Origin of the sequence: Streptomyces capillispiralis (assembly GCF_007829875.1) — a bacterium.
Taxonomy (GTDB): domain Bacteria; phylum Actinomycetota; class Actinomycetes; order Streptomycetales; family Streptomycetaceae; genus Streptomyces; species Streptomyces capillispiralis.
The window spans coordinates 5,734,139-5,790,220 of record NZ_VIWV01000001.1; the positions used below are offsets into that span (position 1 = coordinate 5,734,139).

At 73.5% G+C, this 56,082-nt stretch carries 54 protein-coding genes and 1 pseudogene (2 of these 55 only partly in view); 38 read left to right on the plus strand and 17 right to left on the minus strand.

Translation table 11 applies throughout. The features are described from left to right. The 22 genes from FHX78_RS24925 to FHX78_RS25030 all read left to right on the plus strand — a co-directional run. A protein-coding gene (locus FHX78_RS24925) for a thioesterase II family protein (protein ID WP_145869631.1) crosses the window boundary here: on the plus strand, positions 1–635 show its 3' portion. Its footprint begins 67 nt before the window's first position; only the last 635 of its 702 coding nucleotides appear in the window; its start codon lies beyond the left edge, outside the window; its stop codon occupies positions 633–635. 53 nt (positions 636–688) lie between these two features. Continuing rightward, positions 689–1,513: a mycofactocin-coupled SDR family oxidoreductase gene (locus FHX78_RS24930; protein WP_145869632.1), complete on the plus strand. Its 825-nt coding sequence runs from the start codon at positions 689–691 to the stop codon at positions 1,511–1,513. 42 nt (positions 1,514–1,555) lie between these two features. Further along, entirely contained in the window at positions 1,556–4,465 is a 2,910-nt protein-coding gene (locus tag FHX78_RS24935) for an amino acid adenylation domain-containing protein (protein ID WP_229924107.1), read from the plus strand. Positions 4,466–4,523: 58 nt separating this feature from the next. Then, entirely contained in the window at positions 4,524–6,314 is a 1,791-nt protein-coding gene (locus FHX78_RS24940; RefSeq protein WP_145869633.1) for a non-ribosomal peptide synthetase, read from the plus strand. Continuing rightward, on the plus strand, positions 6,311–7,531 hold the full coding sequence (locus tag FHX78_RS24945; protein ID WP_229924106.1) for an NAD(P)/FAD-dependent oxidoreductase: 1,221 nt from the start codon (positions 6,311–6,313) through the stop codon (positions 7,529–7,531). The genes FHX78_RS24940 and FHX78_RS24945 overlap by 4 nt, the downstream gene beginning before the upstream one ends. Before the next feature lie 236 nt (positions 7,532–7,767). Then, the gene (locus FHX78_RS24950; RefSeq protein ID WP_167531849.1) at positions 7,768–8,592 is read left to right on the plus strand and encodes an alpha/beta fold hydrolase; all 825 of its coding nucleotides are present in this window, start codon (positions 7,768–7,770) and stop codon (positions 8,590–8,592) included. Between the two features lie 16 nt (positions 8,593–8,608). Next, positions 8,609–9,610 carry a thioesterase family protein gene (locus FHX78_RS24955; protein ID WP_145869635.1) on the plus strand — a complete coding sequence of 334 codons (1,002 nt, stop codon included), beginning with the start codon at positions 8,609–8,611 and terminating at the stop codon, positions 9,608–9,610. 29 nt (positions 9,611–9,639) lie between these two features. Continuing rightward, positions 9,640–10,365 (plus strand): 2-hydroxychromene-2-carboxylate isomerase, encoded by a 726-nt coding sequence (locus FHX78_RS24960; RefSeq protein ID WP_145869636.1) that lies wholly within the window; start codon positions 9,640–9,642, stop codon positions 10,363–10,365. 84 nt (positions 10,366–10,449) lie between these two features. Next, positions 10,450–12,180 (plus strand): phytoene desaturase family protein, encoded by a 1,731-nt coding sequence (locus FHX78_RS24965; protein ID WP_145869637.1) that lies wholly within the window; start codon positions 10,450–10,452, stop codon positions 12,178–12,180. A 104-nt stretch (positions 12,181–12,284) separates the two neighbouring features. Then, on the plus strand, positions 12,285–12,545 hold the full coding sequence (locus FHX78_RS24970; RefSeq protein ID WP_145869638.1) for an acyl carrier protein: 261 nt from the start codon (positions 12,285–12,287) through the stop codon (positions 12,543–12,545). A 116-nt stretch (positions 12,546–12,661) separates the two neighbouring features. After that, a complete protein-coding gene (locus tag FHX78_RS24975; protein WP_145869639.1) occupies positions 12,662–13,918 on the plus strand; it encodes a beta-ketoacyl-[acyl-carrier-protein] synthase family protein in 1,257 nt (418 codons plus the stop codon). Next, positions 13,915–15,054, plus strand: coding sequence for a beta-ketoacyl-[acyl-carrier-protein] synthase family protein (locus FHX78_RS24980; RefSeq protein ID WP_145869640.1), 1,140 nt, complete (start codon positions 13,915–13,917; stop codon positions 15,052–15,054). The genes FHX78_RS24975 and FHX78_RS24980 overlap by 4 nt, the downstream gene beginning before the upstream one ends. Next, positions 15,051–16,004, plus strand: coding sequence for a beta-ketoacyl synthase N-terminal-like domain-containing protein (locus FHX78_RS24985; protein ID WP_145869641.1), 954 nt, complete (start codon positions 15,051–15,053; stop codon positions 16,002–16,004). The genes FHX78_RS24980 and FHX78_RS24985 overlap by 4 nt, the downstream gene beginning before the upstream one ends. Positions 16,005–16,095: 91 nt before the next feature. After that, a complete protein-coding gene (locus FHX78_RS24990) occupies positions 16,096–17,211 on the plus strand; it encodes a beta-ketoacyl synthase N-terminal-like domain-containing protein (RefSeq protein ID WP_145869642.1) in 1,116 nt (371 codons plus the stop codon). 40 nt (positions 17,212–17,251) lie between these two features. Then, positions 17,252–17,515 (plus strand): acyl carrier protein, encoded by a 264-nt coding sequence (locus tag FHX78_RS24995; RefSeq protein ID WP_145869643.1) that lies wholly within the window; start codon positions 17,252–17,254, stop codon positions 17,513–17,515. Then, the gene (locus FHX78_RS25000) at positions 17,512–17,916 is read left to right on the plus strand and encodes a 3-hydroxyacyl-ACP dehydratase FabZ family protein (protein ID WP_145869644.1); all 405 of its coding nucleotides are present in this window, start codon (positions 17,512–17,514) and stop codon (positions 17,914–17,916) included. Before FHX78_RS24995 ends, FHX78_RS25000 begins: the two co-directional genes overlap by 4 nt. Next, entirely contained in the window at positions 17,910–18,380 is a 471-nt protein-coding gene (locus FHX78_RS25005) for a 3-hydroxyacyl-ACP dehydratase FabZ family protein (protein WP_145869645.1), read from the plus strand. The genes FHX78_RS25000 and FHX78_RS25005 overlap by 7 nt, the downstream gene beginning before the upstream one ends. A gap of 75 nt (positions 18,381–18,455) precedes the next feature. Next, positions 18,456–19,202 (plus strand): 3-oxoacyl-[acyl-carrier-protein] reductase, encoded by a 747-nt coding sequence (gene fabG, locus FHX78_RS25010; protein WP_145869646.1) that lies wholly within the window; start codon positions 18,456–18,458, stop codon positions 19,200–19,202. Then, entirely contained in the window at positions 19,202–19,738 is a 537-nt protein-coding gene (locus tag FHX78_RS25015; protein ID WP_145869647.1) for a YbaK/EbsC family protein, read from the plus strand. The genes fabG and FHX78_RS25015 overlap by 1 nt, the downstream gene beginning before the upstream one ends. A 115-nt stretch (positions 19,739–19,853) precedes the next feature. Then, on the plus strand, positions 19,854–20,798 hold the full coding sequence (locus FHX78_RS25020) for an ATP-binding cassette domain-containing protein (protein ID WP_145869648.1): 945 nt from the start codon (positions 19,854–19,856) through the stop codon (positions 20,796–20,798). 37 nt (positions 20,799–20,835) lie between these two features. Continuing rightward, positions 20,836–21,681, plus strand: coding sequence for an ABC transporter permease (locus FHX78_RS25025; protein ID WP_145869649.1), 846 nt, complete (start codon positions 20,836–20,838; stop codon positions 21,679–21,681). A 215-nt stretch (positions 21,682–21,896) separates the two neighbouring features. Further along, the gene (locus FHX78_RS25030; protein WP_145869650.1) at positions 21,897–22,856 is read left to right on the plus strand and encodes a helix-turn-helix transcriptional regulator; all 960 of its coding nucleotides are present in this window, start codon (positions 21,897–21,899) and stop codon (positions 22,854–22,856) included. A gap of 822 nt (positions 22,857–23,678) precedes the next feature. On the opposite strand, the gene FHX78_RS25035 is transcribed toward FHX78_RS25030, so the two are convergent. Then, positions 23,679–24,758: a polyprenyl synthetase family protein gene (locus FHX78_RS25035; RefSeq protein WP_229924105.1), complete on the minus strand. Its 1,080-nt coding sequence runs from the start codon at positions 24,756–24,758 to the stop codon at positions 23,679–23,681. Between the two features lie 327 nt (positions 24,759–25,085). On the opposite strand from FHX78_RS25035, the gene FHX78_RS25040 reads away from it, so the two are divergent. Further along, positions 25,086–27,242, plus strand: a complete 2,157-nt coding sequence (locus FHX78_RS25040; protein WP_145869652.1) for an MMPL family transporter — start codon at positions 25,086–25,088, stop codon at positions 27,240–27,242. After that, positions 27,239–29,224: an ABC1 kinase family protein gene (locus tag FHX78_RS25045; protein WP_229924104.1), complete on the plus strand. Its 1,986-nt coding sequence runs from the start codon at positions 27,239–27,241 to the stop codon at positions 29,222–29,224. Before FHX78_RS25040 ends, FHX78_RS25045 begins: the two co-directional genes overlap by 4 nt. A gap of 675 nt (positions 29,225–29,899) precedes the next feature. On the opposite strand, the gene FHX78_RS25050 is transcribed toward FHX78_RS25045, so the two are convergent. From FHX78_RS25050 to FHX78_RS25065, 4 genes are all read right to left on the minus strand, one after another. Then, on the minus strand, positions 29,900–30,751 hold the full coding sequence (locus tag FHX78_RS25050; protein WP_145869653.1) for an IclR family transcriptional regulator: 852 nt from the start codon (positions 30,749–30,751) through the stop codon (positions 29,900–29,902). 38 nt (positions 30,752–30,789) lie between these two features. Continuing rightward, complete coding sequence (locus tag FHX78_RS25055; RefSeq protein WP_145869654.1) at positions 30,790–31,716, minus strand: ACP S-malonyltransferase; 927 nt, start codon at positions 31,714–31,716, stop codon at positions 30,790–30,792. 205 nt (positions 31,717–31,921) lie between these two features. Continuing rightward, on the minus strand, positions 31,922–32,632 hold the full coding sequence (locus FHX78_RS25060; protein WP_229924102.1) for a helix-turn-helix domain-containing protein: 711 nt from the start codon (positions 32,630–32,632) through the stop codon (positions 31,922–31,924). A 150-nt stretch (positions 32,633–32,782) separates the two neighbouring features. Then, the gene (locus tag FHX78_RS25065) at positions 32,783–33,568 is read right to left on the minus strand and encodes a helix-turn-helix transcriptional regulator (RefSeq protein ID WP_244403711.1); all 786 of its coding nucleotides are present in this window, start codon (positions 33,566–33,568) and stop codon (positions 32,783–32,785) included. A 952-nt stretch (positions 33,569–34,520) separates the two neighbouring features. Between FHX78_RS25065 and FHX78_RS25070 the strand changes: the two genes are divergently transcribed. Then, positions 34,521–34,883 carry a hypothetical protein gene (locus FHX78_RS25070; protein WP_145869656.1) on the plus strand — a complete coding sequence of 121 codons (363 nt, stop codon included), beginning with the start codon at positions 34,521–34,523 and terminating at the stop codon, positions 34,881–34,883. A gap of 267 nt (positions 34,884–35,150) precedes the next feature. Here the strand turns inward: FHX78_RS25070 and FHX78_RS25075 are convergent. Next, positions 35,151–35,952: pseudogene (locus FHX78_RS25075) on the minus strand (SDR family oxidoreductase). Positions 35,953–36,086: 134 nt separating this feature from the next. Between FHX78_RS25075 and FHX78_RS25080 the strand changes: the two are divergent. After that, positions 36,087–37,727: an alkaline phosphatase D family protein gene (locus FHX78_RS25080; RefSeq protein WP_145869657.1), complete on the plus strand. Its 1,641-nt coding sequence runs from the start codon at positions 36,087–36,089 to the stop codon at positions 37,725–37,727. 21 nt (positions 37,728–37,748) lie between these two features. Here FHX78_RS25080 and FHX78_RS25085 read toward each other — a convergent pair whose 3' ends face one another. Beyond that, complete coding sequence (locus FHX78_RS25085; protein ID WP_145869658.1) at positions 37,749–38,750, minus strand: Gfo/Idh/MocA family protein; 1,002 nt, start codon at positions 38,748–38,750, stop codon at positions 37,749–37,751. Positions 38,751–38,890: 140 nt separating this feature from the next. Here FHX78_RS25085 and FHX78_RS25090 point away from each other — a divergent pair, with 140 nt between their 5' ends. Genes FHX78_RS25090 through FHX78_RS25100 form a run of 3 tightly spaced genes read left to right on the plus strand, consistent with a single transcriptional unit; the run spans position 38,891 to position 42,415 of the window. Next, positions 38,891–40,231 (plus strand): multidrug effflux MFS transporter, encoded by a 1,341-nt coding sequence (locus FHX78_RS25090; protein ID WP_145869659.1) that lies wholly within the window; start codon positions 38,891–38,893, stop codon positions 40,229–40,231. After that, positions 40,192–41,403, plus strand: coding sequence for a serine hydrolase domain-containing protein (locus FHX78_RS25095; protein ID WP_145869660.1), 1,212 nt, complete (start codon positions 40,192–40,194; stop codon positions 41,401–41,403). Before FHX78_RS25090 ends, FHX78_RS25095 begins: the two co-directional genes overlap by 40 nt. A gap of 1 nt (position 41,404) precedes the next feature. Further along, entirely contained in the window at positions 41,405–42,415 is a 1,011-nt protein-coding gene (locus FHX78_RS25100) for a small ribosomal subunit Rsm22 family protein (protein WP_189908698.1), read from the plus strand. Between the two features lie 26 nt (positions 42,416–42,441). On the opposite strand, the gene FHX78_RS25105 is transcribed toward FHX78_RS25100, so the two are convergent. Further along, entirely contained in the window at positions 42,442–42,642 is a 201-nt protein-coding gene (locus FHX78_RS25105; protein ID WP_145869661.1) for a DUF6243 family protein, read from the minus strand. Positions 42,643–42,742: 100 nt separating this feature from the next. Here FHX78_RS25105 and FHX78_RS25110 point away from each other — a divergent pair, with 100 nt between their 5' ends. Then, positions 42,743–43,372, plus strand: coding sequence for a TetR/AcrR family transcriptional regulator (locus FHX78_RS25110; protein ID WP_145869662.1), 630 nt, complete (start codon positions 42,743–42,745; stop codon positions 43,370–43,372). 117 nt (positions 43,373–43,489) lie between these two features. On the opposite strand, the gene FHX78_RS25115 is transcribed toward FHX78_RS25110, so the two are convergent. Continuing rightward, a complete protein-coding gene (locus FHX78_RS25115; protein ID WP_145869663.1) occupies positions 43,490–44,368 on the minus strand; it encodes a glycerophosphodiester phosphodiesterase in 879 nt (292 codons plus the stop codon). A gap of 220 nt (positions 44,369–44,588) precedes the next feature. Between FHX78_RS25115 and FHX78_RS25120 the strand changes: the two genes are divergently transcribed. Continuing rightward, on the plus strand, positions 44,589–45,326 hold the full coding sequence (locus tag FHX78_RS25120; RefSeq protein WP_145869664.1) for a bifunctional DNA primase/polymerase: 738 nt from the start codon (positions 44,589–44,591) through the stop codon (positions 45,324–45,326). 13 nt (positions 45,327–45,339) lie between these two features. On the opposite strand, the gene FHX78_RS25125 is transcribed toward FHX78_RS25120, so the two are convergent. Both FHX78_RS25125 and FHX78_RS25135 read right to left on the minus strand, forming a co-directional pair. Further along, on the minus strand, positions 45,340–46,338 hold the full coding sequence (locus tag FHX78_RS25125) for an SCO2278 family lipoprotein (RefSeq protein ID WP_229924100.1): 999 nt from the start codon (positions 46,336–46,338) through the stop codon (positions 45,340–45,342). A gap of 135 nt (positions 46,339–46,473) precedes the next feature. After that, on the minus strand, positions 46,474–47,628 hold the full coding sequence (locus FHX78_RS25135; protein WP_145869666.1) for a serine hydrolase domain-containing protein: 1,155 nt from the start codon (positions 47,626–47,628) through the stop codon (positions 46,474–46,476). Between the two features lie 257 nt (positions 47,629–47,885). Here FHX78_RS25135 and FHX78_RS25140 point away from each other — a divergent pair, with 257 nt between their 5' ends. Next, complete coding sequence (locus FHX78_RS25140; RefSeq protein ID WP_145869667.1) at positions 47,886–48,530, plus strand: PhzF family phenazine biosynthesis protein; 645 nt, start codon at positions 47,886–47,888, stop codon at positions 48,528–48,530. Here the strand turns inward: FHX78_RS25140 and FHX78_RS25145 are convergent. After that, a complete protein-coding gene (locus tag FHX78_RS25145) occupies positions 48,515–48,727 on the minus strand; it encodes a DUF397 domain-containing protein (RefSeq protein WP_145869668.1) in 213 nt (70 codons plus the stop codon). The genes FHX78_RS25140 and FHX78_RS25145 overlap by 16 nt on opposite strands. Further along, positions 48,724–49,608 (minus strand): helix-turn-helix domain-containing protein, encoded by an 885-nt coding sequence (locus tag FHX78_RS25150; protein ID WP_145869669.1) that lies wholly within the window; start codon positions 49,606–49,608, stop codon positions 48,724–48,726. Before FHX78_RS25150 ends, FHX78_RS25145 begins: the two co-directional genes overlap by 4 nt. 191 nt (positions 49,609–49,799) lie before the next feature. On the opposite strand from FHX78_RS25150, the gene FHX78_RS25155 reads away from it, so the two are divergent. From FHX78_RS25155 to FHX78_RS25165, 3 genes are read left to right on the plus strand one after another with little or no spacing between them, the layout of a single operon-like run. Beyond that, complete coding sequence (locus tag FHX78_RS25155; RefSeq protein ID WP_145869670.1) at positions 49,800–50,423, plus strand: ATP-binding protein; 624 nt, start codon at positions 49,800–49,802, stop codon at positions 50,421–50,423. A gap of 44 nt (positions 50,424–50,467) precedes the next feature. Next, positions 50,468–51,661, plus strand: coding sequence for an AAA family ATPase (locus FHX78_RS25160; protein ID WP_145869671.1), 1,194 nt, complete (start codon positions 50,468–50,470; stop codon positions 51,659–51,661). Then, positions 51,651–52,238, plus strand: coding sequence for a DUF4276 family protein (locus tag FHX78_RS25165; RefSeq protein WP_229924099.1), 588 nt, complete (start codon positions 51,651–51,653; stop codon positions 52,236–52,238). Before FHX78_RS25160 ends, FHX78_RS25165 begins: the two co-directional genes overlap by 11 nt. A 12-nt stretch (positions 52,239–52,250) precedes the next feature. On the opposite strand, the gene FHX78_RS25170 is transcribed toward FHX78_RS25165, so the two are convergent. Both FHX78_RS25170 and map read right to left on the minus strand, forming a co-directional pair. Continuing rightward, positions 52,251–52,898 carry a biliverdin-producing heme oxygenase gene (locus FHX78_RS25170; RefSeq protein WP_145869672.1) on the minus strand — a complete coding sequence of 216 codons (648 nt, stop codon included), beginning with the start codon at positions 52,896–52,898 and terminating at the stop codon, positions 52,251–52,253. Positions 52,899–53,029: 131 nt separating this feature from the next. Continuing rightward, positions 53,030–53,887 carry a type I methionyl aminopeptidase gene (map, locus tag FHX78_RS25175; protein WP_145869673.1) on the minus strand — a complete coding sequence of 286 codons (858 nt, stop codon included), beginning with the start codon at positions 53,885–53,887 and terminating at the stop codon, positions 53,030–53,032. A 60-nt stretch (positions 53,888–53,947) separates the two neighbouring features. Between map and FHX78_RS25180 the strand changes: the two genes are divergently transcribed. Next, positions 53,948–54,175, plus strand: a complete 228-nt coding sequence (locus FHX78_RS25180) for a hypothetical protein (protein ID WP_145869674.1) — start codon at positions 53,948–53,950, stop codon at positions 54,173–54,175. A 16-nt stretch (positions 54,176–54,191) separates the two neighbouring features. Here FHX78_RS25180 and FHX78_RS25185 read toward each other — a convergent pair whose 3' ends face one another. Continuing rightward, positions 54,192–54,794 carry a hypothetical protein gene (locus FHX78_RS25185; RefSeq protein ID WP_145869675.1) on the minus strand — a complete coding sequence of 201 codons (603 nt, stop codon included), beginning with the start codon at positions 54,792–54,794 and terminating at the stop codon, positions 54,192–54,194. Between the two features lie 141 nt (positions 54,795–54,935). On the opposite strand from FHX78_RS25185, the gene npdG reads away from it, so the two are divergent. Further along, complete coding sequence (gene npdG, locus FHX78_RS25190) at positions 54,936–55,649, plus strand: NADPH-dependent F420 reductase (protein ID WP_145869676.1); 714 nt, start codon at positions 54,936–54,938, stop codon at positions 55,647–55,649. Positions 55,650–55,714: 65 nt separating this feature from the next. Further along, on the plus strand, positions 55,715–55,906 hold the full coding sequence (locus FHX78_RS25195) for a hypothetical protein (RefSeq protein WP_145869677.1): 192 nt from the start codon (positions 55,715–55,717) through the stop codon (positions 55,904–55,906). A gap of 38 nt (positions 55,907–55,944) precedes the next feature. Here the strand turns inward: FHX78_RS25195 and FHX78_RS25200 are convergent, their stop codons facing one another. Next, positions 55,945–56,082, minus strand: partial view of a site-2 protease family protein gene (locus FHX78_RS25200; protein WP_145869678.1) — the final stretch only. Its footprint extends 663 nt past the window's final position; 138 of the gene's 801 nt are visible here — the last part of the coding sequence; its start codon lies beyond the right edge, outside the window — the gene reads right to left on this strand; the stop codon is at positions 55,945–55,947.

The following is a 56,082-nucleotide window of genomic DNA, read 5'->3' on the forward strand; positions in this document are numbered from 1 at the left end:
TGCCGCTCGCCCAGGACCGGTTCGACCTCGCGGCCGTCCAGCTCCCCGGCCGTGAGCAGCGCTTCGCGGAGGAGCCCTACCAGGACGCGGTCGCCGCCGCCGACGGGCTGCTGCCCGAGGTCCTGGAGCGCGTCAAGGGCGCCGGCCCGGTCGTCCTGTTCGGCCACAGCCTCGGCGCGGTCCTGTCGTACGAGATCGCCCACCGGCTCGCCGCCACCGACGGCGTCGAGCTGGCCGCCCTGGTGGTCAGCGGCTCGCCCGGACCGTGGACCCGCCGCGAGAACGGCGCCAGCGGACTCGACGACGACCAGTTCCTGGAGCGGGTCAAGGAGTTCGCCGGCTACCGCCACGACGCCCTGGAGGACCCGGAGATGCGGGAGCTGCTGCTGCCCACGCTCCGCGCCGACGTGGAGATGCACGAGAGCTACGTCCCGTCCTCCGACCGGCCGCTGCCCGCCCCGATCGTCTCCGTGCGCGGCACCACCGACACCCTCGTCACCACCGAGCAGGCCATGGAGTGGTCCAAGGCCACCAGCGGGGACTTCCGGTTCGTCGAGGTCGAGGGCGGCCACATGTACCTGGTCGACAACCCCGAGGGCCTGATCGACGTGCTCGCGGACGTCCGCCCCGCCTGAGCCGGCGCGACGGGCCCGGCCCAACCCCCACCACCAACGTTCAAGGAGTCCTGGTGCGCCTGCAAGGAAAGACCGTCGTCGTGACGGGAGCCGCGCGCGGGGTCGGCCGTGCCTGCGCGCTGGCGTTCAGCCGGGAGGGCGCCGATCTCGCCCTGCTCGACGTGTGCGGCGACGTGGACGGCGTGCCCTACCCGCTGGGCACCGCCAGCCAGCTGGACCACACCGCGCGGCTCTGCCGCGAGCAGGGCGCCGCCGTGCTCACGGCCACCGCCGACGTCCGCGACGGCGCCGCCCTGCGCGCGGCGGTCGACGCCACGCTCGACCGGTTCGGCGCCGTCGACGTCCTCGTCAACAACGCGGGCATCGTGGCGCCGTCCGGCCGGACCACGCACGAGATCGGCGAGGACGAGTGGCAGGTGATGCTCGACGTCAACCTGTCCGGCGCCTGGCGCATGATCTCGCTGGTCGGCCCGCACATGGTGGCCCGCCGCTCCGGCAGCATCGTCAACGTCGCCTCCACCGCCGGGCTGGTCGGCTACCGGCACTTCGCCGGCTACACCGCCTCCAAGCACGGCCTGATCGGGCTGACCCGGGCCACCGCCCTGGACTACGCCCCGCTCAAGGTCCGCGTCAACGCCCTGTGCCCGGGCTCCATCCGGGACGACAGCGCCGCCGAGGGCCGGATGCTCACCGAGATCGCCAGGTCGCTGGAGCTGCCGGTCGGCGAGCACGAGCAGACCTTCGTCCAGTCGCAGCCGATGAACGCGCTGATCGAACCGGAGGACGTGGCGGGCGCCGCGCTCTGGCTGGCCTCCGACGAGTCCAGGCAGGTGACCGGCTCCGTGCTGACCGTCGACGGCGGCTTCACCATCCGCTGAGCCACCCGCCGAGCCATCACAACCATGCCTAGGGGACCAGTCGTGTCGATCACTCACCAGGACGCCGCCGTCGCGCCGCGCACGCCCGAGCGGTCCGCCGCCCCGGCCGGCGCGGCCTGCCACGCGCTGCGCGTCCGCCTCACCGCCGGGCCGGCGGCGGACGGACCGGACGCGCTCGCCGCCCGGTTCACCGCCCTGGCCGCCGCGCTGCCCGCCGCCACCGCGCCGGCGGCGGCCGCCCCCGGCACCGCGCGGCTGTGGACCGAGCGGGTGCCGTGCGGCGCCGGCGCGCCCGCCGCCCGGCGGTGGCGGGACCGCGAACTCGGCCGCCCGCTGCCCGCCGGGGGCGCCCCGCTGCGCGCGGTGCTGCTGCACTACGCCGACGACGCCGCCGACCTGATCGTGGTCGCCCACCGGGCCGCCCTGGACACGACGGCCCTGCACGCCTTCACCGCCCGGCTGCTCGGCGGCACGGGCGACTTCGCCCCCACCGCCGGGAGGGCGCCGGACGCCGAAGGCGGCGCGGACGGGACCGCCGGCCGGCCCGACTGGGGGCTCGGCCGCCCGCACGGCCCGGACACCCCCGTGACCCGTGTGCTGCCCCTGCCGCCCGGGCACCCCGAGACGGACGCCGAGGGCTGGGCCACGGCCCTCGGCGTCGTCCTCGCCCGCTACGAGGGCGTCACCCGGCCCGCGCTCGCCCTGCTCGCCCCGGGCCGCCCGGCCGTCCCGGCACCGGTCGCGGCGGACGGCGGGCACACCCTCGGCACCGTCGACAAGGAACTGCGCGCCGCCCTGGCCGCCGACGGGGACCACCCCGCCCCGGCCGCCGCCGTGGGCCTGGTGTGCGCCGACCGCGACCCGGCCGCCGGACTGCCCGGCGCCGACCACGCCGAGTACCGGCCGTTCCTGCTGCCGCCCTTCCCGGTGACCGTCACCGTCACCCGGGACGCGACCGGCGGGCGCGCCCTGCGCTGCGACCACTCCGCGCGCACGCTCTCCGACGACATCGCCGACCAGCTGCTGCGGCACGTCAGCCGGGTGCACCGCACGCTCGCCGAGGCCCCGGACACCCTCGTCGCCGACGCCCGTCCCTGGGACGAGGAGGACGACGCCCGCCGCGCCGAGCACCGCCGGTCCGCGCCGCCACCGCCCTTCACGCCCCGGCGCGTCGACACCGCCGTCGCCGAGATCGCCGCCGCCCGGCCGGACGCCGTCGCCGTGCGCCACGAGGGCACCCGGCTGACGTACGGCGCACTCGACCACCGCGCCGACCGGCTGGCGCACGCCCTGCGCACCCTCGGTGTACGGGACCGCGACCGGGTCGGGGTGTGCCTGGACCGCTCCGCCGAACTGATCGTCGTACTGCTCGCGGTGCTCAAGGCGGGCGCCACCTACGTGCCGATGGACCCCGCCCACCCGGAGGACCGGCTCGCCTACACGACCGCCGACGCCGGACTCACCACGGTCGTCACCGACCGCGCCGGCTTCCCCGGCGGCACCGCCGCCCGCGTCCTGACCCCCGCCGCGCTCGAGGAGCTGGCCCCCGAACGGTGCGACGGGCCCCCGCCGTCGGAGACCGGCGCCGACGACCCGGCGTACGTCATCTACACCTCCGGCTCCACCGGCCGCCCCAAGGGCTGCGTCATCCCGCACGTCAACGTGCTCGCCCTGATGGCCGCCACCACCGGCGACTTCGGACTCGGCGCCGACGACACCTGGACGCTGTTCCACTCCAGCGCCTTCGACTTCTCGGTGTGGGAGATCTGGGGCTGTCTGCTCACCGGGGGCCGGCTCGTGGTCGTCCCCTACTGGGTGTCGCGCTCCCCGGAGGACTTCCACCGGCTGCTGCGCGAGGAGCGGGTGACGGTGCTCAGCCAGACCCCGTCGGCCTTCGCCCACCTGGTGGAGGTCGAGCGGGACGGCGCGGACCCCGCGCCGGTCCGGCTGGTCGTCTTCGGCGGCGAGGGGCTCGACCCGCGGATGCTGCTGCCCTGGTTCGACCGCCACCCGGAGACCGCGTGCCGGGTGGTCAACATGTACGGCATCACCGAGACCACGGTGCACGTGACCGCGCAGACCGTCACCCGGGCCGAGGCCCTCACCGCCTCCAAGTCGGTCGGGCACGCGCTGCCCGGCTGGTGGGTGCGGGTCGCCGACCCCGAGGGCCGGCCGCTGCCCGCCGGAGTCGCCGGGGAGATCTACGTCGGCGGCGCCGGCGTCGCCGCCCACTACCTGAACCAGCCCGACCTCACCGCGCAGCGCTTCCTGACCGACGCGCGCACCGGTGAACGCCTCTACCGCAGCGGCGACAAGGGCCGGCTGCTGCCCGACGGCCGGCTGGAGCACCTGGGCCGGCTGGACAGCCAGGTCAAGCTGCGCGGCTTCCGCATCGAACTGGACGAGATCCGCTCCGTGCTGCTGGACCACCCGCAGGTCACGGCGGCGGCCGTGGTGCTCAACCGGACCGACCCGGACGACGCGGCGACCGCCCAGCTCGACGCGTACGTGGTGATGGACGGCGACGACACCGCCTCCGTGCGGCAGCGCGCCGGCCGCTTCCTGCCCGCGTACATGGTCCCGTCCACGGTCACCGCCCTGGAGCGGATGCCGCTCACCACCAACGGCAAGCTCGACACCCGCCGGCTGCCCCGGCCCGCCCCGACGGCCGCCCCCGCCGCGCCCGCCGCCCCGGAGGCCGTCACCGCGCCCGCCGGGCCCGTGGCGGCGCCGGGCGGCGACCCGTTCGAGCAGGTGCTGCTGGAGGTCTGGAGCGAGGTGCTCGGCGTGTCCGTCGGCCCGGACGACAACTTCTTCGACCTGGGCGGCAATTCGCTGCTCGCCATGCGGGTGGGCGCCGCGCTGCGCCGGCGCGGCGGGCACACGGTGGCCATGCGCGACCTGTACCTGCGCCCGACGATCCGGCAGCTCGCCGCGGACCGCGCCGGATGACCCGCGACGGCCTCGACCCCACCGGACGCAGGACACGCAGGACACGCAGGAGACGCAAGTGACCCACGAGGACAACACGATGGCCGACCCGACCCTTGTCGAACTCTTCCAGGCGCAGGCGGCGCGCACCCCGGACGCGGTCGCCGTGCACAGCGGCGGACGGGAGCTGGACTACGCCGGGCTCAACCGCCGGGCCAACCTGCTCGCGCACCGGCTGCTGAGCCGCGGCATCGGCCCGGAGGACGTGGTCGGGGTCCGGCTGCCCCGCTCCGCCGACCTGCTGGTGGCCCTGCTGGGCGTGCTCAAGACCGGTGCCGCCTATGTGCCGGTCGACGCCGACTGCCCGGCCGGGCGGCTGGCGTACATCGTCGAGGACACCGGCCTGCGGCTGATGCTCGTACCGGACGGCGAGGACACCGGCGCGGCCGGGGACGGCCCGCTGACCGTCCCCGTGCCCGCCGAGGTCGACGCCGCCGAGGCGGCCGGCGCCCTCGCGCACGACCCGACCGACGCCGACCGGCCGGCCCCGCTCACCGCCCGCAACCTGGCGTACGTCATCTACACCTCCGGCTCCACCGGCCGCCCCAAGGGCGTGACCGTGCAGCACGACACGCTCGTGCGCTACCTGGAGTTCGCCCGCGCCGCCTACCCGGGCCTGGCGGACAGCGCGCTGCTGCACTCCCCGGTGGCGTTCGACCTCACGGTCACCGCGCTGTACGGGCCGCTGCTGCAGGGCGGCCGGGTGTGCGTCGGATCGCTGGACCGGGAGCCCGAGCCCGGTACGGCGGCGGGCCGGCCCGCCTTCGTCAAGGCCACCCCCTCGCACCTGCCGCTGCTCACCGCGCTGCCCGCCGAGCTGTCCCCGACCGGTGAACTGGTCGTCGGCGGCGAGATGCTGATCGGCGACGTGGTCGAGCGGTGGCGGAAGACCCACCCCGGCGCGACCGTCGTCAACGAGTACGGCCCGACCGAGGCGACCGTCGGCTGCTGCGTGTTCTCCCTCGCCCCCGACGACCCGGCCGAGCCGGGCGCCACCCCCATCGGCCGCCCCACCCCGGGCACCGAACTGCACGTCCTGGACGAGCGGCTGAACCCTGTCCCGGCCGGCACCGAGGGCGAGCTGTACATCGCGGGCGGCCAGGTCGCGCGCGGCTACCTGGGCCGGCCCGGGCTGACCGCGGAACGGTTCGTGGCCGCGCCCGGCGGCGGACGCATGTACCGCACCGGCGACATCGCGCGGATGCGGCCCGACGGGAACCTGGAGTACCTGGGCCGCACCGACGACCAGGTCAAGATCCGCGGCTACCGCATCGAACTGGGCGAGGTCACCTCCGTGATGGCCGCCCAGGCCGGGGTGCGGCAGGCGGCCGTGATCGCCCGCGAGGACGCCGCCGGCGACCGCTACCTGGCGGGCTACGTCGTCCCCGAGGACGGCGACGCCCCCGACCCGGCCGGACTGCGCGAGTCCGTCGCCCGGCTGCTGCCCCCGTACATGGTCCCGTCGGCCGTCGTCGTGGTCGGCGCCCTGCCGCTGACCTCCAACGGCAAGCTCGACAAGGACGCCCTGCCCGAACCGCCCGCCGCCGACGCCCCCACGGGCGCCGCGCCGCGCAGCGAGGCCGAGGTCCGGCTGTGCGCCCTGTACGCCGAGGTCCTCGGCCTGCCCGCGGTCCACCTCGACGACGACTTCTTCAGCCGGGGCGGGGACAGCCTGCGCGCCGCCCGCCTCGCCACCAAGGCCCGCAGGGCCGGCTGGACCTTCGGCCTGCGCGACGTACTGGAACTGCGCACCCCGCGCGCCCTGGCGGCGTACGCCCCCGAAGCCCCGGCCGAGGGAGCGCTGTCGTGACCGCCGGACCCCTGGGCAGCGCCGGGCACGTGGTCGTCGTCGGTGCCTCCGTCGGTGGCAGCCGACTCGCGGCGGGACTGCGCGAGACCGGTCACACCGGGCGGATCACCCTGGTCGACCCCGACCCGGACGCCCCCTACGACCGGCCGCCGCTGTCCAAGCAGATCCTCGCCGGGGACTGGGACGCGGAGCGCGCCTCGCTCGGCGACCCCGCGCGGTGGGACGCCGCACACGTGGTCGCCGCGGCGGCCGCGCTGGACACCGGACAGCGCCGGCTGCACCTCGACGACGGCACCCGCCTCGGCTACGACCGGCTGGTCCTGGCCTGCGGTGCCGCGCCCCGCACCCTCCCCGGCATGCCGCGCGGAGGTGTGCACGTGCTGCGCACCCTCGCCGACTGCCACCGGCTGCGGGCCGGCCTCGACCGTGCGCGCCACGGCCGGCTGGTCGTCGTCGGCGGCGGTCTCATCGGCGCCGAGGTGGCCTCCACCGCCCGCGCCCGCGGCATGGACGTGACCGTGGTGGAGGCCCTGCCCGCACCGCTGTCCGGGCTGCTCGGCGAGGAGGTGGCCGCCGAACTCGCCCTGCTCCACGCCGACAACGGCGTACGGCTGCTCACCGGCACCGGCGTCACCGCACTGCTCGGCGAGCCGGACGTCACCGGCGTCGCCCTCACCGACGGCCGGGTGCTGCCCGCCGACGTCGTGGTCGTCGGCATCGGCGTGCGCCCCGCCACCGGCTGGCTGGCCGGCTCCGGCGTCCCGCTGCACGACGACGGCGGCATCCTGTGCGACGCGTACGGCGCCGCCGACGCCGGACGCACCGTATACGCCGTCGGCGACGCCGCCCGCTGGTACGACCCGCTGCTCGCCCGGCACGTCCGCGTGGAGCACTGGACCAACGCCGTGGCACAGGCCGACGCCGTCGCCCGCAGCATCACCGGGCCCGAACCGGTGCCCAGCGGCGGCGAGTTCTTCGTCTGGTCCGACCAGTACGGCGGCAAGATCACCGTGCTCGGCCGGCCGGGACCCGACGACGACATCACCGTGGTCCGCGCCGGCGGCGGGCGCCGCCGCTTCGCCGTCGCCTACCGGCGCGGCACGCGACTGGCCGCCGTACTGACCGTCAACTGGCCCAAGGCCCTGCTGACGGCCCGGCGGGCGCTGTCGGCGCACGGCGGCGCGGACGACGTCGTCACCACCTGGAAAGCCCTGTAGTCGCAGCTTGCTGAAACGGCCCTTTCGGTCGGCCGCAATTCCTGGATGATTTGAGTGTGCGGCGCGCCGAAAAGCGCGCCCCGTGCGGCGGATTGCATATCGCTGCAAAATCCCCGGCCGACCGTCTGGCGGCACGGAAAGAGTTGTTAGCGTGGCGGGCGTCCGCCGGGCGGAAAGAATTCTGCTGCCCCGGCACAATCCTCCGCTGCCCGAATTTCTTCGGAAAGGGATGTCCGGTGCTCCGACAAGGCGATGTCGAGCCGCTCGTGCTCAGGCAGCGGACCGGGTCCGGCGAAGCCGGCCGGCGTGCGCTGCTGCTGCACGGCCTCGGCAGCAGCGAGAGCTGCTGGGACGCCTTCGTGGAACACCGGCCGCCCGGACTGGAGTTGTGGAGCGCCGGCCTGCCCTGGCGGGCGGGCGGCACCTTCGCGGTGGCCGAACGCGACGACAGCGCCTGGATCACCGAGGCGATCCGCCGGATCCCCGGCGGCGCCGACGTGGTGATCGCCCACTCCTACGCCACGGTCCTGCTGCTCACCCTGCTCGCCGACCTGGCGGCGGCCGGCCGGGACCCGCGCGAGGAACTCGGCGTGCGGGGCGTCGTCCTGGTCTCGCCGTTCTACCGGGAGCACCCGGAGGACTTCACCTGGGCCGAGCTGCCCGCCTTCCTCGACCTGCTGCGGCTGGGCGCGGAGGACGGCATCAGCGCCAGGTCGCGCAAGCCGCTCGCCCCGGACCTGCGGGCCGAGATGGCCGAACGGTCCTGCGAACAGCTCGGCCCGCACTGGGTCGTCCGCCACCTGCACGTCTACCTGCGCACCCCCTTCCTGCCCGTCGACCTGGTGGGCCTGCCCGTGCACGTCGTCATCGGCGACCGGGACCCGATCGCGCCACCGGCCGAGGGCGCACGCCTCGCGGCCCGGCTCGGCAACGCCTCGATCCACCGCATCGAGGGCTGCGCGCACACCCCGATGGCCGAGCGCCCTGACCTCTTCTCGCTCGCCGTCCAGCAATTCCTCACCACGCTGCCGGCGGGGCACCCCCCGGCGGCGGTCACCTGAGTACGGGAGAACATCGATGGCCACCCTGACCGATGTCGACATCAAGAAACTGCTGACCGAATCGAGTTCGGTGACGATGCGCCCCTCCTACGAGGGCGGCAACATCAATACCGCGATCGGTTTCAAGTGCGACAACTACCTGCTCGAAGCGGCGGTGCTCGACCACTTCCGGGCCGTCGGCCTCGGCGCCACCGAGCTGTACCTGGTGCACGGCGTCAACTTCGACGTGGTCGGCGTCGACACCCGGCTGCACACCGTGCTCACCCTGGACGACGACGTGACCGTCGAGGTCACCCCGAAGACCAAGGACACCGACCGCGAGATGGTGTTCGCGGTGGCCGCGATCGTCGAGCGCGACGGCGCCCCCAAGAAGGCCGTCACCTCCAAGTTCCGTGTGCTGCTGCGCCGTGACACCGCCATCCCCGACCCCGCGCCGCTCCCCGCGGAGCTGGAGCGCTTCGTGGTCGACCGGCTCGCCACCGCCGAGCCCGCCGAGCTGGCCTCCGCCCCGGTGGACGACCTGCACGGCGCCTTCCACCGCGGTGAGGACGCCTCCACCGACCCGGTGCTCGCCGAGATCATCGGCGACGACAACGCCATCGGCTGGAAGTGGCGCATCCCCTACTACTACTGCCACTTCACCGAGCGCATGCAGATGTCGGGCTACCTGCGCCAGATGGAGGAGGCCAAGCACCTCTTCGTCGCCTCCCGCGGCATCAGCATCAAGCGGCTCCTCGACGAGCGCGGCTGGATCCCCGTGGTGACGCAGAACAAGCTGCGCTTCACCGACGAGGCGGTCATGGAGGAGGACCTGTACTCGGTCTACACCGTGGAGTCGGTCTTCAAGGACATGCTCTACACCTCCCGCATGGACTTCTACGTGGTGCGCGACGGCAAGCTCGTCAAGACCGCCACCGGCGAGATCACCCACGGCTACTGCCACAAGGAGACCCCCGACTCGGAGTGGCAGATGGCCGTCTTCGACGACGAGGTCCTGCGCGCGCTGCGCGGCGAGTGACCACCGACCCCACAGCCCGGAGGACACCCATGGCTTCCCGCCGCCGGCCGCGCTGGTACTTCTCCCTGCGCAGCCCCTACTCCTGGTTCGCGTACCGCGACCTGATGAGCACCCACCCCGAGGTGCTCGACGCCATCGACTGGCTGCCGTTCTGGGAGCCGGACGAGGAGACCGCACGGCTGCTGGCCGACGAGGGCGTCACCCTCCCGATCGTCGCCATGAGCCGGGCGAAGAACTTCTACATCCTCCAGGACACCCGCCGGCTCGCCACCGAGCGCGGGCTGGACGTCAGCTGGCCCATCGACCGCGACCCCTGCTGGGAGGTGGCCCACCTGGCGTGGATCGCCGCCGACGACGAGGGCCGCGGCAAGGAGTTCGTGGCCGCCGCCTACCAGGCCCGCTGGCAGGACGCCAAGAACATCTCCGACCCGGAGGTGATCGCCGGCATCGCCGAGGAACTCGGCCTGGACGCCCAGCGGCTGTCCACCGCGACCGAGGACCCCGACCTGCGCAAGCGGGGCGCGGCCCTGCTCGCCGAGTCCGCCCACGACGGTCTGTTCGGCGTGCCCTTCTTCCTCCACGGCCGGGACAAGTTCTGGGGCGTGGACCGGGTGCGGCCCTTCGTCCGCGCCGTCCTCGGCGCCGACGCGGCCGCACCCGCCGGGCAGCGGGCCGCCGACGCCCCGGACCCCGCCACCCACGCCGACCTGCTGGCGGCCGGCGGCGACCAGGGCCACGCCGGCGGCTGCGGCTGACCGGGCCCCGCGCCCACCCCTGACAGCCCTGGCCGGTGCGGCGGCCGGGGCCACCCACCCACGCCACATGACGAGGAGACGACTGTGGACAGCGACGCGCACGGCACCGCGCGCGGCACCGACTGGGATGCCGTCGTGGTCGGTGCCGGACTCGGCGGCCTGACCGCCGCCGCGTACCTGGCCGCCGCGGGCAAGCGCGTCCTGGTACTGGAGCAGTTCTCGATCGTGGGCGGCAACAGCCATGTGTTCCGGCGACGCCGCGCCTACGAATTCGATGTGGGCGTCCACTACCTGGGCGACTGTGCCCCCGGCGGAGTCATCCCGAGCATCCTGTCCGGCGTCGGACTCGGTGACCGGGTGGACTTCCTGGAGATGGACCAGGACGGCTTCGACCTGATCCGCGTACCGGGCGTGTCCGTCGACATGCCGGCCGGCTGGGACGCGTACCGCAAGCGTCTCACCGAGGCCATGCCCGAGGAGGCCGCGGGCCTGAACACGTTCGTCGACGTCTGCTCGGCGCTCGGCGACGAGCAGCGCTCCGCGCTGTTCGAGGCCCACGGGTGGGCGCCGCAGGACATCGCCGCCCGCACCGCCACCATCCGGCAGTGGGGCAGGCGGACGCTGGACGACCTGTTCCGGCACTGCGGGCTGTCCTCCCGGGCCCGTACCGTGCTCGCCGCCCAGGCCCCCAACTACGGGCTCACCCCGAAGCAGGCCACGGTGGCGCGGCACACCAGCGTCACCGACCACTACCTGCGCGGCGCCTACTACCCGGCCGGCGGCGGACAGGTGCTCGCCGCCGGTCTGGTCGAGGTGATCGAGGCGCACGGCGGACAGGTCCGCACCCGCAGCCGGGTGGCCCGCATCCTCGTCGAGGACGGCACGGTCCGCGGCGTCCACCTGGAGAGCGGCGAGGTCGTCACCGCCGGCCTGGTGGTGTCCAACGCCGACTACCCGCGCACCGTGCTCGAACTCGTCGGCCCGGAGCACTTCCAGAAGTCGGTCGTCACCCGCACCGCGCAGGCGAGGATGGGCATGCCCTGGCTGGTCCTCTACCTCGGTCTCGACACCGACCTGCGGGAGCGGCCCAACGCCAACCTGTGGTGGTACGACACCGACGACATCGACGGCTACTTCGACCGGGTGAGCGGCGGCGAGACGGGCGAGGTGCCCTTCCTGTTCTGCTCGTTCGCCTCGCTGAAGGACCCGCACAACCGGGAGCTCTGCCCGCCCGGCCACGCCAACCTCCAGGTGATGACGCTCTGCCCGCCGGACTACGCGTGGTGGGGCGTCGAGGAGGGACCGGCCGGCGGCGGCGACTACCGCCGCAACCCGACCTATCTGCGGCGCAAGCAGGAGCTCACCGAGGCCACCCTGGACGCCGCCGAGAAGGCCCTCGGCCCGCTGCGGCCGCACCTCACCCACATCGAGGCCGCCACCCCGCTCACCCACGAGCGGTACACCCTCTCCACCGGCGGCACCCCCTTCGGCATGGCGGAATGGGGCGGCACCGCCCGCCCCGGCACCGCCACCGCCGTCAAGGGACTGCACGTCGTCGGCGCCAGCACCCAGGCCGGCAACGGCATCGCCGGCGTCATGCTCGGCGGGATCGGCTGCGCCGGCGACATCCTCGGCGAGCCGCTGCTCGCCGCCGCCCGCGCCGGGACCGTGTACGGCGACCCGGACCTGTTGCCCGCACGGGCCGAGGGCTGGGACCCGCGGGAGGTGTGCCGCGGGTCGGCCCGCCGCACCGCCCCCGCACGCCCCCGCCCCTTCCACCTCCCGTCGCCCGGCCCCGCCGGCGCCCGCGGGTGATCCCCGGGCGGTCCGCGGGCCGGACCGCCGACCGCACCACCACGCACCACCGACCGAACCACTCACCGCACCGACCGAACACCGGAAGAACAGAGGGACATCACATGACCACGGCCATCGACACCACCGCCCAGGCCCGCATCAAGGAGATCGTCTGCGACGTCCTCGAGCTCGAGGAGGACGAGGTGACCGACAGCAGCCTCTTCAAGGAGGACCACGGCGCCGACTCGCTGCGCGCCATCGAGATCCTCGCGGGCCTCGAGAAGGAGTTCAAGATCACCATCGAGCAGTCCGAGCTGGAGCGCATGGTCAACCTCGACGGCGTCTACGCCGTGGTGGGCGAGGCCGTCGCGGCCCAGAAGTAACGGCGGGACGCCCCGCGACCCGGAGGGCCGGGCAGCACGCTCCGGCCCTCCGGTCGCCAGGCGGCCGCCCGGCCCTGTCCTCATCCAAGGCGACCACGCCGTACCGAGGGAGATTGATGTCAGTGAACGTTTCCGACGCGACGCGTGACGACGCGGCCACCCGGGTGGTGCTGACCGGGTTCGGCGTGTTCTCCAGCATCGGTGTGGGCGCCGATGAGTTCGCCGAAGGGCTGCGGGCCGGCCGCAGCGGAGCCAAGCCGATCACGCTGTTCGACACCGAGGGCTTCGCCCACGCCAACGGCTGCGAGATCACCGGCGCCGAGCCCGAGCGCTGGATCCACCACCTGCCCACCGAGACCCTGGGCCGCGCCACGCAGTTCTCCGTGGCCGCCGCCCGCATGGCCGTCGAGGCCGCCGGCGTCGACCTGGACGACCTGCGCGCCCGGCGCGGCATGATCTCCATCGGCACCACCGACGGCGAGTCCTACGAACTCGACCACCTGGTCGGCACCGAGGTCGCCTCCGGACCGGCCGCCATGGACCCCACCGTGGCCCGCCGCGTCTACCCCAACCGCCTGTCCATAGCCGCCGCCCAGGAACTCGGCCTGTCCGACGTCGAGGCGGTCACCATCGCCACCGCCTGCTCGGCCGGCAACTACGCCATCGGCCAGGGCTTCGACGCCATCCGCAGTGGCGAGGCGGACTACGCCCTGTGCGGCGGCGCCGACGCCATGTGCCGCAAGACCTTCACCGGCTTCTACCGGCTCGGCACCATCGCCCCCGACGTGTGCCGCCCCTTCGACACCGACCGCAAGGGCATCCTCACCGGCGAGGGCGCCGGCGTGCTGATGCTGGAGAGCCTCGCCTCCGCCCGCGCCCGCGGCGCCCGCATCTACGCCGAGGTCCTCGGCTACGGCATGAACTGCGACGCCTACCACCAGGTCGCCCCCAACCAGGACAGCGTCGCCCGCTGCATGGAGATCGCCCTGGAGAACGCCGGCGTCAAGCCGGACGAGGTCGACCTGATCTCCGCCCACGGCACCGGCACCAAGGCCAACGACGTCACCGAGTCCCGCGCCATCCACGACGTGTACGGCGACACCGTGCCGCGCACCGTCTCCCTGAAGTCCATGCTCGGCCACACCATGGGCGCCGCCAGCGCGCTGGCCGCCATCGCCTGCGCCCTGTCGATCCACCACGGCTTCATCCCGCCGACCATCAACCACCGGCAGACCGACCCCGAGTGCGAGATCGACTGCGTGCCCAACCAGTCCGTCGAGGCGGACCTGCGGATCGTGCAGAACAACGGCCTCGCCTTCGGCGGCAACAACTCCATCGTGATCCTCGGCAAGTACCAGGAGGACGTCCGATGAGGGTGCCCATCATCGGCGTGGGTGCCGTCGCGAGCGTCGGCCGGGACGCCGACGAGATCTTCGCCAACCTGTGCGCCGGGCGCGGCGGACTCGGCCCGATGCGCGGATTCGACGGCGAACGCTACAACGGCAAGCAGCTCTTCGAGATCGACGACCGGCCCGAGCAGGGCGCCGACCGCCCGCTGCGCGCCACCGCGTTCCTGCTGGACGCCGTCGCCCAGGCCGCCGCGGACGCCGGCCTCGGCGACGACCTGTCCGGCGTGCCGGTGCTCGTCGGCACCGGACTGCGCGAGCTGCGCTCGGCCGAGCTGTGGTGGCGCGACGGAGCGCCGTTCGGCGCCGACCGGCTGCACTTCGGCACCGCGCTGCGGGAACGGTTCGGCACCACCGACACCCTCACCGTCTCCAACGCCTGCTCCGCCTCCCTCTACACGCTCGCGCTCGGCGCCGACCTGCTGGCGGCGGGCGAGGCGGACACCGTCATCGTCGCGGGCGTCGACTCGATCACCGAGTCCATGCACGGGCTCGCCGACCGCGTCCAGCCCAACCCGCCGACCGCGCTGCGCACCCTCGACGTCAACCGCCGGGGCACCATCCTCGGCGACGGCGCGGCGGCCGTCGTCCTGCGCGGCGAGCACGTGCGCTGGCCGGGCGGCCGGCTGTGGGGCAGGCTCCGCGGCGTCGGCATGACCTGCGACGCCAAGCACCCCACCGCCCCGGACCCGGTCCAGGTCGCCGAGGCGATGCGGCAGGCGCACCGGCTGGCCGGCACCCGCCCCGAGGACATCGACCTGGTGCTGCTGCACGGCACCGGCACCCCGCTCAACGACCTCGTCGAGATCACCGCCTACGGCGAGGTGTTCGGCGAGGCCGCCGGCGGCCCGGTGCTCACCGGCATCAAGCCGATGACCGGCCACACCAGCGGCTCGGCCGGCCTGATGAGCCTCGTCACCACCCTCCAGGTGATGGCCACCGGCAAGGTGCCCCCGCTGGTCAACCTGGAGCAGCCCATCGAGGAGGCGGACGGCCTGCGGCTGGTCCGCGGCCAGGAGGCCAAGCACGAGGTGGCGCTGGCCCAGGTGCACGGATTCGGGTTCGGCGGCGTCAACGCCGTAGCGATTGTCGAGGGATCATGATGATGACCGTCACCGGCGTCGGCGTCGCCCTGCCGGGTGCCGACTCCGCCACCGCCCTGGCCACCGCGAGCCGTCCCGGGGACCCCGTCGAGCCGGCCGCCGTCCTGGGCAAGAAGGGCCTGCGCTACAAGGACCGCGCCACCCAGCTCGGGCTGTGCGCCGCGCAGCGCGTGCTGACCGACGCCGGACTCCTCGCCGACGGCGTGCTCACCGTCGACGGCACCCGCACCGCCGTGCTGGTCAGCTCCAACCTGGGCAACGTCGACACCGTCTGCCGCGTGGTGAGGACCATCGCCGACGAGGGCACCCACGGCGTCAGCCCCATGGACACCCCGAACGCCTCCAGCAACATCATCGCCTCCGAGATCGCCATCCGGTGGGGGCTCAAGGGCCCCAACCTGATGCTGTGCAACGGGCCCGCCTCGGGGCTCGACGCGATCCGCTGGGGTGCCGCGCTGCTGCGCTCCGGCCGCGCCGACCACGTCGTCGTGGTGGGCGTCGAACCGGACAACGAGATCGCGCGCGCCCTCGTCGGCGGCCCGCTGGTGGACGGCGCCGCCGCCCTGGTGCTGGAGCGCGCGGAGACCGCCGAGGCCCGCGGCGCCACCGTCCGCGCCGTGATCGGCGCCCACACCCGGGGCCCGGACGTGGCCGGCACCATCGGCGAGCTGGCCGAGGTGGAGGCCGAGCCGGCCGCCTGGTACGCGCCCGCGGCGGCCGTCCCGGCCCTGTCCGAGGGGCTGCCCGTGCACGATCTCGCCGCGGTGTGGGGCGAGTTGTCCGGCGCGCTCGGCGTGGTGCAGTGCGCGGCGGCGATCGGCGCGCTCGACGCGGGCGCCGACGGCCCGATGTGGCTGGTGGCGGGCACCGACTCCGACGACGGCGTGGCCACGCTGGTCCTGCGCCCGCCGGCACCGGCCGCCGCCCGCCCGTCACCGGCCGGCGTCTGAGCGTCCCCCGCCGGACCCCGGGCCCGCGGGTGCCGGGGAAGCCCCGGCCCCCGAGCACCACCGAGACCACCGAGCAGAACGGAATCTGACCATGACCCTTTCGGCGAGCGCGCCGGCGACCGCGACCCGGCCGGTGATCACCGCCTGGTCCGCGGTGTCGCCGTACGGCATCGGCAAGGACAGTTTCGTGGCCGGCGTACTCGCCGGACGGGACACCTCCACGCCGCTGGACTCCGGGCAGTGGGCGGCCCCCGACAGCCACGCCTGCCTGATCCCCGGCTTCGAACTGCGCGAGGTGCTGGGCAAGAAGGGCACCCGCTCCATGGACCGGGTGACCGGACTGGCTGTCACCGCCGTCCGCGACCTGCTGCGCGACTCCGGCGACCGGCGCACGGCCTCCGACGAGGAGACCGCCCTGGTGCTGGGCACCACCACCGGCAGCGCGCAGAGCATGATGGACTTCACCCGCGCCTCCCTCGAGGGCGACAAGCCGTTCTACGTCGACCCGTCGCTGATGCCGAACGCGGTGATGAACTGCGCCGCCGGCCAGTGCGCCATCTGGCACAACCTCAAGGGCCCCAACACCACCATCGCCGGCGGCCGCGTCGCCGGCCTGTCCGCGCTCAGCTACGCCGCCGGACTGCTCGCCTCCGGCCGCGCCCGCACGGTGCTGTCCGGCGCGGCCGAGGAGTTCTCCCACGCCCGCGCCTGGCTGGACCACCACCGGCGCGGCGAGGACGGCGCCGGCACCCTGCTCGGCGAGGGCTGCGCCATGTTCATGCTGGAGTCGGCCGATCCGGCCGACGCGGCGGACCGGGCCCTGGCCGAGGTGCTGGCCGTCCAGTCGCGGGTGTACTTCGACGACGACCCGGGTGAGGCGCTCGCCGCGTGCGTCGACGCCGTACTGCGGCGCGGGGGAGTGGACCGCGACGACGTGTGGGCGGTCTCGACCTCCAACCCCGCCGGGTCCGCCGGCACCCGCGAACGCGAGGTGCTCACCGCCCGCTTCGGCGCCCAGGTCCTCGACCGGGCCCCGGCCATGAGCCCCGTCGGGGACACCGCGGCCGCCTCCGCCGCCTTCCAGATCGGTTCGCTGCTGGCCGCCGCCGAGCAGTCCGCCGCCCCCGCCGGCGCCGTCGCCCTCGTCTCCTCCGTGGACGACAACGGCGTCGTCGCCTGCGCCGCGCTGCGCCTGTCCGCGCGCTGACCGACGCCCACCACGAAGCACGAAGAAGGAAGCACAGGACATGCCGATCGACGCGGCCGCCGGTCTCGACCGGGAACACCTGCGACAGCTGCTCGCCGACACCATCGACGCCGACGTCACCGACGTCCGGGACGACACCGACTTCGTCCGGACCCTTGGCGTCGACTCCCTGATGGCCCTGGAAGTGGTCGTCGTGCTGGAACGCACCTACGGCGTCAAGTTCGCCGAGGCCGAGATGAGCGAGGTGCGGACCCTGGACAGCGCCTACGAGGTGGTCCGCCGCAAACTGGGGGAGCGCCCGTGACCGGCACCGTCCTGGCCGTCCCGCGGCCGGTGCGCGCACCGGCCCGCGACGCGGACTCCGGGGCGTGGACGGCCGGGTTCACGGTGGCGGTCACCGGTGACGAGCCCGTCTTCGCCGGCCACTACCCGGACTTCCCGATCTTCCCCGGCGTCTGCGTGATGGAGTGCGTGCGCGGCGCCGCGGAGACCGCCCCGCCGCCGGACACCGGCGGACTGCGGCTGGCCGCCGTGGAGTCCGCCCGGTTCCTCTCCGCGGTCCACCCCGGCGACGAACTGACCGTCGACATCACCTGGTCCCCGCGCGGCGGGGACACCTGGCGCTGCGCCGCCAAGGTGGCCACCGGACGCGGCCCCGCCGCCTCCGTCCGCCTGCGCTACCGGCAGGAGGCGACACCGTGCTGACCGCCGCCGGCGTGCGCGCCGCCCTGCCGCACCGCTACCCGATGCTGATGGTCGACCGCGTCCTCAGCACCGGCGACGACCACATCCGGGCCGTCAAGGCCGTCACCCTCAACGAGCCCTGGTACGCCCGGCTCGGCGAGACGCCCGGCGACGACGACCTCGCCTACCCGGACTTCCTGCTGATCGAGTCCTGGACCCAGACGGCCGGCATCCTCGCCACCCGCCTGGCCGGCGACACCGCCGACGGACAGGTCATGCTGTTCGGCTCCATGAGCGGCATCGAGCTGCACCGGCGGGTCTTCCCCGGCGACACCGTGGAGCACCACGCCCGCCTGGAACGCGCCGTGAACGACACGATGATCTTCACCGGCGAGAGCACCGTCGGCGGCGCGCCGCTGCTGACGATCGGCCAGATCACCATGGCCTTCCGCCCCGGCGAGGCCCTCGCGCCGCCCGCTTCCTGAACCGCGGCGGCCCGCCCCGTGCCGTGCCCGCCCCATCCGGCCCGCCCGGGCCGCCCCGACAACCTACGGAGTGTCATGACGGAGAACACAGCGCCGGTCGCCCTGGTCAGCGGCGGCTCGCGCGGGATCGGCCGCGCCGTGGTCCTGCGGCTCGCCGCCGAGGGATACGACGTGTCCTTCTGCTACCAGTCCAACGAACAGGCCGCGCTGGAACTGGAGAAGGAGGCCGGCGAACTCGGCCACCGGGCGCTCGCCGTCCGCGCCGACGTCACCGACGCCGCCTCGGTCCGTGACTGGGTCGCCCGCACCGAGTCCGAACTCGGCCCCGTCGAGGTGGCGGTCTCCTCGGCCGGCATCACCCGGGACAACCCGCTCGTCCTCATGTCCGACGACGACTGGCACAGCGTCCTGGACACCAATCTCGACGGCGTCTACCACGTGTGCCGTGCCGTGATATTCGAAATGATGAAGCGGAAATCCGGCACGATCATCAATATCTCGTCCATAGCCGGTGTCTACGGAAACGCCACCCAGGCCAACTACTCGGCCTCCAAGGCGGGCATCATCGGTTTCTCCAAGGCGCTCGCCAAGGAAGCCGGACGCTACAACATCCGGGCCAATGTGGTGGCACCGGGCTTCATCGAGACCGATATGACGGCCGAACTGGCCGACAAGGTCAAGAAGGACGCGGCGAAGAGCATTCCGCTGCGCCGTTTCGGACGGGCCGAGGAAGTCGCGGACCTCGTCGCCTACCTGGCGAGCGAACGCGCCGCCTACATCACCGGCTCGGTCTTCCAGATCGACGGCGGCCTGACGGTCTGATGACCGGGGAGACGTACCTGCGGCTGCGCGCGCTCGCGGACCGGCACGGCGCCGCCTACCGGCTCATCGAGCACGCCCCCGAGGGCCGCACCGAGGTCGCCAGCGCCCTGCGCGGACACGCGCTGGAGCAGAGCGCCAAGTGCCTGGTGGTCGCCGTCCGGCCGACCAAGCGGACCTGCCGGTACGTCCTGGCCGTCATCCCGGGCGACCGGCGCCTGGACCTGGCGAGGGTCGCCGAGTGCGCCGGCGGGCGCAAGGCGGGATTCGCCGACCGGGAGACCGCCGAGCGGCTGGCCGGCTCGGTCAGCGGCTCGATCATTCCCTTCTCCTTCCACCCCGACCTCGAGCTGATCGTCGAAGAGGATCTGCTGCGCAGCGACACCCTGTTCTTCAACGCGGCCCGGCTGGATCTCTCCATGGCCCTCGCCACCGAGGATTACCTCCGTATGGCGCGACCGCGCACCGAACGGATCAGCGCACCCGATTCGACGGCCGCGGTATTTCAGCAACCTGCAGACACGCCGTCTCCCTTGTGATATCGCCCTAGCATCACGGAGCAGCGGCACAGGAAATTCCGCGGACATATCCAGACCATGGCCTGCCACCGGGCCGCCGGAGAGAGCAACGGAGGCCAAGCACGTGGCCAATCCCATGATTGAGGCTATCGACGTCACAAAGTCGTTCGGTGACGTCACCGCGCTGAACGGTGTGAACGTCTCGGTTCCCGAGGGTTCGATCCACGGCCTGCTCGGCCACAACGGCGCCGGCAAGACCACCCTGGTGCACATCCTGTCGACGCTGCTGGAGCCGACCACCGGCACCGCCCGCATCTGCGGCCTGGACGTGACCGCCAAGGCGCAGGACGTCCGCCGGCGCATCGGGCTGACCGGGCAGTTCGCGTCCGTGGACGAGCAGTTGTCGGGGCGCGAGAACCTGACCCTGATCGCCCGGCTGCTCGGCGCCAGCCGGCGCCAGGCCCTCGCCCGCGCGGACGAACTGCTGGAGCTGTTCGAGCTGACCGACGCGGCCAAGCGCCCGGCCTCCACCTACTCGGGCGGCATGCGCAGGCGGCTGGACATCTCGGCGAGCCTCGTCGGCTCGCCGCAGGTCATCTTCCTCGACGAGCCGACGACCGGACTGGACCCCACCTCCCGGATCGCGGTGTGGGAGGTCATCGAGCGGCTCGCCAAGGACGGCGTCTCGGTCCTGCTCACCACGCAGTACCTGGAGGAGGCCGACCGGCTCTGCGAGCGGATCACCCTGCTCTCCAAGGGCTCGATCGTCGCCGAGGGCACCCCCGCGGAACTCAAGGCGGCCGTCGGCCAGCGCATGGTCACCGTGACGCTGACGGCGGAGTCGGAGGTGCCGGGCGCGGTGCGCGCCCTGGAGGCCGCCGGGTTCCGGGCCGCCGCCGCGCAGGACTCCCCGTCCGCGCTCGGCGTCCCCGTGGCCGCCTCCGCCGACCTGGCGGTCGTGGTGCGCACGCTGAACGAGACGCACACCGAGATCGCCGAACTCGGCTTCTCCGAACCGACCCTGGACGACGTCTACCTGCGGCTCACCCACGAGCCCGCCGCAACCCCGGTGCCCGCGTGACCGTCCCGACCATCCCCACCGCAGAAGGAGTACAGAGATGACGGTCGTCGAGGCCGGGGCGAACCCCCGGCGGACACCGCCCGTGCGGCGCGACGGCGTGACCGCCCAGTGGGGCACCAGCGGCCTGATCTCGCAGACCGCCGCGCTCACCGGCCGCTCGCTGCGGCCCTACATGAACGCGGGGGTGATCATCGTGACCTTCGTCGAGCCCCTCGTCATGCTGCTGATGTTCGCCGGCGTGCTGAAGGTGCTCGGCGAGGCCCCGGGCATGTCCAAGGAGATGGCCTACATCGACGGCCTGGCCCCCGCCATCATGATCATCACGGCGGTCGCCGCGGGCGCCCAGGCGGGCAACGGTCTCATCAACGACCTGCGCAACGAGGTCATCACCCGCTTCCACACCCTGCCCATCAACCGGTTCAGCGTGCTGCTGGCGCGCAGCTTCGCCGACGCGGCCCGCTCCCTGTACCAGCTGATCGCCGTGGCCGTGCTGGCCGCGGTCATCTTCGGTTTCTCGCCACCCGGCGGGATCCTCGGCGTGCTCGGCGCGATCCTCATGAGCCTGCTCGTCGGCTGGTCCATGAGCTGGATCTTCATCATGATGGCCGCCCTGCTGCGCAACGGCGACGTGCTGCGCATGATCACCACGCTGCTCACCTTCCCGCTGCTGTTCGCCTCCAACGCCTTCGTGCCGCCGGAGTCGATGCCGACCGGGCTGCGGGTGATCGCCCAGGCCAACCCGATCTCGTACGCCAACGACGCCGTGCGCAGCATGGTCGCCGGCAACGTCACCGTGGTGGAGCTGCTCACCACCGTCGCGGTGTGCCTGGCCCTGGTGTGCGTGTGCGCACCGATCTCCAAGCGCTCGTTCCGGGTGATGTGACGCCCCCGCGCACGAGCCCCGCACCGCGGACCGCATGACCGGTAGTGCCCTCATCCCGCCCCCTGCCCGAGCGCAGTGGGCGGGATGTCCCGTCCCGGTGGCACCAAGCTGTCGAACCGAACTCCGAACACTCCAAGCCGTTCTGGCCGTGTCTAGGTTTAATCCGCGAGTGGGCAAAACCTGCCCCTGGGAAGAACACCTTCCGAGAGGTTGACGTGGCGCAATCCGGAATCGGTCTCGACGAACGTTCGGAGCTTCTCTACCGGAGGCTGCTCCGGCGGACGAACTGGCAGACGCAGGAACTGGCGCAGGTCATGAAGTGGCCGGCGTCCGAGGTCGTACGAGCGATGGAGACACTGCGGGCCGAGGGACTCGCCGCCGTCTCGGCGGACGACCCCACCGCCTTCCGCGCGGTCGAGCCGTGCATCGGCCTCCCGGCCCTGCTGGCCCGGTCGATGCACGAGGGGCGCTCCCCGCAGCCCCGCCCGGTCGAGATCGACCGGTTCATCGCCCTGCACGAGCGGGCGGCCGAGCGGATGGAGGAGTCGGCCGACGGCGGCGGCCACCGCACCGACGCGTCCACCGTGATCGAACGGATGGTCGCCAAGGCGGAGAGCGAGGTGGTCTTCCTCGTCCCGCGGTACGTCGAGGGCGGGTTCCCCTTCTCCCGTCCCATCGTGGACATGGGACTGCGGCGCGGCATGCGGCTGCGGGCCGTGTGGGCGGCCTCCGTCTTCCACGCCCACCCGGCCATGGTCCACGCGCAGTGGCTGGCCCAGCAGGACGTCCCGCCCCGCATGGCCGACTCGGTGCCGGTGTGCGCCATGATCATGGACGGTGCGGTGGCCGTGGTGATCGACGACGCCCGGACACCCCGGGTGGTGCGGTCCGCCGCGGAACTGGACTCCCTGTGCTCCCTGTCGGAGCGGCTCTGGGAGCGGGGCACGGCGGTGCGGCAGCTCAGACGCAACCCCGGCGCGGCGACCACGCGCAGACCCCGTACGGAGATCGTCCTGCGCCTGCTGGCCGAGGGCCTCACCGACGACGCCATAGCCCGGCGGCTGGGGTGCAGCGTCCGCACCGTCCGCAACGACGTGGCGGCCGCCATGGTCGCGCTGGACGCCCGCAGCAGGTTCCAGGCGGGCGCCCGCGCCATGCAGGTGGGCCTCATCTGAAGTACCCCGTACGACCGTGTGCCCCGGGCCCCGACACCTCGGGCACACGGTGCCGTGAGGCGGGCGTGAGGCGGGCGTGAGGCGGGCGTGAGGCGGGCGTGGTTCGGACGTCGATCGGGCGTGGACCGGGCGTGCGTCGGGTGGGCATCGGGGTTGCATCGGGCGTGGGCAGGCGTGGGCGGGGTGGGCTCCGGGTGCACCGGTGTCCCGAGCCGGCGCCGGGCGGCCGCGAGCCGGGCGATCCCCGGGCGGGGCGGCCCCCGGCCCCGGCGGACCCACGGAACCGCCGTCAGGGCGGGCGCGGGGCCGTGCCGGGAGAGGTGGTGCGGGCGCGGCGGAGGGCGCCTGGCACCATGCGGCCACCCCAACAGGACAGGGTCGGGGGTCCTGCTACCGCGCACGCGGTCACGAGGCCGCCCCGGCCCCTCGCCGGCGCTTCCCGTCCTCCCCACCCCACCTCGCCCGCACACCCGCCCCGGCAGCCCGACCGGCCGGGCGGCGACGAAGGGACACGCGCGGCGCGACGGGCCACCGCCCGCGCGGCACCACGTCACCGAGGGCAGGGTCCATGCCGCCGTGAGCGTCCCGCCACCTCGTGCGCGGAGCATGGCGCCTCGCGCGCAGGCCGGGTCACCCGTGGCCAGGCTGTGTCGTGCGGCGTGCGGGCCGGGTCGCGCGGAGGCAGGCTGTGTCGTGGGGCGGGCAGCCGGGTTGCCCGTGCGCGGGCCGTGTCGTCCGGCGTGCGGGCCGGGTCACCCGCGTGCAAGCCACGGCACTTCATCCGCAGGCCAGGCCAGGCCACGCACACCGCCCGCAGACCCGTCACCCCGTGCGCAGGGCCACGAAGTCGCAGAGGGCGTCGAGGGTGTGGCGGGCCGGGAGAGGGGGCAGGGTGGCGAGGGCCGTGCGGGCCCGGGCCAGCCGCTGGTGCATCAGCGCCCGCGCGCGGACCGTCGCCGGGGAGACGGAGAAGAGGTCGAGGACACGACGGTGCCAGCCCGCCCCCGCCGCGGGCCCCGCCGCCAGCAGCTCACGCAGCTCCGCGTCGCACGGGTCCGTGCCCTCCCGGGCGAGCAGCACGGGCAGACTGGGCACCCCGACGAGCAGGTCCCGGCCCTGTTCCTTGCCGCTGGACGCCTCGGGGGAGAGCAGGTCGAGCAGGTCGTCGGCGATCTGGAAGGCGATGCCGAGCTGTTCGCCGTACTCGACGAGGGTGTCGGCGACCGCCCGGGACGCACGGGCCTGCCAGGCGCCGACCCCCAGCGACATCGCCAGCAGCGCGGCGGTCTTGCCGGCCGTGACCCGGACGTAGTGGGCGAGGGCGTCCTCGCCCGGCCCGGGGCCGGTGAGCTCGCGCATCTGGCCCGCCACGATGCGGTTCGCCGTGAGGGAGTTGAGGGCCAGCGCCTCCGGCACCAGGTCGGCGGACAGCCGGGCGGCCCTGGCCAGCAGCCAGTTCCCGCCCATCGCGGCCACCCGGTTGCCCCACAGGGCGTTGGCGGTGGGGGCACCGTGCCGGGTGGCGGCACGGTCCACCACGTCGTCGTGGTAGAGCGACGCCAGGTGGACGAGTTCGGTGACGACGGCCGCCCGGGCCACGCCCTCACTGCCGGGATCCCCGAACTCCGCCGCGAGCAGCACCAGAAGGGGCCGCATCCGCTTGCCGCCGGTGGCCGCGAGGTGCCCGGTGAGCGCCCTCACCCGGGGATCGGACGCGTCCCGTGTGCACGCGCGCAGCAGACGCTCCGCATCGGCCAGCGCCCCGCCGAGGCGGGACTGGTAACCGGGCTCGTCGGGACCGAGCCGGCTCAGCAGCGCGGCGGCGTAGGGTGGCCGGCCGCTCTCCGGTGCCGGGGCGGCCGGGGCCTCGTACAGCGGCTCCGCCAACTGCTCTGCGGTCACGGGGGAACTCATCCTGTCGGGGCGGCCTGCGGAAGCGGAACCACGGTCCAACACGCTCCGTTGTTCCCGTCCGCAACGATTGCAGTCCGCCCCAAGGCCGACAACGGGCCTGGCATGAAGGTGTCAAGAGGCCCCCGAGGCCACCCGCACCCGGCCCGGTCGCGCGCGGCCCGGAGCAGGAGGGACGGCGAAACGGAACGCGCGCCGGCATTCCGCTCGGGGTCCCGGCAGCTTGATGCCAGTTCCGCGCCGCCGACCGGCGAGGGGGAACGCGCGCGGACCACAATCGGTGCGCCCATGCACCCCCCTGAGAAGGAGCCTCCCCCCATGTTCGGACGGGTCGGACGGTCCGCCGTCAAACACCCCTGGCTGACGATACTGGTGTGGGTGATCGCGGCGGTGGGCGTGGCGTCCCTGGCGCCGCCCCTGAAACCGGTCAGCGACCAGGCCGAATTCCTGCCCTCGCACTACGAGTCCGTGCAGGCCGGGGAACTCCAGAAGAAGGCGTTCCCGCAAGAGGAACAGCCCGCCTCCGTCATCGTCTTCCGCCGCACCGACAACGGCCGGCTCACCGACGCCGACCTCGCGGACGTGAAGGAGGTCGCCGCCGGGCTGGAGAAGGCGGACCTGGAGAAGATCGGCGCCGTCGAGACGGGCCCGCAGGCCGTGTCCGCCAACGGCGAGATCGCCCTGGCGAGCATCCTGGCGACGACCGACAACCCCTACGACGAGACCCTGATGGAGTCGGTCGGCGAGATGCGCGAGAAGGCGGTGCCCCTCCTGAAGGGCACCGACCTGCACATGGGCATCACCGGCTCGGCGGCGACGGCGCTGGACACCAAGGAGTCCTCCGGCGACACCGACGCCATGATCATGATGGCGACGCTGGTCCTGCTCATCGTGCTGCTGGCCGCCATCTTCCGCAGCCCGCTCATCGCGATCCTGCCGGTCCTCGTCATCGCCCTCGTCTTCGTGCTCGCCACCGGCCTGATCTCCATCGCCTCCGAGGCCGGCGGCTTCCAGGCGGACGCCTCGATCGGGTCGATCCTGATCGTGGTCCTCTTCGGCGTCGGCACCGATTACCTGCTCTTCCTCCTCTTCCGCTACCGGGAGTTCCTGCGCAAGGGACAGGCGCCCAAGGAGGCCATGACCGAGGCCGTCACCCGGGTCGGGGAGACCATCGCCTCCGCCGCCGGCGCGGTCGTCGTCGCCTTCCTCGCCCTGCTGCTGTCCAGCCTCGGCATGCTGAAGGCCCTCGGCCCGGCGCTGGCCATCTCCGTCGGCGTCACCCTGGTCGCCTCGCTGACCCTCGTACCGGCCGTCTTCTCCCTCCTCGGCACCAAGGCGTTCTGGCCGTCCAAGGCGTGGAGCAGGGAACCCAAGCACACCTTCGCGGCCCGGACCGGTTCGCTCACCGCCCGCCGTCCCGGCCTCGTCGCCGCCGTCTCCGGCGGTCTGCTCGCCGTGCTCGCCACCGGCGTCCTCAGCTTCAACACCGTCTTCGACAGCAGCAGTTCGCTGCCGAAGGACCTCGAGTCGGTCCAGGCGGCCAAGGAACTGGAGCGCGGCTTCGCGGCCGGCCAGACCGACCCGACCTGGGTGTTCCTGGAGGCGAAGGACGGCGGCAAGCTGGACCGGGGCCGGCTCGACGCCTACGCCGAGAAGCTGACCGCCGCCGACTTCGGCCGCGTGATGCCCCCGGTGCTCGCCCCCGACGGCGACATCGCCAAGTTCGGCGTGATCCTGGCGCACAAGCCCGACAGCGACAAGGCCGTGGAACTGCTCGCCGGTCCGCTGCGCGACGCGGCCCACGACGCGGCGCCCGACGGCACCCGCGCCCTCGTCGGCGGCACCTCCGCCGTGCTCGCCGACATCCAGCACGCCACCAACCGCGACTACTCCGTGGTCTTCCCGGCCGCCGGGCTCGCCATCATGGTCATCCTCGGCCTGCTGCTGCGCAGCGTCGTCGCACCCCTGTACCTGATGGTCGCGGTCGGACTGGGCTTCGCCGCGACGCTGGGCGCCACCGTCTGGGTCTTCCAGAACCTCGCCGGCGAGGCGGGCCTGCCCTTCACCCTGCCGGTGATCGTCTACCTGTTCGTCGTCGCCATCGGCACCGACTACAACATCCTGATGGTGGCGCGGCTGCGCGAGGAGGTCGGCCGCGGCAGCACCCCGGCGCAGGCCGTCCGCCAGGCGATCACCCACTCCACGTCCACCATCGGCACCGCGGCCGTCATCCTCGCCGGCACCTTCGGCGTCCTGCTGCTGGCCCAGAACTCCATGCTCCGGCAGATGGGCTTCGCCGTGGCCTTCGGCATCCTGCTCACCGCGTTCGTGATGGCCGTCCTGCTGGTGCCCGCGGTCACCACCCTGCTCGGCCACCGCACCTGGTGGCCCGGCCGCGTCCGCACCGACCCGGAGCCGCGTGACGACTCCGAGCCCGCGGCGGCCCAGGAGCCCGTCCCCGCGCACCGTACGTGAGCAGCTATCTCCTGATCGCCGGGGCCACCGCACTGCTCGGCCCCATGATCATGGCCGTACTGGCCCGCAGGGTGCTCGGACTGCGCATCGGCGCGGTCCGGGCCCTGCTCACGGGCGTCGCCGGACTGCTCGCCGCGGGCGTGGTCGGTACGCCGATGGGCCCGCAGGCGAGCCGCACCCCGCTGGTGACCGTGCAACTGGGCGGGGCCCTGCTCGGGGCGATGATCTTCCTCGTGCTCTCGGAGGCGGTGGTCGCCGGCGGCTCCGTGCGCGGCATGGTGCGCTGGCCCGGCGCCGTGCGCCGCAGACTGGCGCGCAGCCGCCGCTACACCCAGCTCAGCGGGATCGCCGTACGGCACGGACTGCGCCGCTTCCTGACCGGCCGGTCCCGGCGCGGCACCGCCAGCCCGCAGGACCAGGCCGCCCTGGCCAGGTCCCTGCGGCTGGCCCTGGAGGAGGCGGGAGCCACCTTCGTCAAACTCGGCCAGGCGCTCTCCTCCCGCCACGACCTGCTGCCCGACGTGTTCGTCGACGAACTGAGCGCGCTCCAGCACGAGGTCGCCCCCGAACCGTGGCCGGACATCGAACGCGTCCTCGCCGAGGAGCTGAAGGCCCCGCCGGAGGAGGTGTTCGCGGAGTTCGCGCCCGAACCGCTCGCGGCCGGTTCCATGGCCCAGGTGCACCGGGCCCGGCTGCGGGACGGCCGCGCGGTGGCCGTCAAGGTGCAGCGGCCGGGGGCCCGGCAGGTGCTCGAACGCGACCTCGACATCCTCTTCCGGATCAGCGACATCCTGGAACGGAGCACCACCTGGGGCAGGACGGTCGGCTCCCGCGCACTGGTGCAGGGGTTCGCCGACTCCCTCCACGAGGAGCTGGACTTTCGCACCGAGGCCCGCAACACCGCCGCCGTGGCAGCGAACACCGCCCTCGCCGACGCCGACGCGGCCTCCGACGGGGACGGGCCGTCCGGCGCCGCCCCCCGGGTCCTGCTGCCCGAGGTCCACCACGAGCTGAGCACCGAACGGGTCCTGGTCGTCGAATGGCTCGACGGCGTCACCCTGAACCGCGCCGACGCCGTCGTCGACGCACAGGGCCTGGACCGCGAACGGCTCGCCCGCGACCTGTTCGGCGCGCTGCTGCACCAGATCATGATCGGCGGCGTCTTCCACGCCGACCCGCACTCCGGGAACGTCCTGGTGCTGCGCGACGGCCGGCTCGGCCTGATCGACTTCGGCTCGGTCGGCCGGATCGACCGGATGCTGCGCGCCAGTCTGCGCGAACTGCTCATGGCGATCGACCGCAACGATCCGCAGGCGCTGTCCGACGCCCTGCTGGACCTGGTGGAGCGCCCCGACGAGATCGACGAGGAGCGGTTCACCCGCGCCCTGGGCCGGTACACCGCCCGGCACCTCGCCTCCTCGGGACCCCCGGGCCGTGAGATGTTCAGCGACCTGTTCGTGCTCGTGGCGCAGTACGGCCTCACCGTGCCGCCCGAAGTGGCCGCGGCCTTCCGCGCGCTGGCCACGGTGGAGGGCGCGCTGGGCCGTCTCGTCCCGGGGTTCGACCTCGTCGAGGAGGCACGCGCCTTCGCCTCCACCGAGATGGCCCGCAGACTCACCCCGACGCAGCTGAGCCGCTCCGTGGCGGAGGAGGCCGCCGCCGTGCTGCCGATGCTGCTCCGGCTGCCGCGCCGGGCCGAGCGCATCAGCAGCGCGCTGGAACAGGGCAGGCTCAGCGTCAACGTACGGCTGCTCGCCGACGAACGGGACCGGCGCTTCATCCGGGGCATCGTGCGTGACGTGCTGCTCGCCTTCCTCGGCGGACTGACCGGCCTCCTCGGCATCCTGCTGCTGTCCACCCGGGGCGGCCCGCGCCTCGCGGACTCACTGCGCCTGTTCGACGTCTTCGGCTACAACATGCTGCTGATCAGCTCGGTACTGGTGCTCCGCGTCCTGTTCACCATCACCAAACCGAGCCGCTGACCACCCTCGACCCCGAAGGCACCCGTCCCGGGCGGGGGCACCCGCGCCCGAAAGGGCGCGACGGGTCCGCCGTCAGCCGGGTGGCGTGCGATGCGAGGGGGATCGGGGCCGGGGGGTTGCCGGGCCGTCAGGGCCATGCCCGGAGAGGCGCGGCGTCTTCGCCGTGGACCGGGTGGCGTGCGCTGCGCGGCTCCGGGTGGCCCGAGGACATGCCGACGGGGCCCGGCGGGCCCGCCGCCAGCGCCGGGCGGTGTGTGAGGCGCGGGAGGCGCAGGCCGGGCGGATGCCGGGCAACACCCGGAGAAGCGCGACGGATTCGCCGTCGTCCGGACAGCAGCAGCCCGACCCGCAGACGACCGGGGCCGGAAGGACGCCGGTGTGCCTCAGGGGGCGACCCCGCCCTGGGCCCGTCCTCGGCCGGGCGGCGCGCTGCGGGCCGGCCGCCAGCCGGGTGGTGCGGGAGGCGCGGGAGGCGCAGGCCGGGCGGATGCCGGGCAACGCCGGGAGAAGCCCGACGGGTTCGCCGTCGTCCGGACAGCAGCAGCCCGACCCGCAGACGACCGGGGCCGGAAGGACGCCGGTGTGCCTCAGTGGGCGCCCCCGCCCGGGGCCCGTCCTCGGCCGGGCGGCGCGCTGCGGGCCGGCCGACGTGCGGTGACGGGCCCGAGCGGGCCGTCAGCCGGCGTCCGCGTCCGCCGCCGCCCCTCCCCGCACGGCCCGCCCGCGGGACGGTGTCGCGTGGGAGCGGCGCAGCGCGTCGGTCAGCGCGGCGGCCGAGTCGAACACGGTCGCGCCCAGCCACCGCCCCGGGATCGCGTCCATCCGGCCCGGCGGCCCCGACACCGACAACGCGGCGACCACCCGGTCGCCCCCGGCCCGCACCGGCACCGCGAACACGATGTCGCCGGGCACCATGACGTCCGACCCGCGGGCCCAGCCGCGGCGGCGCACCTGGGCGAGGTGGGCCGCGGTGAACCGCGCGCCGCGCAGCCCCTCGTGGATCTCCTCCGGCTCCTGCCAGGCCAGCAGCACCAGCGCGACCGGCCCGGCGGTCGAGGGCCGGGACATGCCGACCGGCACCCGCTCCGAACCGTCGGGCCCGACGGTGCCCTGTGTGCAGGTCGCCACGCAGGTCTGCGTCCGGCCGCGGCGCCGCAGCACCCGGGCGTCCAGCCCCGTGCGGGTGTGCAGGTCGTCCAGCACCGGCACCGACGCCTGCGCCAGCCGGTCGTAGCGCGCCTCGACCGACATGCTGCCGAGCCGCGGACCGAGCACGAACCGCCCGTGGAAGTCCCGGGTCAGCAGCCCGAGCCGTTCCAGCGCCACCGCGATCCGGTGCACGGTCGGCCGGGACAGCCCGCTGCGCGCGACCAGTTCGCTCAGCGGCGCCGGCGCCTGCTCGACGATCTCCAGCAGGACGGACGCCTTGTCGAGCACGCCGATGCCGCTGATCCACTCCCGGGGAGCGGTCGCCGTCGCCGGGCCGGCCGCCGTGAGGGTCCGCGGGCCGTCGGGAACTGGTGCCATGGTGGTGTCCGGATCTCTTCTGCTCACGCGGTCCGTCGTCAGTCCAGGGCGGCCGGGCCGTCCACGGACACCACCTCGACCCCCGGGTCGATACGGCGGATCAGCCCCGCCAGCGTGCGTCCGGGCCCGATTTCGACCAGCCGGCCGCAGCCGAGGGCGCCGGTGAGCGTCCGTACGCTCTCCTCCCACAGCACCGGCGAGGTGAGCTGGCGGGTGCCGAGCTCCGTCCAGCCGACGGCACCGTCGTACGGCCTGGCGTCCACGTTGGCCACCACCGGCAGGTGCCGGGGTGCCGCCGCCGTGTCCTTCAGCGCGGCGGCGAGGGCCTCGGCGGCCGGAGCCATGTACGGGCTGTGGAAGGCGCCGCCGACCTGCAACCGGATGAACTTGGCGCCGATCGAGGACGCCCCGTCCGCGACCCGCCCGACCCCCTCGGGGGACCCCGAGACCACGGTCTGACCGGGGGCGTTGACGTTGGCGACCCACACGTCCGCGCCCTCCTGCCGGACGCCGTCCACCAGGTGCTCCACGCTCTCCAGCGGGGCCGCGACCAGCACCCCCATGGTGCCCTCGCGGGCACCGGAGGCCTCCCGCATGGCCCGGCCGCGCGCGGCGACCAGGGCCGCCGCCGCGGAGAGGGTGTACGCCCCGGCCGCGGTGAGGGCGGCGTACTCACCCAGGCTGTGTCCCGCGCAGGCGACCACGGGCCCGTCGAACGCCCCCCGGCGCACCGCCTCGGCATGGGCGGTCATCGCGACCGAGAACACCGACACCTGCGCCAGATCGGTGCGCCGCAACTGCTCCGTCGTCGCGTGCAGCAGCAGGTCGGCGATGTCCTCCCCGGTGGCCTCGGAGATCTCCGAGGTGACCGGCTCCCACGACGGCGTGTCCCGCCACGGCGCGCCCATTGCCTGACGCTGCGTCCCCTGACCGGGAAACACCAGACCGATCGGCCGCCCACCCATGGATCCACCTTCCGCAACGAAGTCCGTCGAGGGCACGGGGACCCGTACCGGACCGGCCGGTACGGGTCCCCGCGGACCGGTGGCTACGGGGGGAACCTCCGGTGACGGGAGGCGTCCCCGAGGACGGTCCCGTTCCCTGAGGACCCATCAAACTGCCCGGTCCACGGCGGGGCAACGCGCGTTTCAGGAAGCTGCGGCACCCTCCTCAAGGGCGGTACGCGCCGCCCTGCGCGGGCGGCAGCAGCCCCAGCTCGGCGGCCCTGACCCCCGCCTGGAAACGGGACGTGGCGCCGAGCAGCGCCATGATCTCCGCGACGTAGCGGCGGTACGTCCGCACGGAGACGGTCAGTTCGCGGGCGGCCACCTCGTCGGTGACGCCGGCCCGCATGGCGCCGAGGATCTGCCGGACCAGGAGCGCCCGGTCACGGTCGCCGAACGCGAGGTGCTCGTCCGGGGGAGCGGAACTGCGCCAGATGCTCTCGAAGAGCGTGCACAGGGCCTGCAACACCTCGGGCGCCTTGATGAGGGACGCCCGGCGCTCGGCGGGGGAACCCACCACCACCAGGGCGGTGGCGCGGTCGGCTATCAGCACCTGCAGCGGCGGCAGCCGGGCCACCCGGATCGTCAGCTGCCGGGGCGGGTTGGGCAGCCAGCCGCTCAGGGAGTCCCCGACCAGGTCCGGGCCGGCCAGTAACCGGGCGGAGACCCGCTCCCGCGCGAAGTGCACCAGGTCGGCCTCGAGCCGCCCGATCTCCTCCAGCTGGCTGCCGGTGCCCGGGACCCGGGAGCGCAGGATGTCGATGGTGGCGGTGGCCTGCCCCATCAGCTCCCGGGTGACGCCGATGAGCTGTCCGTAGCCGCCGGGGAGCGCCGTGATGAGCTGCTCCCGCCGGCTGCGGTCCCGATGGATGATCATCGTCGATTCGATCAACTCTCTGACCTGCAAGAGAGCATGCTCCAACTCGTCCCCCGATTGGCCGCACACCTCGTGCCCCCATTTCTCGCTGGATGTTCCGTTCCTGGAGTCCGTTCCCCCGTCGCGGGCGGCCACCGCCGCCCGGACGGCTCACCCGGCCCTGGACAGCAGCCCGAGTTCGACGGCGCGCACGCCGGCCTGGAAACGGGACGACGCGTTGAGCTCCCGCATGATCTCGGCGACATGGCGCCGGTAGGTGCGCAGGGAGACCTGCAGCTGGCTCGCGGCGGCGGCGTCGGTGCGCCCGGACCGCAGCTGCTCCAGGATGCGGCGGGTGAGTTCGGTGCGCAGCCGGGGGCTCAGCTCGGGGTGGTCGACCATGCGGCGGCCGCGTGACCACACCCCGGCGTAGAGCAGTTGCAGGGTGCTGACGGCGGCGCGGTCGGTGACGACCGCGGCCCGGCCGTCCGCCGCGGCCTGGGTGCCCAGCCGCAGGAACGCGGAGGTCCCGTCGACCACGACCATCCCGCACAGGTCGTGCGGGAACGTCCGCACGGCGGGCAGCGCGCGCAGCCGCGTGGGCGCGACCTCGAGAGCGGCGGGACTGCACAGCACCCGTACGGTCACCCCGCTCGGCACCCCGGCCAGGCAGCGCAGGACGGCCTCCACGAAGGTGACCGACTCGGTGAGCGCCACGTTCACCGAGCGTCTGGCTCTCAGCACGAGCCGTTCGAGCGTCTCGGTGGTGACCTCGGCGTCCGTGTGCGTCACGCCTGACACCGTTGCCGGACGCCTGCGGTGCAGGGAGACCGTGGACTCGATCAGTGCGCGGGCCTGCAGCAGGGTCTGTTCCAGGCGGGCGGCATGGCCCTGGCCCGGGGGGAGGCTTTCCTCGAGCTCGCCGACAGTCTGAAGATCGAACAAAGTGCCAGCCACGCGTGAGCCCCCATGTTTGTTTCCACATTGCCTCTGCCGCGCGTTTACCGGCCCTGGTTGCCCCAGCTGTGACGCTCCGGCGTCACCGCCGGCCCCCGCTCGGCGTATTAATTGAACCGGAAATCAAATTTCGTGCCGCCTGTGAACGCTTGCCTCCTTGGCAACGAATCGCACTGTGGGGATCGGCCGAAGGCATTGTGCTCACAGTGTGGCCGAAATCAGGTGTAGGTAATCACGACTCACCGACGATATCCAGTTCCTCTGGTGGGGTCCGTGACAGCAAGATGCACAACAGAGGGCGGAATAGGTGACTCCGGTTCCGCTTTGGGTGCCGACCGGCCGGTTACCAGCGCGTAGCGTGCTCGGGTTGGCCGCAAGTTGCCACCTTCCCCCGGTGAGCCGCCATTGCCGTCCCTGATTCCTGTGCTAGCGCGCCCCGGGGTCGGGTAGATGCTGCCCAATCGGTCAATCATCGTGAATCGGGCTCTTCGTGCATTCCGGAATTGTTCGGCTGACTTTCAGAGGGGTAGACCAGTGACATGAGGTACGTTCATTTTCTCGCTCGCGGGAGTTGTGGGCCGCGTAATTTGGCTTGTTTTCCGGGGGGTGTCAGGGGTCCCGATATAAGCCATTCACTTTCACGCCGAGAGCCTTTTGCGACACGAAGCGATAACGCTTTCCGTGTGAGAAGGTGACCCATCTCACCCCGAAACGGGGCTCTCGCCCCGTGTTCGCCGCCGTGCGGCGGAGGTGTGGCGCGGGCGGCGGTGGCGGGGGTGGCGCGAAGGTGCCGTCGGGTGGTCGGTGTCTGCCGGGCCGCTGCGAGCCACCCGGTTCCCGCCGGCGGCTGAACAGACATTCGACCACTCGGTGAGGGGCGGTCACAGTCCATGTGCCGCAACGTGCAAGGGGGTTGGGGGAGCGGGCGACGGGTGTGCGGCAGGATGGGCCCGTGCCGAGGAGACCGGGGAGACCGTCCGCGACCAGCGTCGTGCCGAGCCGGCGCGTCGTCGCCGTCTGGGCGGGGCTGTGCCTGGGCGGACTCGCCGCCACCTCCGCCCTCACCGCCGACCCGTCCGGGGACGCCCCGGGTCCCCCCGGCGGGGAGCCGTCGCCGGGTACCCCGTACGCCGTGGGCTGCCGGGAGATCGCCGACGAGGTCGAACAGGCCCGCGCCGAGGCCGAGCGCGAGCGCCGGGAGGCCCTCGATCCGTCCGCCGGCCCCGCGCCCGGCGACCGGACCCTGACGGCGACTGTGGTCCCGGAGGAGTGTGCGGACGTGTTGCGGGACCGCGGCCTGACACCGGCCCCTTGAGCCCGCCCCCGCCAAGACGGTCGCCACGGCCGTTCCGTGCGGCAGCCGTTCCACCCACCGGCGCGTACCCGCGGTATCCCGCGCGGGTCCACCCCCAACCCGGTGGAGTGGAACGGCTGCCGCCTCCCCCCTGGAGATGGTCTACGGAAGGCGCCTGCTCCAAGTGTGAAGCTTTGGTGTAGGAGAGTTGAGCATAGTTCCACTACCGGCCGCAATACTGCGGACGTTGAAATTCCGGTTGAGGGGGCCGGTCGCGGGCGTACGCCCTCAGCCGCGGCCGACGTACGGCATCGCCGTCGCCAGGACGGTGGCGAACTGCACGTTGGCCTCCAGCGGCAGCTCCGCCATGTGCCGCACCGTGCGGGCCACGTCCGCGACGTCCATCACCGGCTCGGGAGCGGTCTCCCCGTTGGCCTGGAGGGCGCCGGTCCGCATGCGCTCCGTCATGTCGGTCGCCGCGTTGCCGATATCGATCTGGCCCACCGCGATCCGGTACGGCCGCCCGTCCAGCGACAGCGACTTGGTCAGGCCCGTCAGCGCGTGCTTGGTCGCGGTGTAGGCCACCGACAGCGGCCGCGGCGTGTGCGCGGAGACGGAGCCGTTGTTGATGATCCGCCCGCCCTGGGGGTCCTGTTCCTTCATCTGCCGGTACGCCGCCTGCGCGCACAGGAACGCCCCGTTGAGATTGGTGTCCACCACGTGCCGCCACGCCTCGTAGGGCAGCTCCTCCACCGGCACCCCGCCGGGACCGAACGTCCCCGCGTTGTTGAACAGCAGGTCCACCCGGCCGAAGCGCCCGACGGCGGCGGCGAACAGGGCCTCCACGTCCCGCGGGCGCGACACGTCCGTCCGCACGGCGAGCGCCTCGCCCCCGGCCGGCTCCCCGGCGGCCCCGGCCCGCCTCCTCCGCCAGCGCCGCCGTCTCCTCCAGCGCGCCGGGGCGCCGGCCCGCCAGCGCCACCGACCAGCCCGTGCGCAGCAGCTCCACGGCCACCGCACGCCCGATGCCGGAGCCCGCCCCGGTCACCACCGCGATCCTCGTCCGCCCGTCCGTTCGCTTGGCATTCATGGGCCCGCAGCGTAGGCGAGGGTCCGCCACGCGGACCTCATGCGACCGTCATCCGGATGCCGTGTGCGCGTCAATGCAGGGCCGTCCCCGGCCACTCCAATTCCTCCCGCATCCACACGCCAGGGGAGGACCGGATGACACCCGAGGCCCGTCCGTCACAACACGCCCCCGAACTCCGCGCCGCGGCCCGCCACATCGGCCGCCGCCGCTTCCTGACCGCGACCGGCGCCGCCGCCGCGCTCGCCTTCGCGGTCGGCGTGCCCGCCGCGGGCACCGCGGCCGCCGCCGAACTCGACGCCGCGCGCATCACCGACGACCCCTTCACCCTCGGTGTCGCCTCCGGCGACCCGCTGCCCGGCTCCGTGCTCCTGTGGACCCGGCTCGCCCCCGCCCCGTTCCAGCCCGACGGCGGCCTGCCCGCCGAACGCGTCACCGTGCACTGGGAGGTGGCGTACGACGAGGGGTTCCGCCGGATCGCCAGACGCGGCACCGCGACCGCCCACCCCGAGTACCACCACACGGTGCACGCCGAGGTCGCCCACCTCGCCCCCGACCGCGTCCTGTACTACCGCTTCCGCGCCGGCCGCTGGATCAGCCCCACCGGCCGCACCCGCACCGCCCCCGCGCCGGACGGCCGCCCCGCCTCCCTCACCCTCGCCGCCGTCTCCTGCCAGGCGTACCACGACGGCTACTTCACCCCGTACGCCCATCTCGCCGCCGAGGACGTCGACGTGGTCCTCCACCTCGGCGACTACCTCTACGAGTACGCCGTCAACTCCGCGGGCGGCGCCCGCGCCTACACCGACCGGACCCTGCCCGCCCTGTTCAACCGCGAGACCGTGACCCTGGAGGACTACCGGCTGCGCTACGCCCTCTACCGCAGCGACCCCGACCTGCGCGCCGCGCACGCCGCCCACCCCTTCGTCGTCACCTGGGACGACCACGAGACCGAGAACAACTACGCCGACGGCACCCCGGAGAACAGCGTCCCGCCGGAGGAGTTCCTGCTGCGCCGCGCCGCCGCCTACCGCGCCTACTGGGAGAACCAGCCGCTGCGCAGCCCCCAGCGCCCCGAGGGCCCCGACATGCGGCTGTACCGGCGCCTGCACTGGGGCCGCCTCGCCCAGTTCGACGTGCTCGACACCCGCCAGTACCGCTCCGACCAGGTGTACGGCGACGGCGCCCAGCTGCCCGGCCCGGACGTCGACGACCCGTCGCGCACCATGACCGGCGAGTCCCAGGAACGCTGGCTGCTGGACGGCTGGCGCTCCTCGCGGGCGCTGTGGAACGTCGTGCCGCAGCAGGTCGTCTTCTCCCAGCGCAGGTTCGACCTCACGACGCCCTCACGGCTGTCCATGGACGCCTGGGACGGCTACCGCGCCTCCCGCCGCCGCGTCCTCGACGGAGCGCGCGACGCCGGGATCGAGAACCTGATGGTGCTCACCGGCGACGTCCACGTGGGCTACGCCTTCGACATCAAGGACGACTTCGACGACCCGGCCTCCCGGACCGTCGGCACCGAGATCGTGGCCACCTCGATCGCCAGCGGCAAGGACGGCTCCGAGCGGCCCGCGAACTGGGACACCTACATGACCGCCAACCCGCACCTGCGGTTCTACAACGGGCGGCGCGGCTATGTGACCGTCGAGCTGGGGCAGGAGGCGGCACGGGCCGACTTCCGGACGGTGCCGTACGTGACCCGGCCGGGGGCACCGGTCACGACGGCGGCGTCCTTCGTCACCGCGGCGGGGGAGCCGGGCCTCAGGCCCGCCTGACCCCCGGCCCCCGGCCGTCGCTCAGCGCACCTCGCCCGGGTAGCGGACGCCGACGCGGTCCCGGATCGCGTCGAGCGTCCGCATCACGGCGAGGGTGCCGTCGAGCGGCACGAGCGGCGACTCGGTCTCGCCCGCCCGCAGCGCCCGCGCCACCTCGGCGGCCTCGTGCTTGAGGCTGGCGCGGGGACCGTCCGCCGGGTCGGCCGTGAACTCCTCGGCGTCACGGCCGTCCCGGTGCAGCACGAACCGGTCCGGGAAGAAGAAGCCGTACGGGATGTCGATCCGGCCCTCGGAACCCGTGATCGACGCGGAGGTCGCCGTACCGCCCACGATGGAGCAGTGGACCGAGGCGAGAGCGCCGTCGTCCCAGGACAGCAGCGCCCCCGTCTGGAGGTCGACGCGCTCCTCGGAGAGCGTCGCCCGCGCCACGACGTCCGACGGCTCCCCGAGCAGCAGCTGCGTGAACGACACCGGGTACACCCCGAGGTCCAGCAGCGCGCCCCCGCCCAGCGCGGGGTTGCGCAGCCGGTGCGACGCCGGGAACGGACCGGCGAGCCCGAAGTCCGCCGACACATGGCGCACCTCACCGATCGCACCGTCGTCGACCAGCGCCTTCAGCCGCCGCACCATGGGATGGCAGTACATCCACATGGCCTCCATCAGGAAGCGCCCGTTGTCCCGCGCCAGCGCGACCAGTTCGCCCGCCTCCCGGGCGTTCAGCGTGAACGGCTTCTCGCACAGCACGTTCCGCCCGGCCTCCAGCATCAGCCCGGCCGCCGCGCGGTGCGCCGAGTGCGGGGTGGCGACGTAGACGACGTCGACCTCCTCGTCCCCGGCCAGCGACTCCCAGTCGCCGTACGCCCGCGGTATCCCGAACCGCTCGGCGAACGCCTTCGCCGGCTCCGGCGACCGCGACGCCACCGCCACGACCTCCACGTCCGGCATGTCCACGAGGTCCGCCGTGAACGTCGCGGCGATCCCGCCCGTCGCCAGGATTCCCCAGCGCACCTTCTGCTCTGTCATGCGTCCCACCTTGCTCGTGTCGTTCGTCACATCGTGAAGCGATCTCGATGGAAGCGCTCCCATGACATCGCCGTTGACGCCGAGCACTCCGTACGAGCTGAGAGCATAGGGAGCCGACGGCGTGAAAAGGGAGGGGTCACATGCCCGAGGGTGGGGCGTCCATATCCGGGTCGACAGCGCATCCGGACACGAGCGGGGCACCGGCGACGGCCGCGGCCCCGAACCCGGCGACGGCCGGCGCGGCGCTCCGCGCGGCCACCGTCCGCCGCACGAGCCTGCTGGTCACCCTCGTGCTCGGCGGTCTGACCGCCACCCCGCCCCTGGCGATGGACATGTACCTCCCCGCCCTCCCGGAGGTCACCGAGGCCCTGCACGCGCCCGCCGCCACCGTCCAGCTCACCCTCACCGCCTGCCTGGCCGGCATGGCGCTCGGGCAGCTGGTGGTCGGGCCGATGAGCGACCGCTGGGGCCGCCGCCGCCCGCTCCTCATCGGCCTCGTGGTCTACGTGATCGCCACCGCGCTGTGCGCGGTCGCGTCCACCGTGGAACTCCTCGTCGCCTTCCGGCTGGTGCAGGGCCTCGCGGGCGCGGCCGGCATCGTCATCGCGCGGGCGGTCGCCCGCGACCTGTACGACGGCGTGGCGATGGCCCGCTTCTTCTCGACCCTCATGCTGATCTCCGGGGTCGCGCCGATCGTGGCACCGCTCATCGGCGGGCAGATCCTGCGGGTGACGGACTGGCGGGGCGTGTTCGTCGTCCTCGTCGCCGTCGGGGCGCTCCTGACGGCCGTCGTCTGGGCGAAGCTGCCGGAGACCCTGGCCCCCGCCGACCGGCACCGCGGAGGCGTCGGCGAGGCCCTCGGTTCCATGCGCGGGCTGCTCACCGACCGTTCCTTCACCGGCTACATGCTCACCGGCGGCTTCGCCTTCGCCTCCCTCTTCGCCTACGTCGCGGCCTCCCCGTTCGTGATCCAGGAGATCTACGGCGCCTCCCCGCAGACGTTCAGCCTGCTGTTCGGGCTGAACTCGATCGGGCTGGTGCTCCTCGGGCAGATCAACGGCAAGGTGCTGGTCGGTCGGGTCCGCCTCGACCTGGTGCTCGGTCTCGGGCTGGCCGTCGTGGTCGTCGCCGCGGTCGCGCTGCTGCTGATGTCGCTGGGCACGTTCGGCGAGGTGGGGCTGGTGCCCGTGGCCGCCGCGCTGTTCGTGCTGATGTCCGCGATGGGCATCACCCTGCCCAACACGCAGACGCTCGCCCTGCTGCGCACCCGGCACGCGGCCGGCTCCGCCTCGGCCCTGCTCGGCACGACGTCCTTCCTCATCGGCGCGATCGCCTCCCCGCTGGTCGGCGTCGCCGGGGAGGACACCGCCGTCCCGATGGCCGTCGTCCAACTGGCCTCCGCCCTGGTGGCGCTGGCCTGCTTCCTGGGAATGTGCCGCCCGTGGAAGGGGCGGACGAACGCGAAGGGCGGGGGCATCTGAGCGCGCCGAGACTGCGCCACGGCACCCCGGAACGGGCCGGACTGGACGCCGGGGAACTGCGCCGCCTGGTGCACGGGATCCACGCCCGCACCGACGGCGAGCGCCCCTGGGCGGCGGGCGCCGTCGTGGTCGTCGGCCGCGGCCCGGTGCTCGCCGTGCAGGAGGCGGCGGGCTGGGCCGTGCGCTACGCGGCCCACGACGAGGAGACGGACACCCCGGTGGAGCTGCCGCCGGAGCGGCGCGTGCCGATGACCGTGGACACCCCGTTCGACCTCGCCTCCCTGACCAAGCTGTTCACCTCGGTGGCCGCGGTGCAGCAGATCGAGCGGGGCACGCTCGGCATCGACGCCCGGGTGGGCGCGTACCTGCCGGAGTTCACGGGGGCGGCCCGGCACGGCGTCACCGTCCGGCAGCTGCTCACCCACACCTCCGGGCTGCGCCCCGAACTCCCGCTGTACGACTGCGCCGACGACACCGAACGCCTGGCGCTGCTCCGCGCGGAGCGCCCCGCCGGGCCGCCCGGCGCCTACCGCTACTCCGACCTGAACATGCTGCTGCTCCAGCACGTCCTGGAGCGGCTCACCGGCCGTCCCCTCGACGTCCTGGTGCGCGACGGCATCACCCGGCCGCTCGGCATGACCGCGACCGCCTTCGGGCCCTGCCCGGACGCGGCGGCCACGGAGGACCAGCGGCGGCCGTGGGCCAAGGCGGACCGGGGGATGCTGCGGGGCGAGGTGCACGACGAGAACGCCTGGGCGCTGGGCGGGGTCGCCGGTCACGCGGGGCTGTTCTCCACCGGCCGCGACCTGGCGGTGTTCTGCCGCACCCTGCTGGCCGGCGGCTCCTACGGGCCCGCCCGCATCCTCGGCCCCGACTTCGTGGACCTGCTGCTCGCCCCGCCCGGCCTGGGCTTCGCCGTGGACCAGCCGTGGTTCATGGGCGAACTGGCGGGACGCGGGGCCGCCGGCCACACCGGGTTCACCGGCACCTCCCTGGTCCTGGACCGGGCCACGGACACCTTCCTGGTCCTGCTGGCCACCACGGTCCACCCGCGCCGGCCCGCGGCCCCGGACCACACGCCCAGGGCGGAGGCGGCCACCCGGGTGGCGCGGGCGGTGCGGGGCATCCGGGCGCCCGGGCCGGGCGGTCCGGCGGACCTGAGAGAATCGTGACGTGAACGCCCCCGCCCGCCTGCCCGCCGACCGCCCGGCCGTCGCCGGGACCCTGCGCTCCGCCCTCGCCGCGCTGCTCGACGGGCTCCCGCCGCGGCAGGCCGCGCAGGCCGTCGAGCGGCTGATCGCCACCTACCGGGGCGCCACCCCCACCGAGGCCCCCATCCTGCGGGACCGGGCCGACGTGGCCGCGTACGCCGCCTACCGCATGCCCGCGACGTTCGAGGCGGTCCGCTCGGCGCTGGAGGCGTTCGCCGACGCGGTGCCCGGATGGACGCCCGGCGGCCACGTGGACGTCGGCGGCGGCACCGGCGCGGCCGCCTGGGCGGTGAGCGCGACCTGGGACGGCACACGCCCCGTGACGGTCCTGGACTGGGCCGAACCGGCCCTCGCCCTCGGCCGGGAACTCGCCGCCGCGCACCCGGCCCTGGACGGCGCCCGCTGGCAGCGCTCCCGCATCGGACCGGCGCTCGCGCTCGACAGCACCGACCTCGTCACCGTCTCCTACGTCCTCAACGAGCTCACCGCCGCCGACCGGGCCGCCCTGGTCGACGCCGCCGCGGGGGCGGCGCAGGCCGTGGTGATCGTGGAGCCCGGCACCCCCGACGGCTACGCCCGCCTCGTCGAGGCCCGCGACCGCCTGGTCTCCGCCGGCTTCCGTGTCGCCGCCCCCTGCCCGCACAGCGCCGCCTGCCCCATCGTCCCCGGCACGGACTGGTGCCACTTCTCGGCGCGGGTCAGCCGCTCCTCGCTGCACCGCCAGGTCAAGGGCGGCTCCCTCGCCTACGAGGACGAGAAGTTCGGCTATGTCGCCGCCACCCGCCGCGAGGTCGCCCCGGCCCCCGCCCGGGTCGTCCGCAAGCCGCAGATCCGCAAGGGACAGGTCCTCCTCGACCTCTGCGAGAAGGACCCGTCCCTGAGCCGCACCACCGTCACCAAGCGCCACGGCGACCTGTACCGGGCGGCCCGCGACGCCGACTGGGGCGACGCCTGGCCGCCCGCGGCCGGCTGACCGGACCGCGCCGCCCCGCACTTCCCTCAGTCCCCTTCCTGCCGCTCCTGGTGCCGCTGCTCCTGCCGCTTCTCCTGGAGCTTGCGCAGCAGTTCCCGCTTCTGCGCCTGCGGGTCGAGGCCGCCCCCGACCCGGCCGCCGCGTCCGCTCCCGCGCAGGGCTTCGCGGCCCAGGTGCTGCCGGGTGCCGCCGACGCCCAGCATGTTTCCGGCTCCACCTCGTGCCATGACTGTCTCCCTCCACGTTGCACGAGACGTATCGTCTCGCTCGAACCTCTTCCACTGTCCGGCGAGACGCACCGTCTTGTCAACCTGTTAAATTCGACCCATGGCTCCTCAGCACTCCGTCCCTCCCTCCGCCCCGGATGCCACCCGCCGCAGCGAGCGCTCCCGGCGGGCCATCTACGACGCCGCCCTCGCCCTGGTCGCCGAGGTCGGCTACCCGAAGACGACCATCGAGGGCATCGCCGCCCGCGCGGGCGTCGGCAAACAGACGATCTACCGCTGGTGGCCGTCGAAGGCGGACGTCCTGCTGGAGGCGTTCCTCGACCTGAGCGAGCAGGCCGCCCGCGCCGCAGGACAGGTCCCGTACGCCATCCCGGACACCGGCGACCTCGCCGCCGACCTCAAGCAGATCCTGCGCGCCACGGTCGACGAACTGCGCGACCCCGTCTTCGAGGCCCCGTCCCGCGCCCTGGCCGCCGAGGGCGTGGTCAACGAGGAACTCGGCCGCCGGTTCGTCGCCCACCTGCTGGAACCCTCGCTCCAGCTCTACGTCGACCGTCTGCGCTCCGCCCAGCGGGCCGGCGACATCCGCCCCGGCGTCGACCCGCGCATCGCCCTGGAACTCTTCGTCTCCCCGCTCGCCCAGCGCTGGCTGCAGTACACCGGCCCGATCACCTACGAGTACACCGACACCCTCGTCGACTACGCGCTGTACGGCCTCACCCCCCGCTGAGCCCGCCGCCACCCCGGCCCCCGCCGGCCGGGTCGAGCCGCCGCCGCTCCCGGCCGCCCACCGGCCCGGCGCGGCGCTCACCGGCCCGGCGCGGCGCTCACCGCCCCAGCGCCGCGCTCACCGCCCCAGCGCCGCGCTCACCGCCCCGGGCGTCCGCGCCGGATGCCGGGCCAGCCGGCCCGGGGCGTCCGTGATGATGCCGTCGCAGCCCAGCGCCAGCGCGCGGTCGCGCTGGGCCGGGGTGACGACCGTGTGCGCCCACACCCGGGGGATGCCGGAGCGCACCGCGCGCCGGAGGTCCGCGTCCCGGGCCCTGATGTCGACGTCGAGCAGGTCGACGTAGGGCCGCCAGCGCTCGGGGCGGTCGGTGCGCAGTTGGCGGGCCGAGCGCCACAACTGGGTCAGCAGGCCCAGGCCGTGGACGCGCCGGGCCACCTCGGGGTCGTTGGTGTTCACGAACACCGAGCGGGTCAGCCCGCGGGAGCGGATCAGCGCGGCCAGCCGGTCGACACCGCGCGGGTCCTTCGCCTCCAGCATCAGCACGATCCGCCCGCCGAAGCGGTCCAGCACCTCGGCCACGGTAGGCGGCCGCTCCGCGCGCCAGCTCCCCGGCAGCCGGTCCCGCGGCCGCAGCCGTACGCCCCGCCACTCGCGGGCGTCCAGCAGCCGCACCTCGCCGCCCAGGAACGTGGTGCGGTTCAGCGACGCGTCGTGGAAGGCCACCGGCGTACCGTCGCGCAGCACCCGCGTGTCCACGTCCAGCACCTGCGCCGTCCCGCGCCGGTACGCCGCCATCAGTCCCGACATGCTGTTCTCGGGCACCTCCCGCGCCCCGCCCCGGTGGGCGACGTAGGGCACCCGCGGCAGCGAGTCCACCGTCAGCGGTGCGCCGCCCCACTCCAGCGGGCCCGGGTGGCCGCCGCCGTGCCCCGCGAGGGTCAGCGAGACCACGGAGGCCACGGCCGCCAGGCCCGTCGCGACGATGCTTGTGACCATGACGACCACGGTAGGGGCGCACCTCCCGGCGGGGCGCGCTGTGGCACCCGATCCGGTGCACCGCACCCGGCACGCATCCCCTTCGCCCCACCGGGTACCCCTCGTCCCGTCGGTACGGCCTCGTCCCACCTGCGCCGATTGTGGGCTCCGGCCCCCCGACGCGCACGATCGTGGGACCATAGGGCATGCTGTTCCGCACGACGGCGAGGCGAGGGGATAGATGAGCGCGGAGTTCGGCGGTCGCACCGGCCGGCAGGGCAGGCTCTCCCAGTGGCTGCGCGGACGCCGCCCGAAGGAGGCCCCCGACGAGGGCGGCCGTGAGGCCCTGCTGCTCGCTGCCGCCGACGCGGGACTGCCGCTCGCGCCCGCCGCCCATCCCGCCGCCGGATACGGCTGCTCCTGCGACCGCGTGGGCTGTCCGACCCCCGCCCGGCACCCGGTGTCGTTCGCCTGGCAGACGCAGTCGACCACCGACCGCGCGCAGATCGAGCGCTGGGCCCGCCATCAGCCGCAGGCCAACTTCATCACCGCGACCGGCATGGTGCACGACGTCCTCGACGTCCCCCTCGACGCCGGCCGCGAGGCCCTCACCCGCCTGCTCGACGCCGGTATCGAGGTCGGCCCCGTCGCCGAGAGCGACGACGGCCGCCTGCTGTTCTTCACCCTCACCCGCGGCACCCCCGAGGACGAGGACGAGTGGTGGCCGTGCGAGCTGGACTGCCACCCCGAGACCATGGACGAGCACCCGGGCCTGCGCTGGCACTGCCGCGGCTCCTACGTCCTCGTCCCGCCCGCCCGGCTGCCCGGCGACGACGACCAGTCGGTGCACTGGGTACGCGGCCCCGAGCATCCGCTTCCGGACCCGCTGAGCCTCCTCGAGGTCCTCACCGAATCCTGCGCCCGCCACGCCGGGGACCCGTCCGACCACGCGGGCACGGCCTGGCCCCTGCGCCACTGAGCGGCGCCGGGACCTACTCGCCCTTCGCCGCCGTCAGTCCCTGGATCCGCCCCAGGACCTCCACCGGCCCGTCGGCCGGGTCGAGCGCCACCTCGTTGGAGACGAACTCCATCGTCAGCGACTGCGTGATCTCGCCCTCCGTCAGCGCCAGCACGTCCTTGTTCGGCGTCGGCACGGCCGCCCCCGCCGCCGCGGTCTGCTTCTCGAAGTGGCGCGTGGTGAAGAACACCAGCGCCCCGCCGTCCTTCGTGCGCAGCGCCAGCGGCGCGTAGTCGCCGTTCGTCATCGGCTCGTCGATGTACTGGGTGACCAGACCCGGCCGCTCGGCCCGCTTCCCGCGCAGCGCCCGCCAGGCGCTGGTGTGCGGCCCCTCGGCGAACGCGTCCCCGCCGCCCTTCAGATACGTCGCGTAGCCCTGGCTCAACTTGCCCGGCGCCAACGCCAGTTCGGTCGAGTTCGCGGGCACCGCCTCGGCCCAGCCGTGCTCGTCCGTCTTGAACTCCGGTACGTCGTCCGGGGCCACCAGCGTCAGGTACGCCACCTCCCACGGCTCGTCCAGCCCGTCCCGGGTGAACACCAGCAGCCAGCGCGACGAGCCGCCCTTGTTGCCGGCCGCGTCCGCGACGAACCAGCGCGGCCAGCCCGCCTTCTCGACGATGGTGAACTTCGCGTCCGTCAGCTCCAGCGGCGCGTGGTTCGGGTTGCCCTCCGGGCTGTTGGCCCGCCCGGCCTTCAGCCGCGCCGCGTCGATGTCGGCGAGGGCGCCGGTGGTGTGGTCGGCGTCCAGGGAACCGTCGTACGCCTTGTCGGCGGCGTTGTACGCGGCCGTGAACTCCTCGAGCGCCTTCGCGGCTTCCGCGCGGGTGGTGGCCGGGAGCACCTCGCGCTCGCCGTGCACCACGACACAGCCGCTCGCGGTCAGCGACAAGGCGGACACCGACGCCGCCATCAGCACGCTCCGGTCAAGCCTGCGGAGCCTGTTGAGCCTTCGAAGGCCGAGATCCCTGCTCATCCGGTTCCGTCACCCTCCCCTTTCCGGAGGCGAACCTTACCGGCCCCCGTTCGCGGCCGGGCACCCGGAGCACACCGTCCGCTCCGCCCCCCAGAGTGACCCCGATGGTTTCTCCGCCCGGATCCCCGAAGGTGCCTAGCGGTTGAAGGCGGGCAGCGCGAACCGCGCGACGAGCGGGAAGCCGTCCTCCCGGGCGCTCTTGGCGTTCACCGAGTGCACGACCGTCCGGGACAGGTCACGGGTCGCGGCCAGCACCGTGTGGTAGCCGGGCCGCGACCCGGTCTTGCCCCAGATCTCCGTCCCGTTGTGGACGAAGCGCTGCCAGGCCATGCCGTACGTCGCGCCCTCGATGTCGGGCACGGTGAACATCTGGTCCAGCAGCCGCTGCGGCACCACCCGGCCCTCGAACAGGGCGACCAGGAAGCGCTCCAGATCGGCGGTGGTGGAGATCATGTTCCCGGCCGCCCAGCGGTCGGACATGTTCCACTCCGTGACGTCGGTGGTCACCCCGCCGATGTCCGCGTAGGCCCGGTGGTGCGGGCCGTGGACGCGCGGGTCCGGCCCGGCCGGGAAACTCGTGTGCCGCATGCCCAGCGGACGGAAGAGGCGCACCTCGGCCTGGTGCTCGTAGCTGTCGCCGGTCACCTTCTCGACGAGCAGGCCGAGCACCGTGTAGTCGATGTTCCGGTACACCTGCCGTTCCCCCGGGGTGAACGCCGGCCCCTTGGCGACGGCCGCGGCGACCACCCGCTCCGGGGTGAGGGTGCGGAACCGGTTCTCGTACATCTCCTCGGTGGTCGAGCCCAGGTTGGCGCCGGGCTGGAGGCCGCTGGTGTAGGTGAGCAGGTGCCGGATGGTCGGCGGCTCGGTGAAGGAGGCCGGCAGCAGGCCGGGCAGATAGCGGGTGACGGGCGCGTCCAGGTCGACCCGGCCCTCCGCGACGAGGTGGAGCACGAGCGCCGCGGTGACCGTCTTCGTCGTGGACCCGGCCCGGAACCGGGCGTTCTCCAGCGCGGGCGCCCCCGTCCGCAGGTCGCGGACACCGGCGCTCCCCGTCCAGCTTCCCTTCCCGCCCACCCGGACGAGCGCCGCCGAGACGTCCCCGTCCGGTATCCCCACGAGCGCCTTCTCCAGCGCGGCGGTGTCGGGGCCGTCGACGGCCGCCGAGGCGGTCCGCAGCGGGGGCTGCGGCTGGGCGGCGGCCGCCCCGGCGAGCGGACCGAGGACCAGGGCCCCCAGCACGGAGGAGACGAGCACGGTGCGGACACGGGTACGCGTACGGGCGTTCATGGGCCGAAGCTCCTTGATGTGGAAGAGAGTTGAGAGACTCGAACGCACACCATCCTGGTGATCGGGAACGCCCGCGAGATCGTGCACGCGCAGGAGACCACCCCCGCATATCCGCCCCCGGCCCCTCGGGGTCACCCCTAGGTGCGCCCCCGAGGGAACGGATTCCTCGGCGCGGTCCCCGGCACCCGCACGGTCCCGCTGTTCGCCCGTTCGCGCGCTGACCTCCCACTCCGCGCGCGCGATGCTTGAATGCCCCCGTGACTGACTACGACGTGCTGCGCGTCTTCTGCGGACCCCGGGGCGGCTACGGCAACGAACTCGGGGTCGTCCGCGACGGCTCCGTACTGCCCGAGCGGGAGGACCGGCAGGCGCTCGCCGCGAAACTCGGTTTCAGCGAGACCGTGTTCGTCGACGACCCCGAGCGCGGGGTGATCGACATCTACACCCCCAGCCTGCGCCTGCCCTTCGCCGGCCACCCCTGCGTCGGCACGGCCTGGCTCCTCGACGTCCCCGAGCTCGTCACCCCGGCCGGGGTGGTGGGCGCCCGGCAGGACGGGGAGTTCTGCTGGATCGAGGCCCGCGCGGAGTGGGCGCCGCCGCGCACCCTGCGCCAGTACGCCACCGCCGCCGAGGTGGACGACCTGGAGGTGCCGCCGAAGGGGGAGTGGATCTACGCCTGGGCCTGGCTGGACGAGGCGGCGGGCCGTGTCCGCGCCCGCGCCTTCCCCGGCCGCGACGACGGCATCGACGAGGACGAGGCGACGGGCGCGGCGGCCCTCCTCCTCACGGACAGGCTGGGCCGAGCCCTGAACATCACCCAGGGCACGGGCTCCCAGATCCTCACGGCCCCGCAGCCGGAAGGCTGGACGGAGATCGGCGGCAGGGTCTACCTGGAACGCTGACGCCCCAACTCCGTGACGAAAGCCTTCCAGGCTTCATGGCCGAAGAGGATCACCGCTCCCTCCGGGGCCTTGCTGTCCCGGACCGGGGCGAAAGAGGGGACGCCGTGGGCGAGTTCCAGGCACTCGTTGTTGCCCCCGCTGTACGTACTGCTGCGCCACTCCGCGTCCGCCAGGTTCGGTATGCCGTGGGTGTTCATGCCCTGTGCTCCTTGGCCCTGCGTCGGATGACCGTGCGGGACTCCACCGGGGACAGCGCGGACGTACGGGCGGCGTCGAACAGCTCCTGGTAGCGGGCGACTTCGGCCTCCCGCTCCAGCCACATCGAACCGGTGGGGTTGTCCGCCAGGACCACGTCGAGCGCCGCTTCCTCGGGGAAGCCCAGTACGACGTACGGCCCGAACATACTCGCATGGGCTCCGCGGGAGAACGGCAGGACCTGGATGGTCACGTTGGGCTGCTCGGACGAGGTCAGAAGCTGTTCCAACTGCGCCGCCATCACCTCCGGCCCTCCGACCTGCTGGAGGAGCACCGCCTCGGACAGCACCGCCCACAGCTGCAGCGGGGAGTCGCTGACGAGGCGTTCCTGGCGGGCGAGGCGCACCTGCACGAACTGCTCGATCTCGTCCGCCGTCCTCCACTGGTGCGAGGCGACGGTCACGGCGCGGATGTACTCCGGGGTCTGCAGCAGGCCCGGCACCAACTGGGCCTGGAACGTGCGGATCGTCCCCGCCATGGCCTCGAGCGCGATGTAGTCGCGGTAGGTGTCGGCCAGCACCGGCCCGTACTGGTTCCACCATCCCCGCCTGCGGCGCCGGTTGGCCTTGCGGGCGAGCGTGCTGAGCCGTCCACGGAGGTCGGCGTCCGTGGATCCGTACGCGAGCAGCATCGCCGTCAGGTCCGGGATGCGCACCGTCACGCGGCCGTTCTCGATGCGGCTGATCTTTCCCTTGGTGCAGTCGAGCGCCTCGGCGGCCTGCGCGGTGGTGAGCCCGGCGGTCTCGCGCAGCCGGCGCAACTCGTCGCCGAGTTGGCGGCCGAGGACGGTCGACGGGCTGGAAGCGGTGGTGTTCGCAGACATGGCAACACCTCTAGCAGTGGCGTGGACGGGATGGGCGTGCCGTAACTCGAAAGATGGAATATCCGGCACATCTCTACTGGAAACGTTGCTAGTTCGCGCCATGCGCCTCCAGCCTGTCCGTGTGTGCAGTCCCGCAGGGACATGCGCCACGCGGATTTCGCCGCCGACGCCGAACTCCTGAGGAGGGCCCCATGACCTCGTCGAACGACCTCACCTTCCGGCTCCCGCGCAGCCGCCGCAGCGTCCCCCGTGCGCGGGCCGCGCTGCACGCCGTGCTCGGTGAGTGGGGTGTGGGTCAGGAGACCCTCGACACCGCCGAGCTGGTGCTGTCGGAGCTGGTCACCAACGCGCTCCGCGTCCCCGCGCCGGGCGACCGGCAGGTCGGCGTACGGATCAGCCGCTCCGTGGCGGACGGCCTGCTGCGGATCGAGGTGAGCGACGCCGGCGGCGGACGCCCCGAAGTGCGGGAGCCCGGCGACGACGAGACCGGCGGGCGGGGCCTGCTCCTCGTCGCGGCGCTCGCCCACCGCTGGGGTTACGAACGCCGCACCGCCGGCATCGGGAAGACGGTGTTCGCGGAGCTGAAGGCTCCGGACATCCCGGCGGCCCCCGGGACCCGCGATGTCGCGGCCGTGATGGTCCGGGCCGGGCAGCAGGTCCGCGTGTGGGGCGCCTGGCGCACCGTCGCCGGGGTGCGCAGCGATCCGTACGCGGCAGGCGGCCCCGCCGTCGTCCTGGAGTTCGACGAGGGCCCGTCCCTGCGGCTGCCCGCCGCCGACGCACTGACCGTACGGACGGAGGAACGCGCCGGATAATGTGGCGCAGTGCACATGCGGCAGCGTGGAGAGGAGGCGGCGGGATGATCACGCGGATCGAGATCGACGGGTACAAGTCGTTCGACGGTTTCGCCCTCGACCTGCTGCCGTTCACCGTCCTGGTGGGAGCCAACGCCTCGGGCAAGTCCAATCTGCTGGAGGCCGTCGACCTGCTGGGGCAGCTGATCCGGGAGCCGACCAGTCAGACCCTGGTCGACCACGCCCGCCGGGGCGGCCCGAAGGAACTGTTCCGGCGCGGCCCGGACGGAGCGCCGGTCGACGTCATGCGGATCGCGGCCCATGTCGTCGTGCACGGCCGTCTCGGGTACTGCCACCTCCGGGTCGAGGTCAGGGTCACGTACGCGGACCCGCCGGATCCGCTGCGCGTCGACACCGAGGTGCTCAACGTCCACGACCACTGGGACTGGACGGGGGACCCGGACTGGACCCCGCCCGTACCGCCCCGCCTCCACCCCGACGAGACCGGTCAGCTGCACTGCATCGAGCAGCCCGTCCAGGACGCCGCGTACCGCGGGGAGCTGGCCGCGGCCACGCGGAACTGGCGGATCCTCGAACCCTCCCCCAAGGCGATGCGCGTCGTCTCCTCCACCTACGACACCGCTCCCCTCGCGGAGGACGGCAAGAACCTCGGCGCCGTCCTGGGGCGGATCGCCCGGGATCCGGAGCGCTGGTACGACTTCCGTGCCGACGTCATGGCCCTGCTCCCCGACCTTGTGGAGATTACGGCGGAGGCGAACGCCGAGTGGAGTCAGTGGGACGTCTGGCTCCAGCACCGGCACGAACACCGCGTCACCCCGGGCGCGGCGTCGGCGGGCACGTTGCGCGTGCTGGCGCTGCTCGCCGCCGCCCACGACCCCGACCACGAGGGGTTCCTCATGATCGAGGAGCCCGAGAACGGCCTCCACCCCACCCGGGTCCCGCAGCTGTTGTCCCGGCTCAGGGGCAGGACCAGCGATCTCGCGGAGCTCACCGCCGGTGACGGACGGCAGGTCCTGATCACCACGCACTCACCGGTCGCGCTCGCCGCCGCGCTCGAGGACGCCCCGGCCTCGGTGGTGTTCCTGGACACCGTGACGCGCTTCGGCGACGGCGGGCCGCCGCGCCGGCTGAGCCGGGCACGGAAGGTCGCCGACAGCGGCGAGCGCGGGACGTTCGTCACCCCCCTCGAAGTGCGCAAGTACCTCGACCCGGTGGGGCGGTACGCGCATGGGGCGTAGGTATCTGAGCCTCGCCCTCCTGACGGAGGGGGCCAGCGACCAGTGGTTCCTCGTGCCGCTCATCGACCGGCAGATCGCCGAACTCGCCCTCGGGGCACCGGTCGGTTTCGACTACTCGGGGGTGGTCGCCGGTGAGCGCTTCACCGTGGCGCACCGGGACCTCGTGGCGGAGGAAGTGGCCGAGTTGCTCGGCTACTTCGACATCGTGGTGATCCACCACGACCACAACGAGCGGCACAAGGCCGATGCGATCCGTGAGCGCTTCCCGGACGACGCCCACCGGATCGTCGCCCTGGTGCCGGTGCGGGAGACCGAGGCGTGGATGCTGGCGGACCCCGAAGCGCTGCGGGAGGCGGCTCCCACGCGGGACGCCGCGTGGGAGGTGCCGTACGACGTGGAGAAGGTGGCCGACCCGAAAGCCGTGCTCAAAGCGGCACTGGGCGGGCGGCGCGACGCGGAACGGGACTTCGGCCGGCTCGGGCAGACCGTCGCCCTCGACGCGCTCGGCAAGGTGCCCGCCTACCGGCGGTGGACCGCTGAGCTGCGCCGGGCGATGGAGGGGCTGCGGCTCCTGTGACCCCCGCCGGTCTCACGCCGACAAGGGAAACTCCTCGCCCAGCGCCCGGAAGACCGCCGTGTTAAGGGTGAACGCCCGCTTGCACTCGCTCACGATGCGCTGCTTCTCCAGGTCGTCCACCGGGACCGCGTCCAGCAGTTCGCGGTAACCCCGCTTGAAGGCGGCCGGGTTGGTGATCTCCTCGAAGACGTAGAAGCGGACGCCGTCGCCCTTGCGGGCGAAGCCCCAGGTCTTCTCCGCCTTGTCGCGGATGATCTGGCCGCCGGAGAGGTCGCCCAGGTAGCGGGTGTAGTGGTGGGCGACATAGCCGGCCGGCCAGTCGCGGGCGCACTCGGCGACCCGGTCGGCGTAGGCGCGGGTGGCGGGCAGGGCGGTCAGGCCGGCGCGCCAGCCGGGGCCGCGCAGGTGCGCCAGGTCACGCTCCAGGGAGGGCAGCCGGAATAGCTCCGGCTGGATGAAGGGGCCGGCCACCGGGTCCGGCGCCAGCCGCCGCGCGGCGGACTCCAGTGCCTCGTACACGAACCACAGCTGCTCGGTGTAGCGCGCGTACGCGTCCACCCCCAGTCGGCCGCCCAGCAGATCGCTCATGAACGTCGACGTCTCCGCCTCCACGTGCTGCTCGTGGGAGGCGGTGCGGATGAGAGCGGAGAAGGAGTCCATGAGTCCAAATGTTCTATGGTTAGGCTTACCTAAGTCAAGGCTTGCCGACGGCCTGTCGGTAACTCCCTACCCTCCCACGGCACGAAAATGCCCGCCCTCCGGGGGAGGGCGGGCAGGTGGGCCTGGCAGGGTCAGGGCAGGGTCAGGATCTCCGCGCCCGTCTCCGTCACCACCAGGGTGTGCTCGAACTGCGCGGTGCGCTTGCGGTCCTTGGTCACGACCGTCCAGCCGTCGTCCCACATGTCGTACTCGTGGGTCCCCAGCGTCAGCATCGGCTCGATGGTGAAGGTCATCCCCGGCTGGATCACCGTCGTCGCGTGCGGACTGTCGTAGTGCGGGATGATCAGGCCCGAGTGGAACGACGAGTTGATGCCGTGACCGGTGAAGTCACGGACCACGCCGTAGCCGAACCGCTTGGCGTACGACTCGATCACCCGGCCGATGATGTTGATCTGCCGGCCCGGCTTGACCGCCTTGATAGCGCGGGCCAGCGACTCCCGGGTCCGCTCGACCAGCAGGCGGCTCTCCTCGTCCACGTCACCGACCAGGTACGTCGCGTTGTTGTCGCCGTGCACCCCGCCGATGTACGCCGTGACGTCCAGGTTGACGATGTCGCCGTCGCGCAGCACCGTCGAGTCGGGGATGCCGTGGCAGATCACCTCGTTGACCGAGGTGCACAACGACTTGGGGAAACCGCGGTAGCCGAGCGTCGACGGGTAGGCCCCGTGGTCGCACATGTACTCGTGCGCCACCCGGTCCAACTCGTCCGTCGTCACGCCGGGCGCGATGAGCTTCGCGGCCTCCTCCATCGCCCGCGCCGCGATCCGGCCGGCGGTCCGCATCGCCTCGATCGTCTCGGGCGTCTGCACCTCCGGCCCTGTGTACGGCGTCGGGGCGGGCTTGCCGACGTACTCGGGGCGACGGATGTTCCCCGGTACGGAGCGGGTGGGGGACAGGTCCCCGGGTACGAGCAGCGACTGGCCAGACATGCCCGCGAGTCTAATTCAGCGGCGATGGGGGACCATCTTTCGTGGCGAGAGGAGCCGGTCATGCCCCTGTTCAAGAAGCGGACGGTCGGAAAGCCGGGCGAGTGGTACTACTGCCTGGAGCACAAGAAGGTCGAGGAGGGCCCCGACTGCCCCGGCAAGGACCGCTTCGGTCCCTACGCGAGCCGCACCGAGGCCGAGCACGCCATGGAGACGGCCCGCGAGCGCAACCTCCAGTGGGAGAACGACCCCAAGTGGCACGACGCCCCCGCGGGCGAGCGGGACGACTGAGCCCGCCGCGCCCCCGCTACCAGCGCGAGGGCGGGGGAGCCGTCAGCAGGTCCGCCAGCCGCGACAGCCGGTCCCGGAAGCGGCGGCGGCCCCGCGGCACCGGCAGGGCGTTCTCCCCGGCCGCCGCGCTCACCAGGTGCTGCACCGTGTCCAGGTCCAGCTCGGAGCCGTCGGGCACGGCCAGCACCTCGTGCGCCAGCGCCGGGAGCTCGCCCGCGCCGGGGCCGAGGGACAGCAGCGTCGCCCCGGCCCGGCGGGCGTCGGAGACCCGCTCCAGCAGCGGGGCGGACGGCTCCCCGGGCGCCACCACCAGCAGCGTCTCGCCCCGCCGCGCCGCCTCCAGCCGCCCCAGCCCCACCGCCAGGTGCGCGGGGTCCGAGGGACGCGCGTCGTGCCGCACCAGAGTCGGGGACAGCTCCGGGGTGCCCGACCAGGCCGCCTCGTCCACCAGGTGCGCCGCCAGATGCCACGGCTCGTACTCCGGCGTGCCCACGAGCAGCAGCCCGCCCCCGTGCGACACCACCGACCCGCGCAGCGTCCCCGCGAACCGCCGGGTGGCGCCCAGCCACTCGGTCCCGGCGAGCACGTCCCGCAGCAATGCCACCCGTACCGCGTCCATGCGACCGCATCCTGCCCCCAACCCCACCCCCGCGTCCCGGTGTTCGAACCCGATTCGCCCGACCCGGGGACCCGGCGGGCGGCGCCGTGACGGGGCTCACGCCCGCCGGGAGCGGCACCCCGGCGGACGTAGAGTCGGCCCATGACCTCTACCGACAGTGCACAGCAGCCCGCGAGGACCCCGGCCAAGGACCCCTGGGACCTGCCCGACGTCTCCGGGATGGTCGTCGGCGTGCTCGGCGGCACCGGACCGCAGGGCAAGGGCCTCGCGTACCGGCTCGCCAAGGCCGGCCAGAAGGTGATCATCGGCTCCCGCGCGGCCGAACGCGCCCGGGCCGCCGCCGAGGAGCTCGGGTACGGCATCGAGGGCGCCGACAACGCCGAGACCGCCCGCCGCAGCGACATCGTGATCGTCGCCGTCCCCTGGGACGGCCACGGCGAGACCCTGGAGTCCCTGCGCGCGGAACTGGCCGGCAAGCTCGTCGTCGACTGCGTCAACCCGCTCGGCTTCGACAAGCAGGGCGCCTACGCGCTGAAGCCCGAGGAGGGCAGCGCCGCCCAGCAGGCCGCCGCGCTGCTGCCGGACTCCCGGGTCACCGCCGCCTTCCACCACCTGTCGGCCGTCCTGCTCCAGGACCCGGCCATCGACGAGATCGACACCGACGTGATGGTGCTCGGCGAGGCCCGCGCCGACGTCGAGGCCGTCCAGGCGCTGGCCGGCCGCATTCCCGGCATGCGGGGCGTCTTCGCCGGGCAGCTGCGCAACGCCCACCAGGTGGAGTCGCTGGTCGCCAACCTGATCTCGGTCAACCGCCGCTACAAGGCGCACGCCGGGCTCCGCGTCACGGACGTATGAGGCGATGGGGGACACTGGAGGCCGTACCCGTGTCCCCCGGACGTCCCCGACAGGAGCCAGCAGCCATGCCCCGCCTCGCCCTCTACGCCCTCGCCGTCTGCGTCCTCGCCGTCGCCGCGGCCGTCGTCTCCTTCGTGCGGGGCAGCGTGTTCATCGGCGTCGTCTGGGTGCTGCTGGTGGGCCTGTCGTCCAACATGGCCTTCTACTACGTGAAGCGGGGGCGGACCCAGGCTCGGGACGGCTCCCCCACGGGCTGACGCGTCCCGGGCCCTGTGCCGGCGCTTCCCCGGCCCCGTTACGAGCCGACCGCGCAGAAGTCGTTCTCGCCCCGCCAGAAGCGGAACAGCTCGTAACCGCAGTACGTGTCGAACTCGTGGATGCCCAGCGCCTTCAGCAGCGAGTCGACCACGTCGAAGAACGCGCCGTTCACCGC

Excerpts from the sequence above, each read along its gene's own strand:
- FHX78_RS25185 (WP_145869675.1), bottom strand. The coding sequence starts at position 54,794 with ATGGACGCGGTACGGGTGGCATTGCTGCGGGACGTGCTCGCCGGGACC.
- FHX78_RS25150 (WP_145869669.1), bottom strand. The coding sequence starts at position 49,608 with ATGTCTGCGAACACCACCGCTTCCAGCCCGTCGACCGTCCTCGGCCGC.
- FHX78_RS25125 (WP_229924100.1), bottom strand. The coding sequence starts at position 46,338 with ATGAGCAGGGATCTCGGCCTTCGAAGGCTCAACAGGCTCCGCAGGCTT.
- FHX78_RS24985 (WP_145869641.1), top strand. The coding sequence starts at position 15,051 with ATGATGATGACCGTCACCGGCGTCGGCGTCGCCCTGCCGGGTGCCGAC.
- fabG (WP_145869646.1), top strand. The coding sequence starts at position 18,456 with ATGACGGAGAACACAGCGCCGGTCGCCCTGGTCAGCGGCGGCTCGCGC.
- FHX78_RS25060 (WP_229924102.1), bottom strand. The coding sequence starts at position 32,632 with ATGATCATCCATCGGGACCGCAGCCGGCGGGAGCAGCTCATCACGGCG.
- FHX78_RS25080 (WP_145869657.1), top strand. The coding sequence starts at position 36,087 with ATGACACCCGAGGCCCGTCCGTCACAACACGCCCCCGAACTCCGCGCC.
- FHX78_RS24980 (WP_145869640.1), top strand. The coding sequence starts at position 13,915 with ATGAGGGTGCCCATCATCGGCGTGGGTGCCGTCGCGAGCGTCGGCCGG.
- FHX78_RS25110 (WP_145869662.1), top strand. The coding sequence starts at position 42,743 with ATGGCTCCTCAGCACTCCGTCCCTCCCTCCGCCCCGGATGCCACCCGC.
- FHX78_RS25025 (WP_145869649.1), top strand. The coding sequence starts at position 20,836 with ATGACGGTCGTCGAGGCCGGGGCGAACCCCCGGCGGACACCGCCCGTG.
- npdG (WP_145869676.1), top strand. The coding sequence starts at position 54,936 with ATGACCTCTACCGACAGTGCACAGCAGCCCGCGAGGACCCCGGCCAAG.
- FHX78_RS25160 (WP_145869671.1), top strand. The coding sequence starts at position 50,468 with ATGATCACGCGGATCGAGATCGACGGGTACAAGTCGTTCGACGGTTTC.
- FHX78_RS24960 (WP_145869636.1), top strand. The coding sequence starts at position 9,640 with ATGGCTTCCCGCCGCCGGCCGCGCTGGTACTTCTCCCTGCGCAGCCCC.
- FHX78_RS24975 (WP_145869639.1), top strand. The coding sequence starts at position 12,662 with ATGTCAGTGAACGTTTCCGACGCGACGCGTGACGACGCGGCCACCCGG.
- FHX78_RS25090 (WP_145869659.1), top strand. The coding sequence starts at position 38,891 with ATGCCCGAGGGTGGGGCGTCCATATCCGGGTCGACAGCGCATCCGGAC.
- FHX78_RS25105 (WP_145869661.1), bottom strand. The coding sequence starts at position 42,642 with ATGGCACGAGGTGGAGCCGGAAACATGCTGGGCGTCGGCGGCACCCGG.
- FHX78_RS25055 (WP_145869654.1), bottom strand. The coding sequence starts at position 31,716 with ATGGGTGGGCGGCCGATCGGTCTGGTGTTTCCCGGTCAGGGGACGCAG.
- FHX78_RS24990 (WP_145869642.1), top strand. The coding sequence starts at position 16,096 with ATGACCCTTTCGGCGAGCGCGCCGGCGACCGCGACCCGGCCGGTGATC.
- FHX78_RS25145 (WP_145869668.1), bottom strand. The coding sequence starts at position 48,727 with ATGAACACCCACGGCATACCGAACCTGGCGGACGCGGAGTGGCGCAGC.
- FHX78_RS24955 (WP_145869635.1), top strand. The coding sequence starts at position 8,609 with ATGGCCACCCTGACCGATGTCGACATCAAGAAACTGCTGACCGAATCG.
- FHX78_RS25170 (WP_145869672.1), bottom strand. The coding sequence starts at position 52,898 with ATGGACTCCTTCTCCGCTCTCATCCGCACCGCCTCCCACGAGCAGCAC.
- FHX78_RS25155 (WP_145869670.1), top strand. The coding sequence starts at position 49,800 with ATGACCTCGTCGAACGACCTCACCTTCCGGCTCCCGCGCAGCCGCCGC.
- FHX78_RS25165 (WP_229924099.1), top strand. The coding sequence starts at position 51,651 with ATGGGGCGTAGGTATCTGAGCCTCGCCCTCCTGACGGAGGGGGCCAGC.
- FHX78_RS25195 (WP_145869677.1), top strand. The coding sequence starts at position 55,715 with ATGCCCCGCCTCGCCCTCTACGCCCTCGCCGTCTGCGTCCTCGCCGTC.
- FHX78_RS25085 (WP_145869658.1), bottom strand. The coding sequence starts at position 38,750 with ATGACAGAGCAGAAGGTGCGCTGGGGAATCCTGGCGACGGGCGGGATC.
- FHX78_RS24995 (WP_145869643.1), top strand. The coding sequence starts at position 17,252 with ATGCCGATCGACGCGGCCGCCGGTCTCGACCGGGAACACCTGCGACAG.
- FHX78_RS25040 (WP_145869652.1), top strand. The coding sequence starts at position 25,086 with ATGTTCGGACGGGTCGGACGGTCCGCCGTCAAACACCCCTGGCTGACG.
- FHX78_RS24970 (WP_145869638.1), top strand. The coding sequence starts at position 12,285 with ATGACCACGGCCATCGACACCACCGCCCAGGCCCGCATCAAGGAGATC.
- FHX78_RS25050 (WP_145869653.1), bottom strand. The coding sequence starts at position 30,751 with ATGGCACCAGTTCCCGACGGCCCGCGGACCCTCACGGCGGCCGGCCCG.
- FHX78_RS25020 (WP_145869648.1), top strand. The coding sequence starts at position 19,854 with ATGATTGAGGCTATCGACGTCACAAAGTCGTTCGGTGACGTCACCGCG.
- FHX78_RS25015 (WP_145869647.1), top strand. The coding sequence starts at position 19,202 with ATGACCGGGGAGACGTACCTGCGGCTGCGCGCGCTCGCGGACCGGCAC.
- FHX78_RS25115 (WP_145869663.1), bottom strand. The coding sequence starts at position 44,368 with ATGGTCACAAGCATCGTCGCGACGGGCCTGGCGGCCGTGGCCTCCGTG.
- FHX78_RS25180 (WP_145869674.1), top strand. The coding sequence starts at position 53,948 with ATGCCCCTGTTCAAGAAGCGGACGGTCGGAAAGCCGGGCGAGTGGTAC.
- FHX78_RS25135 (WP_145869666.1), bottom strand. The coding sequence starts at position 47,628 with ATGAACGCCCGTACGCGTACCCGTGTCCGCACCGTGCTCGTCTCCTCC.
- FHX78_RS25120 (WP_145869664.1), top strand. The coding sequence starts at position 44,589 with ATGAGCGCGGAGTTCGGCGGTCGCACCGGCCGGCAGGGCAGGCTCTCC.
- map (WP_145869673.1), bottom strand. The coding sequence starts at position 53,887 with ATGTCTGGCCAGTCGCTGCTCGTACCCGGGGACCTGTCCCCCACCCGC.